At 66.7% G+C, this 57,671-nt stretch carries 46 protein-coding genes and 1 pseudogene (2 of these 47 only partly in view); 22 read left to right on the forward strand and 25 right to left on the reverse strand.

Annotation, left to right across the window (positions count from 1 at the left end; translation table 11 throughout):
* The 8 genes and pseudogenes from LXE91_RS31020 to LXE91_RS31055 all read left to right on the forward strand — a co-directional run.
* Positions 1-809, forward strand: the end of a protein-coding gene (locus tag LXE91_RS31020) for an ABC transporter ATP-binding protein/permease (protein ID WP_039357227.1). The gene continues 2,731 nt to the left of window position 1, outside the view; 809 of the gene's 3,540 nt are visible here — the last part of the coding sequence; the start codon falls outside the window, past its left edge; it ends in the stop codon at positions 807-809.
* 542 nt (positions 810-1,351) lie between these two features.
* The gene (gene glnH, locus LXE91_RS31025) at positions 1,352-2,104 is read left to right on the forward strand and encodes a glutamine ABC transporter substrate-binding protein GlnH (protein WP_039357224.1); all 753 of its coding nucleotides are present in this window, start codon (positions 1,352-1,354) and stop codon (positions 2,102-2,104) included.
* Between the two features lie 66 nt (positions 2,105-2,170).
* Positions 2,171-2,827 carry a glutamine ABC transporter permease GlnP gene (gene glnP / locus LXE91_RS31030; RefSeq protein ID WP_039357222.1) on the forward strand — a complete coding sequence of 219 codons (657 nt, stop codon included), beginning with the start codon at positions 2,171-2,173 and terminating at the stop codon, positions 2,825-2,827.
* Complete coding sequence (gene glnQ, locus LXE91_RS31035) at positions 2,824-3,552, forward strand: glutamine ABC transporter ATP-binding protein GlnQ (protein ID WP_039357219.1); 729 nt, start codon at positions 2,824-2,826, stop codon at positions 3,550-3,552. Before glnP ends, glnQ begins: the two co-directional genes overlap by 4 nt.
* A 20-nt stretch (positions 3,553-3,572) precedes the next feature.
* Positions 3,573-4,622, forward strand: a complete 1,050-nt coding sequence (locus LXE91_RS31040) for a C45 family autoproteolytic acyltransferase/hydrolase (RefSeq protein WP_039357216.1) — start codon at positions 3,573-3,575, stop codon at positions 4,620-4,622.
* Positions 4,623-4,637: 15 nt separating this feature from the next.
* A complete protein-coding gene (locus LXE91_RS31045; protein WP_039357214.1) occupies positions 4,638-5,972 on the forward strand; it encodes an aspartate aminotransferase family protein in 1,335 nt (444 codons plus the stop codon).
* A gap of 32 nt (positions 5,973-6,004) precedes the next feature.
* Positions 6,005-6,559, forward strand: a complete 555-nt coding sequence (locus tag LXE91_RS31050) for a carboxymuconolactone decarboxylase family protein (protein WP_039357211.1) — start codon at positions 6,005-6,007, stop codon at positions 6,557-6,559.
* Between the two features lie 160 nt (positions 6,560-6,719).
* A pseudogene (locus LXE91_RS31055) lies at positions 6,720-7,495 on the forward strand (extensin).
* Positions 7,496-7,590: 95 nt separating this feature from the next.
* Here LXE91_RS31055 and ahpF read toward each other — a convergent pair.
* The 3 genes from ahpF to LXE91_RS31070 all read right to left on the reverse strand — a co-directional run bounded on the left by ahpF (position 7,591) and on the right by LXE91_RS31070 (position 10,967).
* Positions 7,591-9,189, reverse strand: a complete 1,599-nt coding sequence (gene ahpF / locus LXE91_RS31060) for an alkyl hydroperoxide reductase subunit F (RefSeq protein ID WP_039357206.1) — start codon at positions 9,187-9,189, stop codon at positions 7,591-7,593.
* Between the two features lie 128 nt (positions 9,190-9,317).
* Positions 9,318-9,881, reverse strand: a complete 564-nt coding sequence (gene ahpC, locus LXE91_RS31065; protein ID WP_011547973.1) for an alkyl hydroperoxide reductase subunit C — start codon at positions 9,879-9,881, stop codon at positions 9,318-9,320.
* Positions 9,882-10,070: 189 nt separating this feature from the next.
* The gene (locus LXE91_RS31070) at positions 10,071-10,967 is read right to left on the reverse strand and encodes a LysR substrate-binding domain-containing protein (RefSeq protein WP_039357200.1); all 897 of its coding nucleotides are present in this window, start codon (positions 10,965-10,967) and stop codon (positions 10,071-10,073) included.
* 178 nt (positions 10,968-11,145) lie between these two features.
* Here LXE91_RS31070 and LXE91_RS31075 point away from each other — a divergent pair, with 178 nt between their 5' ends.
* From LXE91_RS31075 to LXE91_RS31085, 3 genes are read left to right on the forward strand one after another with little or no spacing between them, the layout of a single operon-like run.
* Positions 11,146-12,312, forward strand: a complete 1,167-nt coding sequence (locus LXE91_RS31075) for a branched-chain amino acid ABC transporter substrate-binding protein (protein WP_039357197.1) — start codon at positions 11,146-11,148, stop codon at positions 12,310-12,312.
* Between the two features lie 54 nt (positions 12,313-12,366).
* A complete protein-coding gene (locus LXE91_RS31080; RefSeq protein ID WP_039357194.1) occupies positions 12,367-12,891 on the forward strand; it encodes an L-2-amino-thiazoline-4-carboxylic acid hydrolase in 525 nt (174 codons plus the stop codon).
* The gene (locus LXE91_RS31085) at positions 12,884-14,149 is read left to right on the forward strand and encodes a Zn-dependent hydrolase (RefSeq protein ID WP_046544092.1); all 1,266 of its coding nucleotides are present in this window, start codon (positions 12,884-12,886) and stop codon (positions 14,147-14,149) included. The genes LXE91_RS31080 and LXE91_RS31085 overlap by 8 nt, the downstream gene beginning before the upstream one ends.
* A 95-nt stretch (positions 14,150-14,244) precedes the next feature.
* Here LXE91_RS31085 and LXE91_RS31090 read toward each other — a convergent pair whose 3' ends face one another.
* The 12 genes from LXE91_RS31090 to LXE91_RS31140 form a co-directional block, all read right to left on the reverse strand.
* Positions 14,245-14,724 (reverse strand): GNAT family N-acetyltransferase, encoded by a 480-nt coding sequence (locus tag LXE91_RS31090; RefSeq protein ID WP_039357188.1) that lies wholly within the window; start codon positions 14,722-14,724, stop codon positions 14,245-14,247.
* A 34-nt stretch (positions 14,725-14,758) separates the two neighbouring features.
* Positions 14,759-15,592 carry a c-type cytochrome gene (locus tag LXE91_RS31095; protein WP_039357186.1) on the reverse strand — a complete coding sequence of 278 codons (834 nt, stop codon included), beginning with the start codon at positions 15,590-15,592 and terminating at the stop codon, positions 14,759-14,761.
* Between the two features lie 404 nt (positions 15,593-15,996).
* Complete coding sequence (locus LXE91_RS31100; RefSeq protein WP_039357181.1) at positions 15,997-17,265, reverse strand: hypothetical protein; 1,269 nt, start codon at positions 17,263-17,265, stop codon at positions 15,997-15,999.
* Complete coding sequence (gene glmS / locus LXE91_RS31105) at positions 17,262-19,085, reverse strand: glutamine--fructose-6-phosphate transaminase (isomerizing) (protein ID WP_039357178.1); 1,824 nt, start codon at positions 19,083-19,085, stop codon at positions 17,262-17,264. The genes LXE91_RS31100 and glmS overlap by 4 nt, the downstream gene beginning before the upstream one ends.
* 118 nt (positions 19,086-19,203) lie before the next feature.
* Positions 19,204-19,692 carry a hypothetical protein gene (locus tag LXE91_RS31110; RefSeq protein WP_039357175.1) on the reverse strand — a complete coding sequence of 163 codons (489 nt, stop codon included), beginning with the start codon at positions 19,690-19,692 and terminating at the stop codon, positions 19,204-19,206.
* Positions 19,670-20,941: a poly-beta-1,6-N-acetyl-D-glucosamine synthase gene (gene pgaC, locus LXE91_RS31115; RefSeq protein ID WP_039357173.1), complete on the reverse strand. Its 1,272-nt coding sequence runs from the start codon at positions 20,939-20,941 to the stop codon at positions 19,670-19,672. The genes LXE91_RS31110 and pgaC overlap by 23 nt, the downstream gene beginning before the upstream one ends.
* The gene (pgaB, locus tag LXE91_RS31120) at positions 20,938-23,037 is read right to left on the reverse strand and encodes a poly-beta-1,6-N-acetyl-D-glucosamine N-deacetylase PgaB (protein ID WP_039357172.1); all 2,100 of its coding nucleotides are present in this window, start codon (positions 23,035-23,037) and stop codon (positions 20,938-20,940) included. The genes pgaC and pgaB overlap by 4 nt, the downstream gene beginning before the upstream one ends.
* A 15-nt stretch (positions 23,038-23,052) precedes the next feature.
* Positions 23,053-25,761 (reverse strand): poly-beta-1,6 N-acetyl-D-glucosamine export porin PgaA, encoded by a 2,709-nt coding sequence (gene pgaA, locus LXE91_RS31125; RefSeq protein ID WP_039357168.1) that lies wholly within the window; start codon positions 25,759-25,761, stop codon positions 23,053-23,055.
* A 105-nt stretch (positions 25,762-25,866) separates the two neighbouring features.
* Positions 25,867-26,214, reverse strand: coding sequence for a hypothetical protein (locus LXE91_RS43695; RefSeq protein ID WP_341348848.1), 348 nt, complete (start codon positions 26,212-26,214; stop codon positions 25,867-25,869).
* Positions 26,211-26,669, reverse strand: a complete 459-nt coding sequence (locus LXE91_RS43700; protein ID WP_341348849.1) for a hypothetical protein — start codon at positions 26,667-26,669, stop codon at positions 26,211-26,213. The genes LXE91_RS43695 and LXE91_RS43700 overlap by 4 nt, the downstream gene beginning before the upstream one ends.
* Before the next feature lie 62 nt (positions 26,670-26,731).
* On the reverse strand, positions 26,732-27,169 hold the full coding sequence (locus tag LXE91_RS31135) for a hypothetical protein (protein ID WP_039357166.1): 438 nt from the start codon (positions 27,167-27,169) through the stop codon (positions 26,732-26,734).
* Between the two features lie 700 nt (positions 27,170-27,869).
* A complete protein-coding gene (locus LXE91_RS31140; RefSeq protein ID WP_039357163.1) occupies positions 27,870-28,868 on the reverse strand; it encodes a LysR substrate-binding domain-containing protein in 999 nt (332 codons plus the stop codon).
* A 590-nt stretch (positions 28,869-29,458) separates the two neighbouring features.
* Between LXE91_RS31140 and LXE91_RS31145 the strand changes: the two genes are divergently transcribed.
* The 9 genes from LXE91_RS31145 to LXE91_RS31185 all read left to right on the forward strand — a co-directional run bounded on the left by LXE91_RS31145 (position 29,459) and on the right by LXE91_RS31185 (position 44,839).
* Positions 29,459-30,874 (forward strand): circularly permuted type 2 ATP-grasp protein, encoded by a 1,416-nt coding sequence (locus tag LXE91_RS31145; protein WP_039357160.1) that lies wholly within the window; start codon positions 29,459-29,461, stop codon positions 30,872-30,874.
* Positions 30,875-30,938: 64 nt separating this feature from the next.
* Positions 30,939-31,880, forward strand: a complete 942-nt coding sequence (locus LXE91_RS31150) for an alpha-E domain-containing protein (protein WP_039357158.1) — start codon at positions 30,939-30,941, stop codon at positions 31,878-31,880.
* An 8-nt stretch (positions 31,881-31,888) separates the two neighbouring features.
* A complete protein-coding gene (locus LXE91_RS31155) occupies positions 31,889-32,872 on the forward strand; it encodes a transglutaminase family protein (protein WP_039357156.1) in 984 nt (327 codons plus the stop codon).
* 96 nt (positions 32,873-32,968) lie between these two features.
* Positions 32,969-36,397 (forward strand): transglutaminase family protein, encoded by a 3,429-nt coding sequence (locus LXE91_RS31160; protein ID WP_039357155.1) that lies wholly within the window; start codon positions 32,969-32,971, stop codon positions 36,395-36,397.
* A gap of 214 nt (positions 36,398-36,611) precedes the next feature.
* A complete protein-coding gene (locus LXE91_RS31165) occupies positions 36,612-39,218 on the forward strand; it encodes a circularly permuted type 2 ATP-grasp protein (RefSeq protein ID WP_039357383.1) in 2,607 nt (868 codons plus the stop codon).
* Entirely contained in the window at positions 39,212-40,246 is a 1,035-nt protein-coding gene (locus LXE91_RS31170) for a transglutaminase family protein (protein WP_039357153.1), read from the forward strand. Before LXE91_RS31165 ends, LXE91_RS31170 begins: the two co-directional genes overlap by 7 nt.
* A gap of 455 nt (positions 40,247-40,701) precedes the next feature.
* Positions 40,702-42,873: a T6SS effector phospholipase Tle3 domain-containing protein gene (locus LXE91_RS31175; RefSeq protein WP_095145787.1), complete on the forward strand. Its 2,172-nt coding sequence runs from the start codon at positions 40,702-40,704 to the stop codon at positions 42,871-42,873.
* 122 nt (positions 42,874-42,995) lie between these two features.
* On the forward strand, positions 42,996-44,339 hold the full coding sequence (locus tag LXE91_RS31180) for a hypothetical protein (RefSeq protein WP_039357150.1): 1,344 nt from the start codon (positions 42,996-42,998) through the stop codon (positions 44,337-44,339).
* A gap of 227 nt (positions 44,340-44,566) precedes the next feature.
* Positions 44,567-44,839, forward strand: coding sequence for a hypothetical protein (locus LXE91_RS31185; RefSeq protein WP_039357377.1), 273 nt, complete (start codon positions 44,567-44,569; stop codon positions 44,837-44,839).
* A gap of 61 nt (positions 44,840-44,900) precedes the next feature.
* Here LXE91_RS31185 and pip read toward each other — a convergent pair whose 3' ends face one another.
* Positions 44,901-45,833 carry a prolyl aminopeptidase gene (pip, locus tag LXE91_RS31190; protein WP_039357147.1) on the reverse strand — a complete coding sequence of 311 codons (933 nt, stop codon included), beginning with the start codon at positions 45,831-45,833 and terminating at the stop codon, positions 44,901-44,903.
* A gap of 328 nt (positions 45,834-46,161) precedes the next feature.
* Between pip and LXE91_RS31195 the strand changes: the two genes are divergently transcribed.
* Entirely contained in the window at positions 46,162-47,313 is a 1,152-nt protein-coding gene (locus tag LXE91_RS31195) for an acyltransferase family protein (RefSeq protein ID WP_039357144.1), read from the forward strand.
* A gap of 29 nt (positions 47,314-47,342) precedes the next feature.
* Here the strand turns inward: LXE91_RS31195 and LXE91_RS31200 are convergent, their stop codons facing one another.
* Both LXE91_RS31200 and fabF read right to left on the reverse strand, forming a co-directional pair.
* On the reverse strand, positions 47,343-48,167 hold the full coding sequence (locus LXE91_RS31200; RefSeq protein WP_039357141.1) for a PA3715 family protein: 825 nt from the start codon (positions 48,165-48,167) through the stop codon (positions 47,343-47,345).
* 213 nt (positions 48,168-48,380) lie between these two features.
* Positions 48,381-49,619, reverse strand: coding sequence for a beta-ketoacyl-ACP synthase II (fabF, locus tag LXE91_RS31205; protein WP_039357139.1), 1,239 nt, complete (start codon positions 49,617-49,619; stop codon positions 48,381-48,383).
* 209 nt (positions 49,620-49,828) lie between these two features.
* Here fabF and LXE91_RS31210 point away from each other — a divergent pair, with 209 nt between their 5' ends.
* Complete coding sequence (locus tag LXE91_RS31210; protein WP_046196505.1) at positions 49,829-50,860, forward strand: AraC family transcriptional regulator; 1,032 nt, start codon at positions 49,829-49,831, stop codon at positions 50,858-50,860.
* 211 nt (positions 50,861-51,071) lie between these two features.
* Here the strand turns inward: LXE91_RS31210 and LXE91_RS31215 are convergent, their stop codons facing one another.
* The 7 genes in view from LXE91_RS31215 to LXE91_RS31245 are tightly spaced (at most 36 nt apart) and all read right to left on the reverse strand, a layout consistent with a single transcriptional unit that may run on beyond the window.
* Complete coding sequence (locus tag LXE91_RS31215; protein WP_039357136.1) at positions 51,072-52,136, reverse strand: 2-aminoethylphosphonate aminotransferase; 1,065 nt, start codon at positions 52,134-52,136, stop codon at positions 51,072-51,074.
* Positions 52,136-53,317: a phosphonopyruvate decarboxylase gene (gene aepY / locus LXE91_RS31220; RefSeq protein WP_039357133.1), complete on the reverse strand. Its 1,182-nt coding sequence runs from the start codon at positions 53,315-53,317 to the stop codon at positions 52,136-52,138. The genes LXE91_RS31215 and aepY overlap by 1 nt, the downstream gene beginning before the upstream one ends.
* Positions 53,314-54,999, reverse strand: coding sequence for a phosphoenolpyruvate mutase (aepX, locus tag LXE91_RS31225; RefSeq protein WP_039357130.1), 1,686 nt, complete (start codon positions 54,997-54,999; stop codon positions 53,314-53,316). The genes aepY and aepX overlap by 4 nt, the downstream gene beginning before the upstream one ends.
* On the reverse strand, positions 54,996-55,763 hold the full coding sequence (locus tag LXE91_RS31230; protein WP_039357128.1) for a phosphocholine cytidylyltransferase family protein: 768 nt from the start codon (positions 55,761-55,763) through the stop codon (positions 54,996-54,998). The genes aepX and LXE91_RS31230 overlap by 4 nt, the downstream gene beginning before the upstream one ends.
* A 36-nt stretch (positions 55,764-55,799) precedes the next feature.
* Entirely contained in the window at positions 55,800-56,801 is a 1,002-nt protein-coding gene (locus tag LXE91_RS31235) for an HpnL family protein (protein ID WP_039357125.1), read from the reverse strand.
* Entirely contained in the window at positions 56,798-57,607 is an 810-nt protein-coding gene (locus tag LXE91_RS31240) for a HalD/BesD family halogenase (RefSeq protein WP_039357123.1), read from the reverse strand. Before LXE91_RS31240 ends, LXE91_RS31235 begins: the two co-directional genes overlap by 4 nt.
* Positions 57,604-57,671 carry the final stretch of a CDP-alcohol phosphatidyltransferase family protein gene (locus LXE91_RS31245; protein ID WP_039357120.1) on the reverse strand. The gene runs 613 nt beyond the window's last position, so 68 of the gene's 681 nt are visible here — the last part of the coding sequence; its start codon lies off the right edge, out of view; it ends in the stop codon at positions 57,604-57,606. Before LXE91_RS31245 ends, LXE91_RS31240 begins: the two co-directional genes overlap by 4 nt.

Raw genomic sequence — 57,671 nt, forward strand, 5'->3', positions numbered from 1 at the left:
CGCGCCGCTTGCGTGCGCTGGAGAAGGAGCCGGTGCCGGTGACGGACGGCACGCAGGCGATGCCTGCCGATCCGGCCGTGCGTTTCGAGGCCACGTCCTTCACGTACCCGGGCCGCAGCGTGCCCGCGATCGACCGCGTGAGCTTCGAGGTGCGGCCCGGCAGCACGGTCGCGCTGGTCGGTGCGTCGGGCGCCGGCAAGTCGACGGTTGCGAGCCTGCTGCTGCGCTTCTGGGATCCGCAGCAGGGCCGCGTGACGCTCGGCGGCGTCGACCTGCGCGACTTGCGGCTCGACGACCTGCGGCAGCACATCGCGCTGGTTGCGCAGGATACCTACCTGTTCAACGACACGCTCGAAGCGAACATCCGGCTTGCCGCGAGCGATGCGTCCGACGCGGACGTGCAGCGTGCGATCGACCATGCGGCGCTCGGCGACTTCGTCGCGCGGCTGCCCGATGGACTGGCGACGCGCGTCGGCGAGCGCGGCGTGCAGCTGTCGGGCGGGCAGCGCCAGCGTGTCGCGATTGCACGCGCGTTCCTCAAGGATGCGCCGGTGCTGATCCTCGACGAAGCGACGTCCCATCTGGACACGATCAGCGAGCAGCAGATCCGCGCGGCGCTGGAAGACCTGATGACGCAGCGTACGTCGATCATCATCGCGCACCGGCTGTCGACCGTGCGCAATGCCGACCTGATCCTCGTGATGGAGCACGGCAGCGTGATCGAGGCAGGGCGGCATGCGGACCTGATGGCGCGGCAGGGCGCGTATGCGCGGCTCGTGTCGCATCAGGCGAGCGGGGTGGCGGCGTAAGCGACGCTGCATCGGCGCGCGGCCGGCCGATAGGGCCGCGCATATTCCGCAACATGCGTTGAGCCGCGCCGGCGGATGCCGGCATCGCGCGGGCAGCCGCTCCGGCACGACACGGTGCCGTGTCGAAGCGCCGACGATCCGCGCTGACACACCCGCTGACACCCGCACGGGCGGCGGTGGTTGTCGCGCCCCGTCGCGCCGTCATCCCCCTCTCGCGTAATGCCCGGGACGGGAAACCCGCCAGACCAGACCGCGTCACCACCAACCGCTCCCCACGCGCCGCTATCGGCCGGCGCATCACGATCCGGCCGGGCATTTCGCCCCCGGGCCACACGCCCTTTCCTCCGATTTATCCACCCGCGCGCCCCGGGTTTGTCTCGACGCATTTACCTGTTGCGCACTTTTTTGTTGTCGTAGTATCGCCGTTGACAACACTTGTTGCACTAAGGTCTAATTCGACATCGCATGTTGCGGTGCGGCTTGATGTCGTCGTTCCGCCGGCCGCGTGGCCGGCCCATCGCTCAATCATGCGGAGAGAAACCATGAGTCGCCGTTCCTTCCTGAAAGCCGTCGCGGTCGTTGCCGTGCTCGGCGCAAGCCTCGCGCACGCGGACACCAGGACGCTCGTCGTCGGGACCGACACGTCGTTCATGCCGTTCGAGTTCAAGCAGGGCGACAAGTACGTCGGCTTCGATCTCGACCTGTGGGCGGAGATCGCGAAGGACCAGGGCTGGAAATACACGATCCAGCCGATGGATTTCGCGGGCCTGATCCCGGCGCTGCAGACGCAGAACATCGACGTCGCGCTGTCGGGCATGACGATCAAGGAAGAGCGCAGGAAGGCGATCGACTTCTCCGCGCCGTACTACGACAGCGGGCTCGCCGCGATGGTGCAGACCGGCAACACGACGGTCAAGTCGATCGACGACCTGAACGGCAAGGTGATCGCCGCGAAAACGGGCACCGCGACGATCGACTGGATCAAGGCGCACCTGAAGCCGAAGGAAATCCGCCAGTTCCCGAACATCGACCAGGCCTATCTCGCGCTCGAAGCCGGCCGCGTCGATGCCGCGATGCACGACACGCCGAACGTGCTGTTCTTCGCGAACAACGAGGGCAAGGGCAAGGTGAAGGTCGCGGGCCAGCCGGTCAGCGGCGACAAGTACGGGATCGGCTTCCCGAAGGGCAGCGCGCTGGTGCCGAAGGTCAATGCGTCGCTCGTGAAGATCAAGGCCGATGGCCGCTACGCGCAGATCTACAAGAAGTGGTTCGGTGCCGAACCGCCGAAGATGTGAGCGTGACGCCGCAACAGCGCGCGGCCGGGTGGCCGCGCCGGTCTTGAATCGAACGGGGAGCGACAAGTGAATTTCGATTGGTCGGCGATCTGGGCGGCGTTGCCGGACCTGATGGACGGGGTCCGGTTGACGGTGTTCATCGCATTTTTCGGGCTGGTGGGCGGCTTCATCGTCGGGATGATCGCGGGCATGTTCCGCGCATACGGACCAAAGGCGATGAACGTGCTCGCACAGGTTTATATTGAATTGATCCGCGGCACGCCGATCGTCGTGCAGGTGATGTTTTTGTATTTCGCGCTGCCGCTGCTCGCGCATATCCGCATCGACGGCCTGACGGCCGCGATCATCGCGATCACGGTGAATTCCGGCGCGTATCTCGCGGAAGTGGTGCGCGGCGCGCTGCTGTCGATCCCGAAGGGGCTGACGGAGGCAGGGCTCGCGATGGGCTTGTCGATGCCGCGCGTGCTGCTGAAAGTGGTCGGCCCGCTGGCATTCCGGCGCCTGATTCCGCCGCTCGGCAACCAGTGCATCGTGAGCCTGAAGGACACGTCGCTGTTCATCGTGATCGGCGTCGGCGAGCTGACGCGCAAGGGGCAGGAAATCATCGCGGGCAATTTCCAGGCGGTCGAGATCTGGACGGCAGTGGCTGTCCTTTACCTGTTGCTGACCGGCGCCATGACGTTGACGCTGCGGCTCGTCGAAAGAAGGATGCGCATCCTATGAGCATGATCGAATTCCAGAACGTGTCGAAGAGCTTCGGCCACGTGCCGGTGCTGAAGCATATCGACCTGAAGATCGACGCGGGCGAGGTGGTCGTCGTGATCGGCCCGTCCGGCTCGGGCAAGTCGACGATGCTGCGCTGTATCAACGCGCTCGAGAAAATCACCGGCGGCGAACTGCTCGTCGACGGCCAGAGCGTGCGCGGCAACGCGGCGACGATCCGCAACATCCGGCTCGAAGCCGGCATGGTGTTCCAGCAGTTCAACCTGTTTCCGCAGATGACCGCGCTCGAGAACGTGATGTTCGGGCCGATGCAGGTGCGCGGTGCGTCACGCGCCGAAGCGCGCGACCAGGCGATGGCGCTGCTCGACAAGGTCGGCCTCGAATCGCGCGCGAATCATTATCCGTCGGAGCTGTCGGGCGGCCAGCAGCAGCGTGTCGCGATTGCGCGTGCGCTCGCGATCCGGCCGCGGCTGATGCTGTTCGACGAGCCGACGTCGGCGCTCGATCCGGAATTGCGCCACGAAGTGCTGAAAGTGATGCAGGATCTCGCGACCGAAGGGATGACGATGATCGTCGTCACGCACGAGATCGGCTTTGCGAAGCGGGTCGGCACGCGCCTGCTCTTCATGGATCAGGGCGGGATTGCCGAGGACGGCCATCCGGTCGAGCTGATCGACCGGCCGCCGACCCCGCGCCTGAAGGAATTCCTGAAACACGTGTCCTGAACGAAACCGAACCCTCCGACATGCCGCTTTCCCTTTCCCCCGTCATCGCCGGCGCGCCGTTCGACCTCGGCGTGCGCCTCGGCGAGCTCGCCCGGCCCGTGTTCGATGAATACATGCAGCAGAGCAGCGCGTGGCAGGCCGTGCGTCGCTGGCGCGGCCATCCGTTCGTCGCCGCGCTGCGGCAGGCTGCGCTGGCCGCGTATCCGCATCTCGTCGCGGAGCTGGACGGGATCGCGGCGGGCATCGGCTGGCGGGCGGAGGACATCTTCCTGTGGAACTGCCGCGGCGAACTGATCCACAACGCGCCGGATGGCTGCACGACGCTTGCCGGGCGCGACGCTCACGGCACGCGCTGGATCGCGCACAACGAGGACGGCGATCCGTACCTGCGCGAGCGCTGCCTGCTCGTCGACGTGCAGCCGGCGGGCAAGCCCGGCTTCGTCAGCTTCTATTACCCCGGCTCGCTGCCGGGCCATACCTTTGCCGCGAACCGCGCGGGCATCGCGCAGGCGATCAACAACCTGCGGATCCGCACGCCGGCAGCGGGCGTGCCGCGGATGATCCTCGCGCGCGCCGTGCTCGATGCGACGTCGCTCGACGCGGCGGCCGACGTGCTGCGCACGCATGCACGCGCGAGCGGGTTTCATCACACGCTCGGCGCGACCGGCGATGCACGGCTGCTGAGCATCGAGGCGAGCGTCGCGCGCTGTTCGGTGACCGACGTCGCGCGGCTCGCGGGGCACGCGAACCATCTCGTGCACGCCGGCTGCGATGCCGAAGCGCAGATCGTCACGCAATCGTCGGCCGACCGTCAGCGTCGCGTCGACGCGCTGACGCCCGCCATCGACGCGATCGATGAAGCCGCGCTGCGGCGCGTGCTCGGCGATCGCGCGCCGGAAGGGCTGCCGATCTACCGCGACGATCCGGCCGACCCCGACGACGAGAACACGCTGGCCACGGCCGTGTTCGCGATCGGCGCGGCATCGATCGATTTCACCATTCACCAACACGGCACGCAGCGTTTCGCGACGCGCATCGTGCCGTCCGGACGCGCGCACGACGCGTCCTGATCCATGAGGCAACGCATGACGACCGTTTTCCATCGCGCTCCGCGCGCCACCTTGCCCGTTGCCGTCGCAGGCGACGGCATCGAGATCATCGACTCGACCGGCAAACGCTATATCGACGCGTGCGGCGGCGCGGCCGTTTCGTGTCTCGGCCACAGCAACCAGCGGGTGATCGACGCGATCAAGCGGCAGGCGCAGCAGCTGGCGTACGCGCATACGTCGTTCTTCACGACCGACGTGGCTGAAGAACTCGCCGACCGGCTCGTCGCTGCCGCGCCGGCCGGCCTCGAGCACGTGTATTTCGTGTCGGGCGGCTCCGAGGCGGTCGAGGCCGCGCTGAAGCTCGCACGCCAGTATTTCGTCGAGAAGGGCGAGCCGCAGCGCCGCCATTTCATCGCGCGACGCCAGAGCTATCACGGCAACACGCTCGGCGCGCTCGCGATCGGCGGCAACGCGTGGCGGCGCGAGCCGTTCCTGCCGCTGCTGATCGAGGCGCACCACGTGAGCCCGTGTTATGCATACCGCGACCAGCAGGCGGGCGAAACCGACGAAGCTTATGCGCAGCGCCTCGCGGATGAACTCGAACAGAAGATCGTCGAACTCGGCGCGGACAACGTCGCGGCGTTCGTCGCGGAGACGGTGGTGGGCGCAACGGCCGGCGCGGTGCCGCCGGTGCGCACGTACCTGAAGAAGATTCGCGCCGTGTGCGACAAGTACGGCGTGCTGCTGATCCTCGACGAGATCATGTCGGGCATGGGCCGCACGGGCTACCTGTACGCGTGCGATGAAGACGGCGTCGCGCCCGACCTGCTGACGATCGCGAAAGGGCTCGGCGCGGGCTACCAGCCGATCGGCGCGACGCTGGTGAGCGATCGCATCTACCGGACGATCGTCGACGGTTCGGGCTTCTTCCAGCACGGCCACACGTACCTGGGCCACGCAACCGCATGCGCGGCCGCGCTCGAAGTGCAGCGCGTGATCGCCGAGGAGAAGCTGCTCGACAACGTGAAGGCGCGCGGCGAGCAACTGCGTGCATCATTGCGCGAGCATTACGGCGCGCACCCGCATGTCGGCGACGTGCGCGGCCGCGGGCTGTTCGTCGGCGTCGAGCTCGTGCGCGATCGCGACAGCAAGGCGACGTTCGATCCCGCGCTGAAGCTGCATGCGGCGGTCAAGCGCGAAGCGATGCAGCGCGGCCTGATGGTGTATCCGATGGGCGGGACGATCGACGGCGTTCACGGCGATCACATCCTGGTCGCGCCGCCGTTCATTTGCACCGCGCAGCAGATCGATACGATCGTCGAGCGGTTGTCGGGCGCGATCGGCGCGGCGCTCGCGTCGGCCGGCGCGTGACCGTATTCGTCAAACCTAGTCCGGACTTCGCCATGACGAACAGATTGCCTCCGTTCGATCCCGCATCGGCCACCGATGAGCAGAAGGCCGTGCTGGCCGACATTCTCAGCGGCCCGCGCGGCAACCTGAACGGGCCGTTTCTCGGCTGGATCGCGAGCCCCGAGCTGGCCCAGCACGCGCAGAAGCTCGGCGCGTTCTGCCGCTATCGCACGGGCCTGCCGCTGCGCCTGTCGGAGCTCGCGATTCTCGTGACGGCCGCGCGCTGGCGCTCGCAGGCCGAGTGGCACATCCACCATCCGATCGCGCTCGAAGCGGGCGTGCCGGCCGCGACGGCCGACGCGATCCGGCGCGGCGTCGCACCCGCATTCGAGTCGGACGACGATGCGCTGATCCATGCCTTCGCGAGCGAGCTGTACGACACGCGGCGCGTGAGCGATGCGACGTTCGAACGGGCGCAGGCGCGCTTCGGCCACGAAACGGTCGTCAATCTCGTCGCGTTGCTCGGCTACTACGCGCTCGTCGCGATGACGCTGAACACGTTCGGCATGCGCGCGCAAGGGCAGACCGAATTGCCGTTTCCGGAGTAATACCCGTGCGTTGATCGTGCCGGAGCAACTGAGGCGATACGTCTGACGAACGTGTTGCCGACCTGTTCCGGCACAATGCAACCAAATGTATTCATGCGGGATCGACGGCCGATCGCCGCGTATGATGGCTTGTTCACGTCGATATGAGCGGTGAGCAAGCATGACGAGTACCCGCAAGACCTTGATGATCGCCGGTGGGCTCCTGGTAGCCGCGGCCGGCACTGCCTACGTGATGCTCCTGCGTGCGGATCACCGCGCGATCGAAGATGCCGGCATCGGCGATTCGGCTGCGCCCGTTGCCGCGGCGCCCGCAGGCAACGATCACGCGGTGCAGGGCGCCATCGCGCCGCCGGCTCCTGCCGCCGCGATGGCACCGAAACAGGCGGCTGTCGCGCCGCCGCCCCCGCACCGGCGCCTTCTGCGCCGGCCGAAACCGCACGCGTCAGTGCAGCGCCGGCCGTGCCGGTCGTCAGTGACAAGCCGCAGCCGGTGACGAAGCCGAGCGCGCCGCCGCCTAAGGTCACCGTCGTGACCGTCGATGCGCAGGATTCGACCCCACCGTCGCCGCCGTCGGCCGCCAAACCCGCGCAGCAGGCCGCACCCGCACCCGCGCAGGTCACGCAACGCGCGCCGCGCAAGCGCGATGGCCTGGAACGCCACGCGGCCGCAGCACCTTCCGCAACGAAATCCGAAACGCCGGAGACGGCCGCGCTCGTGAGGGAATCGGCGAAGCTCGACCCGTCGTTGCCGCCGCCATCGATGTCGTCGATGCCGTCGATGTCATCGGGCAGCGGTTCGACCCGGCAGGGCAGTTCGTCGTCGGGCGCGAATCCGGTTGCCGCGGCGATGACCGAGCAACTGGTGAGGCAGTCGAGCAATTTCAACTCGGCGTCGTCACCGGCGCCCGCGAACGGCGGCCCGGCCACGACCAAGTAACCGCGATCGCTTCGAGAATAAAAAGGACCCCGCATGCCGACCAAAGCATGCGGGGCCAAGAGAGACAAACTGTCGTGCCGACGGGCTGACGCGCGTTACGCGGCGACCGCTTCCTCGGCCTGCGGCTGCGCGGCGGCAACCGGTGCAACGTCCTGCCGGATCAGGTGGTCGAACGCGCCGAGCGACGCCTTCGCGCCTTCGCCCACGGCGATCACGATCTGCTTGAACGGCACCGTCGTCACGTCGCCGGCCGCGAACACGCCCGGTACCGACGTCGCGCCGCGTGCATCGACGACGATCTCGCCGTGCTTCGACAGTTCGACCGTACCCTTCAGCCACTCGGTGTTCGGCACGAGGCCGATCTGCACGAACACGCCTTCGAGATCGATGCGCTGCGTGTCACCCGAGCGCAGATCCTTGTAGACGAGCCCGTTCAGCTTGCTGCCGTCGCCGGTCAGCTCCGTCGTTTGCGCCTGCGTGACGATCGTCACGTTCGGCAGGCTGCGCAGCTTGCGCTGCAGCACTTCGTCCGCACGCAGTTGCGCGCCGTATTCGATCAGCGTGACGGCCTTCACGATGCCGGCGAGGTCGATCGCGGCCTCGACGCCCGAGTTGCCGCCGCCGACCACCGCGACGCGCTTGCCCTTGAACAGCGGGCCGTCGCAGTGCGGGCAGTACGCGACACCGCGGTTGCGGTATTCGCGCTCGCCCGGCACGTTGATTTCGCGCCAGCGTGCGCCGGTTGCGAGGACGATCGTCTTCGCCTTCAGCACCGCGCCGTTCGCGAGGCGGATCTGGTGCACGTCGCCCGGAATCAGCGCATCGGCGCGCTGCACGTCCATGATGTCGACGTCGTACTGCTTCACGTGCTGTTCGAGCGCGGTCGCGAACTTCGGCCCTTCGGTTTCCTGCACCGACACGAAGTTCTCGATCGCCATCGTATCGAGCACCTGGCCGCCGAAACGCTCGGCGACCACGCCCGTTGCAATGCCCTTGCGCGCCGAGTAGATCGCGGCTGCAGCGCCTGCCGGGCCGCCGCCGACGATCAGCGTATCGAACACCGGCTTGTTCTCGAGCGACTTCGCGGCACGCGCGCTGGCGCCCGTATCGAGCTTCGCGAGGATTTCCTTCACGCTGCTGCGGCCTTGGCCGAACGAGGCGCCGTTCAGGAACATCGTCGGCACGGCCATGATCTGGCGCGACTCGACTTCACCCTGGAACAGCGCGCCGTCGATCGCGACGTGACGGATGCGCGGGTTGATCAGCGACATCACGTTCAGCGCCTGCACGACTTCCGGGCAGTTCTGGCACGACAGCGAGAAATACGTCTCGAACGCGTAGTCGCCGTCGAGCGCGCGGATCTGTTCGATCACGTCGTCGTCGAGCTTGATCGGATGGCCGCCCGTCTGCAGCAGCGCGAGCACGAGCGACGTGAATTCATGGCCCATCGGAATGCCGGCGAAGCGGATGCCGGCCGGCTTGCCGGGCTCGCCGATCGAGAACGACGGCTTGCGCTCGGCGTCGTCGCGGCGTTCGGTCACGGTCACGCGATCCGTCAGCGACGCAATCTCGGTCAGCAGCGCCAGCAGTTCCTGCGATTTCGCGCTGTCGTCGAGCGAGGCGACGAGTTCGATCGGGCGCGTGATCTTTTCGAGGTACGCTTTGAGTTGGTTCTTGAGATTGGCGTCGAGCATGGCGTTTCGGATTCCGTATTGATGATTCTGGTCGGGCACGTCGTGCCGGAGGAGGGCGCGGGCCGCATGCCGCGGCGGCCCGTCATCGGGAGGCTCGCGCGCCTCGTGCGAGGCGCGCGGCGCGATCGTCAGATCTTGCCGATCAGGTCGAGCGACGGGGTCAGCGTTTCCGCACCCGGCGTCCACTTGGCCGGGCACACTTCACCCGGGTGCGCCGCGATGTATTGCGCTGCCTGCACCTTGCGCAGCAGTTCGCCTGCGTCGCGGCCGATGCCGTTGTCGTGGATTTCGCACAGCTTGATCTCGCCTTCCGGGTTGATCACGAACGTGCCGCGCAGGGCCATCCCTTCTTCCTCGATCAGCACGTCGAAGTTGCGCGACAGCGTGAGCGTCGGGTCGCCGACCAGCGGGTACTTGATCTTGGCGATCGTGTCCGACGTGTCGTGCCATGCCTTGTGCGTGAAGTGCGTGTCGGTCGACACGCCGTAGATTTCGACACCCAGCTTCTGGAATTCCGCGTAACGGTCGGCGAGGTCGCCCAGCTCGGTCGGGCAGACGAACGTGAAGTCGGCCGGGTAGAACACGACGACGGACCACTTGCCCTTGAAGTTCTCTTCCGAGACGGGCACGAATTCGCCGTTGTGGTAAGCGGTTGCCTTGAACGGCTTGATTTGGGTGTTGATGATCGGCATCTGGACAATTCCTTTTCGTCAGGGGTGAGTGGAGTGTTGCCAGTATCCGGGTTCACCCTGAGCTTGTGAAATTGCTTGTTTCAATCCGGGGCATCGGGATTTTCTATCTGCTTCCGGCCCTTGATTGGGCGCGGCGTGCGCCGAAGGCGATTCGGGCGGCAGGGGCTTCACCATTCCGAGCGGAGGTCCTCAAATCCCCGCCATCTTCCTCAACCACGCCGCCAGCCGCCTGGCTCCATCCGGCATGTCCGCATCCTCGCGGGTGCACAGGTAGTAATTGCGCCCGTCGTCGAGCGCGTGATCGAACAACTGCACGAGCTCGCCGTTCGCCAGTTCGCGCTGGACCAGCGGCGCGCGCAGCAAGGCTGCGCCGAGATCCGCGCGCGCGGCGCTCAGCGTGAGCTGGCCGTCCTCGAACATCGGCCCCACCGCATGCGACACATGCTTGACGCCCGCGCCCTGCAGCCAGTTGACCCACGTGCTGCGATCCTCGTCGTGCACGAGCGGCGCGCGTGCGAGATCGGCCGGCGTGCGGAACGGCCCGTGGCGTTTCAGGAACGACGGGCTGCACATCGGCACCATCGCGCCCGGCAGCAGCCGCTCGCAGCGGTAGCCGGGCCAGTCGCCGGTGCCGAAGCGGATCGACAGGTCCGATGCATCGCTGCGGTAGTTGCGGTGATGTGCATACAGCACCGTCACGTCGACGTCCGTGTTGTCGGCCAGGAACGCGTGCAGCCGCGGAATGAACCAGCCGATGCCGAGCAGCGGAATCAGGCTGATGGTGATCTGCCGCAGCGACGAGCGGTCGCGCACGAAACGCGTCGCGCTGCGCAGCACCGAGAACGCGGCGCTGATCGAGCGGTAGTAGTCGCGGCCTTCGTCGGTGAGGACAAGCAGTCGGCCCTCGCGCACGGTCAGCGGCGTCTGGATGAATGCTTCGAGCAGCTGCAGCTGATGGCTGACCGCCGAAGGCGTGATGTCGAGCTCGCCCGCCGCCGCGGTGACCGACCCGAGGCGCGCGAACGCTTCGAACGCACGCACCGCGCGCAGCGGCGGATCGTGCGGCAATTGTTCGATATTTTTCATGTATCGAATTTTATCGAAAAGTCAGGGTAAGCGACAACATGAAAATTTCCTGTATTTACAGTGATGTAGGTTAATGTGTCGGGAACGGCATAAGCATCCAACAATTGGATATTTGGGGTTTGGGTGCTCAATATTTAATATTTTTCATGTTTTGATTCGATCCACCGGTCCCCCGCACATGAAAATCGCATTTCTCCACGCCAGCCTCGCATTCTCGGCGGCCGCCCTGGTCGCCTCCGTTCCCGCGTTCGCACAATCCGCGCCGCAGACGATCCTGATCGGTCTCGCCGCGCCGCTCACCGGCCCGTCCGCGCGGATCGGCAAGGATCTGCAGAACGGCGCGCAACTCGCGATCGACGACGCGAACGCGAAGCATCCGACCATCGGCGGCAAGCCGGTGGTGTACAAGCTCGTCGCGGCAGACGACCAGTCCGATCCGCGTACGGCCGTCGCGGTTGCGCAGCAGCTCGTCGACCAGCACGTGATCGGCGTCGTCGGCCACTGGAACACGGGCTGCAGCGTGCCGGCGTCGCGCGTCTACCGCGATGCGGGCATCCCGCAGATCGCGCCGGCGTCCACCGGCCATCAATACACGCAGCAGGGCTATGCGACGGCCTTCCGCATCATGGGTCACGACGATGCGGGCGGCAATTTCACCGGCGCGTATGCGGTGAAGACGCTGAAGGCGAAGCGCATCGCGGTGATCGACGATCGCACGTCGTTCGGCGCGGGGCTCGCCGACCAGTTCATCAAGGGCGTGCAGGCGAACGGCGGCGCGATCGTCGATCGCCAGTACGTGAACGACAAGACGACCGACTTCAGCGGCGTGCTGACCGCGATCAAGGGCAAGCGCGCGGATCTCGTGTTCTTCGGCGGCCTGGATGCGCAGGCCGCGCCGATCTCGCGGCGGATGCGCCAGCTCGGCGTGAACGCACCGCTGCTCGGCGCGGGCGGCTTCGTGAGCCAGACCTTCCTGTCGCTCGCCGGCAAGGACGGCGACGGCGTGACGGCGCTCGAGCCGGGCCTGCCGCTCGACCGGATGCCGGGCGGCAAGGCGTTCGACACGCAATACCAGGCGCGCTTTCACGCGCCGATCGAGCTGCATGCGCCGTTCGCGTACGACGCGGCCGCCACGCTGATCGCGGCCGCGCAGAAGGCCGGCACGACGCAGCCGGCGAAACTCGTCGCGGCGGTGCATGCGATCGACCGGCCCGGCGTGACGGGGCGGGTCGCGTTCGATGCCGAAGGCAACCTGAAGGACCCGGCCTTCACGATCTACCAGGTGCGCGGCGGCAAGTGGGCCATCGTCGACGTGCTTGGCGGCTCGCGCACCGCGACCAAGTAAACGATACGGCGCGACACAGCACGACACCGCGATAAGACAACCAAGACGATCCCCATGACCGAAGCCACCCAGACATCCGCCGCCGCACCCGAGGACACGCGCCTCGGGATCCTCGCGCGGCGCCGCATCGAAGCGGAAATCATCAAGCCGATCTACGAGATCATGAAGCGCGAGTTCGGCGCCGAGCGCGCGCAGGCCGTGATCGCGGAAGCCGTGCGCGGCGCGGCGGTGGATGCCGGCCGCACGTTCGCCGCGCAGGAACCGGACGGCACGAGCGTGAAGTCGTTCATCGCGCTGCAGGTGCTGTGGGAGAAGGACGATGCGCTCGACGTCGAGGTGCGGCGCGCGGACGACACGCATTACGACTACGACGTGCATCGTTGCAGCTACGCGGAGATGTATCACGCGATGGGGCTCGGCGAGATCGGCCACCTGCTGAGCTGCGCACGCGACAGCTATTTCATCCAGGGCTATGCGCCGGACATCGCGCTCACGCGGACGAGCACGATCATGCAGGGCGGCAAGCGCTGCGATTTCCGTTACGCACGGCAAGCCGCGCCGGAGAACGGCGATGCGTGACGACAACACGATTGCTGAAAGCGTGAGCGCGCCGCGCGTCGACGGCGACCGCCTGTGGGCGTCGCTCGACCGGATGGCGCAGATCGGCGCGACGCCGAAGGGCGGCGTCTGCCGCCTCGCGCTGACCGATCTCGATCGCGAGTCGCGCGACCTGTTCGTGCAATGGGCGCAAGACGCCGGCTGCACGGTGCGTGTGGACCGGATGGGCAACGTGTTCGCGCGCCGCGCGGGGCGCAACCCCGACGCCGCGCCGGTGATGACCGGCTCGCATGCCGATTCGCAGCCGACGGGCGGCCGCTACGACGGCATCTACGGCGTGCTCGGCGGGCTCGAGGTCGTGCGCGCGCTGAACGATGCGGGCATCGAGACCGAGCGCCCGATCGACGTCGTGATCTGGACCAACGAGGAAGGCTCGCGCTTCGCGCCGGCGATGGTGTCGGCCGGCGTATTCTCGGGCGTCTATACGCTCGAGTACGGGCTGTCGCGCACCGATGGCGCAGGCAGGACGATCGGCGAGGAGCTGGCGCGGATCGGCTACGCGGGTGCCGAGCCCGTCGGCGGCTATCCGGTGCACGCGGCGTACGAGCTGCACATCGAACAGGGCGCGATTCTCGAACGGGCCGGCAAGACGATCGGCGTCGTGACGGCCGGGCAGGGGCAGCGCTGGTACGAAGTGACGCTCACCGGTGTCGACGCGCATGCGGGCACGACGCCGATGGAATTCCGTCGCGATGCGCTGGTCGGCGCCGCGCGGATGATCTCGTTCGTCGAGGTGCTCGGCCGCCGTTACGCGCCGTATGGACGTGCGACGGTCGGGATGATCGAGGCGCGGCCGAACTCGCGTAATACCGTGCCGGGCGGCTGCTTCTTCACGGTCGAATTCCGTCATCCCGATGATGCGGTACTCGACGAACTCGACGCGACGCTTCGCGCGGAACTCGCACGCGTGGCCGACGAAACGGGCCTCGGTGCGCAGATCGAGCAGATCTTCACGTATGCGCCGATCCCGTTCGCGCCGCGCTGCATCGACACGGTGCGTGACGCGGCCGAGGCGCTCGGGCTGTCGCACATGGATATCGTGTCCGGCGCCGGTCATGACGCGTGCTATGTCGCGCGCGTTGCGCCGACGGGGATGATCTTCGTGCCGTGCGTCGACGGGTTGAGCCACAACGAAGCCGAAGCGATTACGCCCGAGTGGGCGGCGGCGGGTGCAGATGTGCTGTTGCGTGCGGTGCTGCGGAGCGCGCAGGAACGCTGAGCCTGAGGGTGACGGCGGTGGCCCGGCGGAAAGGTGTTCGCCGGGCCGGGCCGGCCCGCGTTGCGTTCCGCCTGACGTTGCGCGCGCGGTTCGCGTCACCCCGGCGGCGATTGCCGATCGATATACCGCCGCATCACATGGAACGCCGTATCGGTGCGCCCAGGCATCGTGATCGTCGCGTCATCGGCGGTGAAGCCGAGCTTTTCATAGAACCGGTACGCGGTTTCGCGTGCCGTGCACCACACGAGCGCGGCCCCGCGTGCTTCCGCGTGCCGCACGCAAACCTGCACCAGCACGCGCCCCAAGCCCATGCCGCGCACGGCAGGGTGCACGGCCATCCCGCGCAGCCGCCACGCCGGCCGTGCCGGGTCGTCTTCGCGCACCTCCTCGCAAAGCGATGCAACGGCGACGATGCCCGACGCATCGCGCACGCCGACGTGCAGCGTCGTCGGTGCAAGGTCGCCGGCCAGCGCGCTCGCATCCAGATCGCCATTCAGCAGGACCATTGCGCGGAGCGGGCGCGTCTGCGCGGCATCGATCGGTGCGATGGTGAACAGCGTGCTGCCTGACGTCATCAACGTTCCTTGAGTCATTCGATTCAGCCGCGCGTTACCGAGCGGCCTTGCGCCGTGCCATATACGCGAGATACGCGACGATCTGGTCGAGTTCCCGGTCGCTCAGCTGGTCGGGCGGAAATGCCGGCATGCTGCGGCCCGGCCAGTCGCGCACCGAGGCCGGGTTGCGGATATAGCGGCGCAGCGCGGCGGGCTGGAAGTAGTCGACCGGGTTCATCGGCGTGTTCAGGTCGGGGCCGGCATGGCTGCTGCCCGCACCGTCGAGGCGATGGCAGGCGAGGCATTGCGTGACGAACAGGCGCTGGCCCGCGCGAGCCGGATCGTTCGCGGGCAGCGCGGCATCGACGGCGAGCGACGGCCAGCGCGCAAGCGGCGACGATTCGATCGTGATGCGCACGATCTGGTACGGCCACTGCTCGCCGCGCACCGACGACGCGTCCGGCCCGAGCCAGACCAGGTAGAACGGCCCGGCGCTGACCTGTTTGCCGGGCAGCTTCGGCCACGGATGCGCCGGATCCTCGATCGCAAGCCACGGAACGGCGCCGGCCGGCGTGCGGCGGCGCACGAGCTCCAGCGGCAGTTGCGCGGCGAAGCCGTCGGCGGCACGGGTTTCGAGTACACCGTCGGCCGGCAGCCCGTCGCCGAGCAGGTCGGCGAACGGCACCGCGCGGAAGGTCATGGGCTTGCCGTATGCGATGTCGCGCGGCACGTGGATGTCGGCGGCATCGGGGCGCGCGAGCAGCGTTTGCCGGGTGAGGGCGCGGGCCGTGCCGTCCGTCTCGAGTTCAAGCGCGGACTGCGCCGAAGCGCGTTGTCCGATCAGGCAGACCGTCAGCAGCAAAAGCGAAAACCACCGGCGCTTCAGCATTCTTTCTCCGGGAAGGGGCGTTCCGGCGGCGACCGGAGGAGCTGGCCGCGGCCGATGGAAGGAATCGGGCGACAGTCTATCCGGTACGCGCGGCGCTGGCGACTGCTGCGCGGGGATCGGGGCGGCGGTCATGATCGGGCCGGCCGGCGGCAGCGCGGCTGGCGGCCGGCCCGCGAGAACGATGCGGCATTGCGGGGCGAGGTTTGAGCACGAAGGAGCGGAAGGAACGGAAGGGGCGGAAGAGGCGGGAGAGGCGGAAGAGGCGGAAGAGGCGGAAGAGGCGGAAGAGGCGGAAGAGGCGGAAGAGGCGGAAGAGGCGGAAGAGGCGGAAAGGCCGGCAAGCCGGAACGAGAGCATGCAGGCCGGCCGCGCTCACTGCGCCCCGGCTCGTTACCCGCCCGCCTTCAATGACTCGAACAAGGCGCTTCGCGCTTCGGCAACGGCGTTTCATGCGCCGGTTCGAAATCGGCTTCCCGTGTGCCCGACGGCGTCAGCGACACGAAATGCATCGCGTTGCCGCTCCCCGGGAAGCCGGCGATACCGGTCAAGCCCCACGGAATCGGCGAACGCTGCACGCCGCTCACTGAAATGTCCGCCGGCCCGAGCGCCAGCGTCAGCAGCCGCCCGTCGCGGATCGGCACGTACGCGTGCGTGCCGGACACCCCGATGCCGGATTCGCGTACCGACGCCGGCAGGCAGTCGAGCGTCGCCGTGCGGCGGCCATCCGGCGCGATCAGCATCGCGACGCCGCGATCGTCCGCCGTCGTCGTGACGACGATGAAGCGGTCGATCTCCGGCACGTAAGCCGACGAATACACGTAGTACTGGATCGCGTCGTTCAGCGTCCCCAGCTTGTCCAGCTTTGCCGTGACCGGGTCGAACATCGCGTATTCGAGCGTCGCGTCCGTGCTGCCTTCGATGTATTTCTGCCAGACGAGCAGCGCGGTATGCGGCGAGCCCGCGACGACGGGCCACCACTCGCGGCGGTGCGGCACGACCGCGACATGGTTCAGCACGCGCCCGGCCGCGTCATAGGTTTTCACGTACACGCCGTTGCCGGTGCCGAGGTTGTCGACGCCGCCGCCGTCGATCCAGTCGGCCGAATAGAACACGACGAAGCGGTCGGCCGCCGTGGCGACGTGCCCCGAGTGGCCGCCCGATTCGACGTCGTTCGGATAGGGCTTGATCGGCTTCAGGTCGCGACGGTAGACGCCGTAGCGCTGGCTGACTTCCTGCGGCGCATTCCAGCCGTCCTCGAACGTGACGAAGATGTCGCCGCGCGCGTTCTGCGCGATCGACACGGGCTCCTGCGCCTCGGGGCGGCTGATGAACGTACGGACGTGCAGCAGGTGCGGCTTGCCGGGCAGCCATTCGCCGACGTACACGTCGTGCGGCCAGTTGCCGCTGCGCATCGCGCCGCGCGGCACGACCCCCGAGCTGCTGAAGAACACCCAGCGCTTGCCGTTGCCGGCGTCGGCCACGCCGATGCCGTGCATGAAGCTGCGCGGATCGACGGCCGGGTGAGCTGAAGGGGCGGCCTGCACGGTGACCGTATGCACGGCCGGCGCGGCGGCGCAGGCGGGCTGCATCGCCGTGACGATGCCGCATGCGCCGCACAGCGCGGCCGCGACGCACCGCGCGACCGCCTGTGCCGGGCGCGCGCGCGCCCTCATTCCACGGTCACCGATTTCGCGAGGTTACGCGGCTTGTCGACGTCGGCGCCGCGCGCGCAGCCGACGTGATAGGCGAGCAGCTGCAGCGGAATCACGTTGACGATCGGCGACAGCAGGTCACCCGATTCGCGCACGCGGATCAGGTGCGTGTCGCGGTCGGCGTCGATTCCGAGCTGGTCGCCGGCCAGCACGTAGAGCCGTCCGCCGCGCGCGCGCACCTCGGCCATGTTGGATTTCAGCTTCTGGAACAGGCGGTCGTCCGGCGCGATCGTGACGACCGGCATCGCGCTCGTGACGAGCGCGAGCGGGCCGTGCTTCAGTTCGCCGGCCGCATAGCCTTCCGCGTGGATGTACGACACCTCCTTGAGCTTCAGCGCACCTTCCATCGCGATCGGGAAATGAATGCCGCGCCCGAGGAACAGCGCGTTCTCGGTGTGTGCGAACTTCGTGGCCCAGCCCATGATCTGCGTTTCGAGCGCGAGTGCGTGGCCGATGCGCTCGGGCAGCGCATGCAGCTGCTTCAGGTGCAGCGCGACCTGCTTCGCGTCGAGCCGGCCGCGCAGCTGCGCGAGCGTCAGCGTCAGCACGAACAGCGCGACGAGCTGCGTCGTGAACGCCTTGGTCGACGCGACGCCGAGCTCGATGCCGGCCCGCGTCAGGAACCGCAGTGGCGCGGTGCGCGCGATCGTGCTCGTCGCCACGTTGCAGATCGCCATCGACAGTGTCTGGCCCATGTCGCGCGCCTGCTCGATCGCGCCGATCGTGTCTGCCGTCTCGCCCGATTGCGAAATGCCGACGACGAGCGTGCGCGGATCGGCCACCGTCTCGCGGTAGCGAAATTCGCTGGCGATCTCGACCTGCGCCGGCACGCCCGCGATGGCCTCCAGCCAGTACTTCGCAGTGAGCCCCGCGTAGTAGCTGGTGCCGCAGCCGAGCAGCAGCACGTTCCTCACGCGCGACAGCAGCGCGCGCGTGCCGTCGGCGGCGTCGAACAACGCCGGCGAAATCGTGTCGATGCCGTCGAGCGTGCTGGCGATCGCCTTCGGCTGCTCGAAGATCTCCTTTTGCATGAAGTGCTGGTACGGGCCGAGCGCGGCGTCGCCCTCGCGCGCCTTCACCTGGCACAGCGGGCGCTGGGCCTCGTGCCCGCCCGAGTCGACCACGGCGATCCGGTCCGGCGTGATCAGTGCGACGTCGCCGTCTTCCAGGTAGACGAAGCGGTCGGTCAGGTCACCGAGCGCCGCGCAATCCGACGCGAGGTAGTTCTGTTCGGCGCCGATGCCGATCACGAGCGGCGAGCCGGCGCGCGCGGCGACGAGGCGCTGCGGCTCTTTCGCGCTCAGCACCGCGATCGCGTACGCGCCGTGCAGCCGCTTGACGGCGCGCACGACCGCGTCGAACAGGTCGTCGCGATAGAGGCTGTGGATCAGGTGCGCGATCACCTCGGTGTCGGTCTGGCCGCGAAACGTATAGCCGCGCTCCCGCAACTCCACGCGCAGCGCGTCGTGGTTCTCGATGATGCCGTTGTGCACGACCGCGATCGTGTCGCCGGACATGATCGGATGCGCGTTCATTTCGGACGGTGCGCCATGGGTTGCCCAGCGCGTATGCGCGATGCAGGTCTGCGCTTCGAGGCCCAGCGTCAGCACGCGGGCCTGCAGGTCGGTCACGCGACGCAACGTGCGTTCGCTGCGCAGGCGGCCGTCGTCCTGTACGGCAATGCCGCACGAATCGTAGCCGCGATATTCGAGCCTGCTCAGCGCATTGACCAGTTGCGGCACCTGATTGTTCAGGCCGCTTGCTCCGACGATTCCGCACATGATTCACCTCGTCCACAAAAGGTTGCCGGTCTGCCGGCAAAATGCGGCAGCGCGGTATCTGGAGTGGCGCCGCGTCGCGCAAATGACGTCCCGTGCGCAGCGGCGCGTCTCCGCTGACCTACTCGCGGGGCTGCGGCCCCGCGTGGGCTACCCATTCGATGCCGGAAATCGAGCCGTTCGCGTCGTGCGACGCGACGAGAATGCGCGTCGTGCGCCGCGCGCCGCGCCGGCGGGCGCTTGCCAGCACGGTCGGCGGCACCGAGCGCACCTTCGCGCTGGCCGAGCGCCGCAGTATCTTCGATACGCGCAGCCGGTAGGCGAGCGGATGCACGACGCGCCCGGCGATCAGCCACATGACGATGGTGCCCGCGATGAGCGCGATGCTGGTCGCGTAGAACACCATCTGCTCGATCGGCATCTCGGCCGGATTGAACGGCAGCAGGTAGCGGTACGTGTAGATGCAGATCGATGCCCACACGGCGCCCACCAGCGCGGGCCGCAAGAGCCGGAACCAGACGATCAGCACGGACCCGACGACATGACCGCGTTCGGCGATCAGTTCGCGCGGTGTGCGCAGGGAAAGGTCAATAATCGGTGCGTTCTTCATGTTGAATGCCTCGGTCGGGGCTGACCCATACGGCCCGCTTGCCGCGGCCCCGCAGCACGACGGCAGGCAGGGCGACGACGGTGGTGATCATGCTGATCAGCCAGAAGGCGACGGGATACCAGATGGTGTCCAGGAAATACATCAGGAGTTTTTCGTCGTAACGACGATCGATCATGCTGCCGATGATCAGCTGCAGGATGCAGGTGGCGACCAGCAGCATGCCGTGCCAGTGCGGCACGACCGATACGTGCCAGTCTTGCGGCAGCGGGTACACGACATTGATGAGCGCGAGCAGCAGGATGAACGACATCGAGTACGCCCACGCGATACCGATCAGGTACTCGGCGAACAGCGGCCACATCATCATCTGCGTCGGCCGCGCGAGCGTGCCCGCGTACTTCATCAACACCTGGATGCCGCCCTTCGCCCAGCGCAACCGCTGCCGGTACAGGCCCTTCACCGTCTCGGGCATCAGGATCCAGCTCAGCGCGTGCGGCTCGTACACGACGCGCCAGTCGCGGCACTGCAGCTTCCAGCTGATGTCGATGTCCTCGGTCAGCATGTCCGAGCTCCAGTAGCCGACGTCGGCGAGCGCGGTCTTGCGGAACATCGTGATCACGCCGGATACCGTGAAGATGCGGCCGTACACCTGCTGCGTGCGCTTGATCAGCCCGACGATCGACGAGAATTCGCCGACCTGCATGCGGCCGAGCAGCGACGTGCGCGTGCGGATGCGCGGGTTGCCGGTCACGGCGCCGACGCCCGGATCGGTCAGGAAATGCTCGAGCATCCAGCCGATCGCGTCATGCGCGAGCAGCGCATCGCCGTCGATGCACAGCAGGTATTCCGCGTTCGACACGGCCGCCGCGGTCGTGAGCCCGACCGCCTTGCCTTCGTTGCGCGCGTGATGGATCACGAGCAACCGCGGGATTTCGACGGCCAGCTCGTTGAGGATCTCGCCGGTGCGATCCTTGCTGCCGTCGTTGACCGCGATGATGTCGTAGTTCGGATACTGCATCCGGTCCAGGTGGCGGATCACGCTGCGTGCGTTCGCGGCTTCGTTGAAGCAGGGCACGACGATCGAGATCTTCGGGATCCCGCTCGACGCGATCGTCCGCGTGGACACCTCGCGGCCTTCCTCGAGCAGGAAGTAGTGCACGACGCCGCCGATCATCCACAGGTACGACATGAAGAACGGGTAGTAGAAGACGAAATCCTGCAGGCGCTGGATGATGCTGTGGGTGGTCATGGCGTCTTCGTCCCCTGGGTTTTGTGCATCTGCATCAGCGCGTTGATCGAGGTCGGGTCGAGGCGCGACTTCAGCGACATCACGTCGCGCATCGCGTCGAGATCCGGCTGGTCGTTCAGGAAGTTGTCCGGGTAGTAGCCGAAATTCACCGCGCCCTCGCTGCGCAGCCGCCGCATCTGCGCGAGCAGCGTGCTGGCCGCCACGTCCTTGTGCGCATGCCAGTCGTACGACTGCAGTTCGAACACGGTGCGCTGCAGGCCGAGCTTCTTCGCACGGACGGCCTTCACGAGTTCGTCCATCCAGCCTTCGGGATCCTTCGCCTGCTCCATGTACGGCATCGCCATCAGCGCGACGTAGTCGTACGTGGCGAGGAAATCGTCGTAGTTCTGCGCGTACCACGCTTCCGATTCGGGCTTGAGCACCGGCATCGCGAAGATGTTGCGCGCGGTCAGCACGTCGCCCACGTTCTGGTGGGCCAGCACGACCTGCTGGAGCTGGCGGGTCAGGTCGATCAGGTAGCGCGACTTTTGCCGGGTCCAGCGTTTCAGCAGGTCGGGGTTCTCGCGGATCTTGCCGACGTCGGGCGGCAGCCCCCACTGCGAATAGATGCGCAGCGCGTGCCGGCCCGCATCCTCGTAGTCGTCGAGCACCGCGTCGTCGCTGAACAGGATGCCGCTGAACGAGGCATGTTTGCTGAGATCCTCGTAGACCTGCTGGATCATCAGCCGCGCATCCGGATCGAACGGGCTCAGCCGGAACGTGCGCGTGCCGTTCTCGCGGGCCGGCGCGCCGCCGTAGGCGCTCACGGCCTCGAGCCCGCGCAGCTTGTCGGCCGGCGGCCGGAACGCGAGCACCGGCATCCATGCATACACCTGCACGTTGGCGCGCGTGTTGAGCTGCCATGCGGCGCGCGAGAACAGGTCGGCGCGCATCGGCAGGTGCCGGTTCGGGAAATACACGGCTTCGGCCACGCCCGTGCCTTTCGGGTCCGCATACGCCTGCAGGTACACCGATTTCGGCTGCATCCGGTAGATGCGTTCGATCAGCTTGCCGAGATTCGCTTCCTGCCGCGCGGGGTCCGGATCGTAGACCTGGTCCAGGTCGACCTGCACGGTGCGCTCGGGCACGTCGACGTCGCCGCGGTTCGACGCCGGCTCGCGCATCGAGCGCTCGAACCCGCCGATGTCGACGTCGTACATCATCAGGATCCGCCGCAGCCGGTCGAGCGGCACGTCCGGCGTATTCGGGCCGGCATCGAGGCTGAACTGGATGTCCATGCCGAGCGATGTCGAGATCTGGCGCACGGGCTGGTTTTCCGCGCCGTACGGCCACACCATCGAGCGTGCGACGATGCCGGTGCGTTCGCGGATCTGCCGCACGCACGTCTGCAGGTCGTCGTGCACGCGTGCGTGGAATTCGGCGTCGGTCTCATAGCGTTTCTGGTCTTGCAGGTACAGATGCGACGTGGTCGCCGGCAACTCGTTGCCTTGCGGATTCGCGACCGCGCCGTGATGGAGGTTGTGCGTGTGGCAGCCGAGCTCGACGAATTCCGACTGCCCGAGCTTCTTCACCTCGTCCCACGACAGGAAGTAGTCGCGCGGCACCTGGACCTTGTCGCTGATGCGGATCGGCGTATCCGGCGGCGTGTCGATCCATGCGGTGACGAGGCCCATCACGGCCGGATACTTGAAGCGCTCGAGCAGCGGCAGCACCTTCGTGTAGTGGCTGCGAAAGCCGTCGTCGAACGTGAGGAGCACCGCGCGCGGCGGCAGCGGCTTGCCGCCGTGCCGCGATTCCTCGATCTGCTTGACCGTGATGGTGTGGTAGTTGTTGGTCTGCAGCCACGAGAAGATCGCGGTCAGCGTGCCGGTATCGACCGCGAACGGGTCGATCAACGCCGACGCCGACTTCGACGAAAACGACGCCATCAGGTTGTCGCGCACGTCGTGCATGCAGATCACGCGAAACGTCTTGCCGTCGGCCGGATCGGAAGGCGGCAGCAGGTCGATCATCCTGGCGTTGGTCACGCCGGGAAACAGCGAACAGGCGGCAAATGTACCGAGGCATCCGCACATGAAGGTCCGTCTGGTTTGCATTACCCGATCTCCTTGCTAGAACGGCAGGTTGACCGACATGAAGCCGGTTTCGGAGCGCTCGCGCTGGCCGTCGTAGGCGTGGCTGCTGACCTCCACGCCATAGCTCAGCGTGATGTCGTGCTTGAACGTCCATGCGTGCTCGAGGCGCGCGCTCCACAGCGCGCTGGTGCCGAAGCCGCGCTCGTTGTACATGCCGCCGGACACCGAGACGCGCTGCTGCAGCCCCATGTCACCCTTCTTCCACAGCGTCAGCTGGTGCATCACGGTCGCCGCGGCCGCATAGTCGCGGCCCGGGCTGAAGTAGGGCGCGTTCGTGCGCGTGTTGCTGTCGGTGCCGAGATCCAGCGATACGTTGACCTGCTGGGTGGCGCTCGTGTACACGCGCTGCGTGGCGGTTGCCGCGATTTCCTGGTGCACGTTCGAATCGCTGTAGCGGCTCACGCCGTAGCTCAGCTTGACCTCGCGACGGTCGTTCTGGCGATACACGACGGAGACGTTCGCCGAGCGACCCCAGATGTGGGCGGCGTACGCCTTCCACGGCAGCGAGTTGTCGTTGGAGTCGAGCGCGCCGCTGACGGTCCAGTAGTCGTTCAGCGCGTACGCGATCGATCCGCGGCCGCCCGTTCGTCCGTCCCCGCCGAGCGAGCGCGTGACTTCGCCCAGCACGGTGAGCGGCCCGTGCCGGTAGTCGCCGCCGACGCCCGTGCGCGTGCGGCTGACGCTGCCGCCGTCGGTTTGCGCATGGCCGTAGAACGTATGCGCGAAGACCCGCCAGTTGTCGCCGAACGGTTGCGAATAGATATAGCTGTCCGACGTGAAGCTGTTGTCGGCCAGTGCGCTGTTGCCGTGCTCGAAGCTCAGGTCGGTCGTGAACACGGGGCTGCGGTACGCCTTGTAGTCGCGCTTGAAGCCCCGCACGGCGCCGCTGTCGGGGAACGTGTTGTCCAGCGTCTGGTCGACGCTCTTCGCGGTCGCATAGTCGTCGGCCGTGAGCGACGCGCGGCCGAGGCCCGCGAGCATCTCGACGCTGTCGGGGTGGTCCGTCAGCGACGCGCGATACATCGCGATCGCCTGGCGCGGATGCGATTGGCCGGACACCGCGTCGGCGTGCGCGGCACGGATCTCCGCGTTGAACGGCACCTGTTTCTCGAGTTCCTCGAGCGCGGCGATCCCTTGATCGGCGTGGCCCGTGAAGATCAGGTATTGCGCGCGCAGCCGGTAGTAGCGCAGATAGTCGCTTTCTCCCGGACCGACGCTGGTCACCTCCTTGGCAGGCGGCAGCGACGCGCCCATGTCGTCGAGCGCCTTCTTCGCGTCCGCCGCGCGACCCTGGTCGACGTACGACCAGAACAGCCCTTCGCGCAATTCGATCGGACGCGTGCGCTCGCCGTACTGGAAGCCGCGGGTCGCGCGATCCGTCGGCGACGCAGTCGCCTGCTTCAGCGCGCGCTGGTACACGGCGTTCGCCTTGCCCGGTTCGCTCAGGTACAGGTACGCGTCGCCCACGGCTGCCAGCGCGTCGATCGAGATTTCCGCGTTGGACGGAATCGTCTCGAACGTCGCGACGGCCTGCTTCATGTCGCCGCGTGCCGCAAGGGCGACCGTCCGGTCGCCTGCGAGCGCAGTCCTGACCGGCGTGTACTCGGGCGTGGCCGGCGTCCGCTTGTCGAGGTCGTCTGCGGCGCGCAGCGCGTTGTCGATCCCGTCGAAGCGGTCGGCACTCGTCATCGAGCGCGACTTGTCGCGTCCGCCGCGCACCTGCTGGCGAATCGACAGTTCTTCGAGTTGCGCGATGTCGACGGCGGAGAACGCATCGGGCCGTGCCTTCGCTTCATCGAGCGCCTTGACCGCGCCGCCGCTCGCCGCAAGGCCGAACACGTCGTTGCGCACGGTCTCGACGTCGGCGGTACGCAGATTCGGCGCGTGGGCGTTCGGCGTTTCGACGTCGGGCCCCTGCGACCGCTGTGTCGGCTCGCCGGGTAGCTGGGCGCCGGGCGTCTGCGAGTTCGGCGCCGGGGAAGACGGCGGCGGCGAGCCAGGCATCTGGGGAACGGGCGCGGGCGAGTTCGGCATCGGGGTGCCGGAGACCTGCGCGGTTTGCGTCGGCGCAAGCGGCGGCGTGGCGGGTGCGGCTCGTTCGATCTTCGGCGCGGGGGCCGAAGGCGGCGCGATCGGCGCCGGCGAAGGGGATGCGGACGTGTCGTACATCGTCGAAGCGGGAGGTGTCGATGCTTCCGGCGGGCGGGCGTTCCCGGCCTGAGCAAGCAGCATCGGCGCTGTCGGTGTCTGCGCGACGGGCGCCGGCTTATTCGTCGTATTCGCCGTATCCGGCGATCGCGCACCCGGCACGGCGGCGCTCGATTGCGGCGCCTCCGGTTCCACCACGACCGTGGTCGGCAGGGTCGGCGGCTGCGGGTTCGAGGCTTGCGCGATCTGCATCGACGCATCCGAAGCCCGCGCGATCGGCGTCGGCGCATGAGGGGGCGGGGCGATCTCGGCCTGGGCAATCTGGATCGTTACGACCGTCGGCTGCACATCGCGCGGCACCGCATCCGGAGCGCCGTTGGTCCCGGCGAATTCGTCGATGCGCCGCGCTTCCGGATCGCCGTCCGCGGAGAAGCAGGGGCCGGACGCGACGAGCAGCAACACCAGCGGCGCATGCAGGAGGCGCCGTCGGCTGGACGGAGCGACGGTGGTGCATTGTTGTTTCCGATTGTTGTCCACGAGGTGGCCTCCTTTCGAAACGATCACATCGGTTGCCCGCCTGACGACGCACGTCGTCGTGCGTCGCGCGGCCGGGCCGCGCGTGCCCGGCGCTGCGGACCCGGCTTACAGCCGGTTGCGGATCGCCTGACCGAGCAATGCACGCGATTCGCTGTTCGTCGGGTCGATCGCGAGCGCCCGGCTTGCGTTCTGCTCCACACAGTTCCATTCGTCGATCACCGCGCACGAGCGCGCCTTCGCCAGCGCTCGCGCGCTTTCCAGTTCCGCGTGCGTGACGCTTGCCGTCTGCATGCGCGCCATGTCGTTGCCATACGGCCGGGGCCTGGGCGTGAAGTCCATGCGCCGGCTCGTGCCTGCCAGCGTTTCGGTGCGCTGCGCACGTTGCGCGGCACCGTGCCGCGTGGCGGCGCGGCCGTAGGCCGACGCCCCGTGCGTACCGGCCGCGAGCGTCACGGGCGGCGCATGCGGCGATTGCCGGTGTTTCGCGACGGCACGGGGGCGGGCTGCGGCGCGGCTTGCGGTTCGACCGCGAGCGTGACGGGCGGCACGGTGGACACCTCGCGCGCAGCCGAAGTCGACGCAAGCAGAGGCGGCGGCGCGGGCGGCGAGGCCTGCGTGCGTGCCGGGGCCGGGCCGGGCTCGGCCGATGTTCCGGGCGTACCCGTTGCGGTTGCGCGCGAGGCAAACGTCATGACCGCGTTGCGGGTTTTCCCGACGGCGCTTCCGATCGCGCCGGAGATGTCGTGCGTCACGCGCGCATGGCCGACCGTCGTGTCCCGTTCGCCGTACGCGAAGATGCCGAAGATCGCGGCGAATGCGACGAAGCTGAGCGCCGCGTTCTTTCCGGGACCCCAGGAGGGTTTCGGCTGGTGGGCGGGCGAGCCGTCCTGTCGTTCTGCACGAGTCATTCATGTCTCCTCGATTCGATACGGTGTGGTGTAAGACGTGATGGGGTGCGCTCAGGTGGCGCTCACCATTTCAACTGCGTGGTCAGCGCACCCGTTTCGACGATCGCGAACTGGGTCGCGCCCTGATAGGTTCCTTCGACCCGGTAGCTCGCATCGGGCACGCTGAACAGGCAACGCGACCCCGAGGCATTGAATTCGACGAGCACGCGGCCATGCCTGCGCAGGCGCACCTGGACGTTGGAGAGCGGCTGCCCCGTCTTGGCCGAAGCAAACGACACGCCCAGGTTGTACGGCCGTCCGTCGGGCGGCAGCGGTGCGGTACCGTCGATCCGCGCGTCGCCGCAGATGTACGAAATGACGTAGCGATCCGCACCCGGGCCGGATGCGGGGGCGGACGCGGGTGGCTGGGACGCGAGCGTCTGGGCCATCGCATTCATGCAGAGCGTCGAGAGGAAGACGCTCAGGAAAGGGCGAGCCTGCTGTTGAAACGAGGAAGACATTGCAACCTCCCGTCCGGAATCAATGGCGAGCATTTATTCCGAGTCAGATTTGCCAACGTTCTTTTTGCGACACGCTATTGATACACGATGGGTTTTGAACCAACAACCGCGTGTGGCATGAATGGGACGGCGCCAAATATCCTATTTAAATAGGATAACGACGTATTCGTCTGACTCGCTTACCTATGAAGAAAGTCGATATTGCCGAATATGAAAATTGCTATTCGGTAGCGATGATCCAGCACGAATTGAATAGCGTCGGACGTATTGGCATTCGTGCCGAAAAATAACGACTGATAAAAGGAATTTTTGCGCCTGTGTTCCGGGCGAATCGATATCGATCCGGATACAGATCGCACGATATGAAACGCGGAGGAGGTGTGTTTGGTATTTTAGATTGTTACAGGTAAATCGAAACTTTTAATTTGTTCTGTAACAGGGTATTTCTGTTCAGATAATCAGACGGAAAATGCCGGTTTGCTATGTCGGCCGTAAAAACTTCTTGTTCGGAATGCAAACGATTGCGATTCGTCTGATATCGATTCCGCGTCCGGTGCGGTAATTCTTCAGGTCAAAGCGGGATCGTTGCGTGCTACCGGGAAGCGGCGCGGCGCGAATGGACGCGCACACCGGATTGCCGCAAACCGCACTTGCGTTCGCGTCGTCCGCGAGAACGACGCGAACGACGCGGACGCGACGATCAGCGGCTGCCGCCCGCGCTGCGCCGTGCGATGCGCATCGCCGGCGCGGCCGCGGGTTCGGCCGGGCCGGCTGCATCGTCGACCGCCGCGCGCGGCCGGTTCATGATGTAGGTCCACAGTTGCTCGGCCGCGAGCCCGCGCTTGCGGGCCGACCGGTACAGGCGGATTTCGAGCTCGGTGATCCAGTCGCCGGAACCCGCGCATACGAGCGTGCCGTCCGCGAGTTCCTTCGCGACGCAGCTTTCCGGCAGCCAGCCGATCCCGTGCCCGGCCACGACCATGCCCTTCAGCGCCTCCGACATGTGCGTCTCGAAGCAGCGGTGCAGCACGTACGGCTCGGTGGCATTCAGCAGCAGCATCTCGACGATGTTGCCGAGAAACGCGCCCGACGAATACGCGAGCAGCGGCAGCGGTGCATCGGGGGTGCCCGGCAGCTGGAACACGGGCTTGCCGCGCGCATCGGGAGTCGACACGGGCAGGATCCGTTCGACGCCGAGGCTGACGAACGGGAAGTGGTTCGGGTCGAGCACGATCGGCAACTGCGGATGGTGATAGCCGAGCAGCAGGTCGCATTCCCCTTCGACGAGCTGCTGCACGCCTTCCGGCACGTTCACCGCGTTGACGCGCGCGGTGACGTGGCCGACTTCGCCGTTGAGCTGCTTGAGCCACTCGGGAAACAGCGTGAAGACGAGCGTGTGGGCCACCGCGAAACGCACGACCTGGTCGCTGGCCGCGAACTGGTCGTAGCCGTTCACGAGATTGCGTGCCGCATACATGCTGCGCAGGATGTCCGCGGCGAGCCCGCGGAACATCTGGCCGGCCGGTGTCAGCGTGATCGGGTTGATGCTCCGGTCCACCAGCTTCGCGTCCATCCAGGTTTCGAGCGCAGCTATTCGTCTGCTGAATGCCGACTGCGTGAGGTGCCGGTTACGCGCGGCCCGGGAAAAGCTCTTGGTATCCGCAAGGCTCAGGAAATCTTCCAGCCACTTTGCTTCCATTTCGATCTTCGCTTTTTATAGTCGGGCGCCTGAAAGGCGGCGGCACCGTTTGCTGCACGAACTTTCTAGCGTACCGCGCCTCGCGCCGGTCGGGCCGATGTTTTTTTTCGATGGGTGTCAGTCGAAATATGCATGGGCGTTGTCGGCGGGATTACGGCTGCATAGCGTTGAGGTGCCGGACCCGGCTAACCGGACAGTTCATCGCGTCGAACTGCCGGTGCGGCCGCAGACGGTACTTCCCCCCAGGGCCGGTTGCGCCGTGCGCGTACCGGCCCGCCTTCATGGCAGCGGTCCCGTGCCCGGTCGCGCCGTTTTTTGTGCAGTGCAGATTGCACATTCGTGACACGCGGGGGAACTATGTTCGGAAGACGCGGCGCAGCATGAACCGTGCGCGCTGGCGACGCACCGTCGTCGCCCGTCGCGCCGGGCGCTGCACCGTGATGGTGCGCAATGCCGCGCGGGTGTGCCCGGCGCGGCGCAAAAACGGGGGGATATCGAGGGGTCGAGCAAGGCACGTTCCTTGCAAAGCATTCAGTACGCCGGTCCGGCATGCGCAATGCCGGGGAAAACGATCGATGGAGAAAAGATCGATGAAGCCATTCGATGAAATGCTGCAATCCGGCGACATGGTAAGGGCGCCCTACGCGCGCCTGAAGCAGTGGCTCGACACGCAGAATCCCGCGAGCCTCGCCCAGAAGGCCTACGACGCGGAAGGCGTGTTCCGCAAGACGGGCATCACGTTCGCCGTCTATGGCGACGCGGAGGCGGCCGAGCGGCTGATTCCGTTCGACATCGTCCCGCGCATCATCTCGGGCGCCGAATGGAGCCGCCTGTCGCTCGGCATCGAGCAGCGCGTGATGGCGCTCAACGCCTTCCTCGACGACATCTACCACCGGCAGGAAATCGTGCGCGCGGGCATCGTGCCGAAGCACCTGATCGCGCACAACGAAGCGTTCATCCCGGAGATGATCGACTTCCGGCCGCCCGGGAACGTTTACACGCACATCATCGGCGTCGACATCGTGCGCACCGGCGAGAACGAGTTCTACGTGCTGGAAGACAACGCGCGCACACCGTCCGGCGTGTCGTACATGCTGGAAAACCGCGAGACGATGATGCAGCTCTTTCCGGAGCTGTTCCAGCAGGTGAAGGTGCGCCCGGTCGAGACCTATCCGCAGATGCTGCGCCAGTCGCTCGCGGCCGTGTGCCCGCCGGGCGGCAACGCCGACAACCCGACCGTCGCCGTGCTCACGCCCGGCATCCACAATTCCGCGTACTACGAACATTCGTTCCTCGCCGACCAGATGGGCGTGCATCTCGTCGAGGGCAGCGACCTGCAGGTGATCGACGGCCGCGTCGCGATGCGCACGACCGAAGGCTTCCAGCCGATCGACGTGCTGTACCGCCGCGTCGACGACGCGTTCCTCGATCCGCTCACGTTCCGCCCCGATTCGGTGCTCGGCGTCGCGGGGATCATGGACGTCTACCGCGCGGGCAACATCACGATCGCGAACGCGCCCGGCACCGGCATCGCCGACGACAAGGCGATCTACTCGTACATGCCGGAGATCGTCGAGTTCTACACGGGCCGCAAGGCGCTGCTGGAGAACGTGCCGACCTGGCGCTGCGGCGAAGCCGACAGCCTGAAATACGTGCTCGACCATCTCGACGAACTGGTCGTGAAGGAAGTGCACGGCTCGGGCGGCTACGGGATGCTGGTCGGGCCGTGCGCGTCGAAGGCCGAGCTCGAAGCCTTTTCCGCGAAGCTGCGCGCGCGCCCCGCGAACTACATCGCGCAGCCGACGCTTGCGCTGTCCACGACGCCGATCCTGACCGAAGCCGGCCTCGCGCCGCGCCACGTCGACCTGCGGCCTTTCGTGCTGGTGTCGGACCGGATCCGCATCACGCCGGGCGGGCTGACGCGCGTCGCACTGAAGGAGGGATCGCTCGTCGTCAACTCGAGCCAGGGCGGCGGCACCAAGGACACCTGGGTGCTGGCCGACTGAGCCGGACGCGACCGCGCGCCCCGCGACCGGGGCGCCAACCGAACGAAGACGGAGTGGACACGAGATGCTTCTGGGACGTACTGCAAGCGGCCTCTACTGGATGTACCGCTATATCGAGCGCGCGGAGAACATCGCGCGCATCGTCGATGCCGGGCTGCGGATGGCGCTCACGCGCACGTCCGACGCGCCGGCCGAATGGTCGTCGGTGCTCGTCAGCTCGGGCACGGACGAAGGCTACCGGCAGAAATACGACGCGTACGCGGCCGATACCGTGACGGACTACCTGCTGCGCGACCGCGACAACCCGTCGAGCGTGCTGTCGTGCATCGAGGCCGCGCGCTCGAACGCGCGGATGGTGCGCACGGCGCTCACGCGCGAGGCATGGGAGAGCGTGAACGGTGCGTGGCTCGCGCTGACCCGCGCGCTCGCGCAGCCGGTGCCGGAGAGCGAACTGCCGGCCGTGCTCGACCAGGTGAAGCGCGAAACCGCGCTCATCCTCGGCAGCTTCTACAGCACGATGCTGCGCAACGAGATCTTCGATTTCGCGCAGATCGGCGCGTTCGTCGAGCGCGCCGACAACACCGCGCGGATCATCGACGTGAAATACCACCTGCTGCTGCCGTCGGTGTCGCACGTCGGCACGATCCTCGACAACTACCAGTGGGAGACGATCCTGCGCTGCGTCGCCGCGCACCGTTCGTACCGCTGGGTGTACGACGTTCAGTACAAGCCGATGAACATCGCCGACTACCTGATCCTGAACGGCCGCATGCCGCGTTCGCTGCGCTATTGCTACGGGCGCGTCGTCTCGAGCCTGAACCTGCTCGCGAAGGATTACGGCGTGACACACCCGTGTCACGACACGGCCACGAAGATCCTGCAAATGCTGTCCGACACCTCGGTCGAGCGGATCTTCAAGAGCGGCCTGCACGAGTTCCTGACCGACTTCATCGGCCGCAACAACAGCCTCGGGCTCGAAATCGCCCAGGCCTACAACTTCGACTGAGACTTGCCATGCGACTCGCCATTCGACACATCTCGCGTTATCAGTTCGACGATCAAGCCACCCATGCACTGCAACGGCTGCGGCTGCGCCCGCAGTCGGGCCCCGGGCAGACGGTGCGCGCATGGCAGGTCACGATCGACGGCGTCGAGCCGTCGCTGTCCTATGCGGACGGACTCGGCAACCGGATCGACCTCGTGCGGCACGACCGCGGCGCGAAGGCCGAGATCGTCGTGATCGCTGCCGGCGTCGTCGAGACGCAGGACCGCGCCGGCATACTCGGTCATCCCGAAGGCTATGCGCCGCCGTGGATCTTCGAGCGCGAAACGGCGCTGACGAAGGCGGGCGACACCGTGCGCGCGCTGGCGCAAGCGCTGCCGATCGAGCCGCGCAGCCTCGACGCGCTGCACTGGCTGATGACGGAAGTGCACGACCGCATCGCGTATGCGCCGAACCTGGCCGCGGACGCCCCCGTCGACGCGGAAACCGCGCTGCAAAGCGGCGAGGGCACGAGCCGCGACCATGCGCATGCGTTCATCGCGGCCGCGCGCGTGCTGAAGATTCCCGCGCGCTACATCTCGGGCTACGTGCTGGCGGACAGCGCGATGCAGCGCATCGCCGACGCGAAGCAGAACGCAGGCGACGTCGAGGAGGAAGAAGCGCTCGCGCTGCAGAGCGGCGAGGGCATGCAGCAGGTGCTCGGCGCGTCGCATGCCGCGCAGTCGCAGTCGCAGGGGATGCCGCAGCCGGCGCACGGCGCGCAGCCGCAGGCGGCCGGGCTGATGCAGCAGCCGGCCGGCCATGCGTGGGCCGAGGCCTATGTCGAAGGGCTGGGCTGGGTCGGATTCGATCCGTTCATGAATCGCTGCCCGGACGAGCGCTACGTGCGCATCGCGGTCGGCCTCGACTATCGCGACGCGCAGCCGGTGACGGGGCTCGGCGCGACGGCCGTCGGTGTCGAGATCAGCGTCGTGCAGACGCCCGAGCTCGTCTGACCTCGCGCACGCTTTCGCCGAATCCGCCAGGCCGGGGCGCCGCGTCGCATCGAGTGCGACGCGGCGCGCGGCTGGCCCAACCCGAACCGAGCTCCCATGTCCATCCACGTCGCGCTGCATCACACCACCCGCTATCGTTACGACCGGCTCGTCAACCTCGGCCCGCAGGTCGTGCGCCTGCGGCCCGCGCCGCACTGCCGGACGCCGATCCTCGCGTACTCGATGACGGTCGAGCCCGCGCAGCACTTCATCAACTGGCAGCAGGATCCGTTCTCGAACTATCTCGCGCGGCTCGTGTTTCCGGAGCGCACCGAGCACTTCGAGATCACGATCGATCTCGTCGCCGAGATGTCGGTGTACAACCCGTTCGACTTCTTCCTCGAAGCCAGCGCGGAGCAATACCCGTTCAGCTATGACGACGCGCTGAAGACCGAGCTCGCGCCGTATCTCGTGTGCGATCCGCCGACGAGCGCGTCGCCGCTGTTCCGCACGTATCTCGACGGCGTCGACCGCACGCCGGCCGGCACCGTGAACTTTCTCGTCGCGCTGAACCAGCAACTGCAGCGCGACATCGGCTATCTCGTGCGGATGGAGCCGGGCGTGCAGACGCCCGAGCAGACGCTCGAACTGGCCTCGGGCTCGTGCCGCGACAGCGCATGGCTGCTCGTGCAGCTGTGCCGCCACCTCGGCATCGCCGCGCGGTTCGTGTCGGGCTACCTGATCCAGCTGACGCCCGACGTGAAATCGCTCGACGGCCCGAGCGGCACGTCGGTCGACTTCACCGACCTGCACGCGTGGTGCGAGGTGTACCTGCCCGGCGCCGGCTGGATCGGCTTCGACCCGACCTCCGGCCTGCTCGCCGGCGAAGGCCACATTCCGCTGGCCTGCACGCCGCAGCCGACCAGCGCCGCGCCGGTCGAGGGGCTGATCGACGAGTGCGAGGTGTCGTTCGAACACGAGATGACCGTGACGCGCGTGTACGAATCGCCGCGCGTGACGAAGCCGTACACGGAATCGCAATGGGACGGCGTGCTGGCGCTCGGCACGCAGGTCGACGGTGCGCTGGCGGCCGGCGACGTGCGGCTCACGCAGGGCGGCGAGCCGACCTTCGTGTCGATCGACGATCGCGACGGCGCCGAGTGGAACACCGACGCGCTCGGCCCGACCAAGCGCGGCTATGCGACCGAACTCGTGCAGCGGCTGCGCGCCGAATACGGCGATGGCGGGTTCCTGCATTTCGGGCAGGGCAAGTGGTATCCGGGCGAGCAATTGCCGCGCTGGGCGTTGTCGATCTTCTGGCGTGCCGACGGCCAGCCGGTGTGGCACGACCCGTCGCTGTTCGCCGACGAGCGCGAGCCGTCCGCCTATACGACCGACGACGCGAAGCGCTTCATCGACGCGCTGGCCGCACGGCTGAACCTGACCGGCGAATTCATCCGGCCCGGCTACGAGGACGTCTGGTACTACCTGTGGCGCGAACGCCGGCTGCCGGTCAACGTCGATCCGTTCGACTCGAGGCTCGACGACGAGCTCGAACGCGCGCGGCTGCGCAAGGTGTTCGAGCAGCAGCTCGACAGCGTGGTCGGCTACGTGCTGCCGGTCAAGCGCACGGACGATGTGGACGGCCGTGATCGGCCGGGCCTCGACGGCCCGCGCTGGCAGACGGGCCCGTGGTTCTTCCGCGACGAGCGGATGTACCTCGTGCCCGGCGATTCGCCGATGGGCTATCGGCTGCCGCTCGATTCGCTGCCGTGGGCGAGCCGCGCCGACCATCCGTATCTGGTCGAGCGCGACCCGTTTGCGCCGCGCGACGCGCTGCCGGACGCCGCCGCGATCCGCGCACGCTACGCCGGCCCGTCCGATGCGCCGCGCTACCTGTCCGGCGTGCATCGCGAGGCAGCCGCGCAGACCGTGATGCAGTGGCGCGACGACGGCACGGCCGGCAACGGGCGGCCGGCCGCGCGCGACCCGGGTCGCGCCCCCGAGCGCTTCGAGTCGGCCGCGTGGATCACGCGCACCGCGTTGTGCGTCGAAGTGCGCAACGGCATCCTGTACCTGTTCATGCCGCCGCTTGCCGCGCTCGAGGATTATCTCGACCTGCTCGGCGCGATCGAGCTGACCGCGCACGCGCTGGGCGTGAAGCTCGTGCTCGAAGGCTATCCGCCGCCGCGCGACGCGCGGCTGAAGCTGCTGCAGGTGACGCCCGATCCCGGCGTGATCGAGGTGAACATCCATCCGGCCGGCAACTTCGACGAGCTCGTCGATCACACGGAATTCCTGTACGACGCCGCGTGGCAGTCGCGGCTGTGCAGCGAGAAGTTCATGGTCGACGGCCGCCACGTCGGCACGGGCGGCGGCAATCACTTCGTGCTGGGCGGCGCGACGCCGGCCGACAGCCCGTTCCTGCGCCGCCCGGACCTGCTCGCGAGCCTGATCGCGTACTGGCACAACCATCCGTCGCTGTCGTACCTGTTCTCCGGGCTCTTCATCGGGCCGACGAGCCAGGCGCCGCGCGTCGACGAAGCGCGTAACGACCAGCTCTACGAGCTCGACATCGCGTTCGCGGAGATCCAGCGCAACAAGCTGCTGTTCGGGCAGGACATGCCGCCGTGGCTCGTCGACCGTGTGCTGCGCAACCTGCTGATCGACGTGACCGGCAACACGCACCGCAGCGAGTTCTGTATCGACAAGCTGTATTCGCCCGACTCGTCGACCGGCCGGCTCGGCCTGCTCGAACTGCGCGCGTTCGAGATGCCGCCGCATGCGCGGATGAGCATCGTGCAGCAATTGCTGCTGCGCGCGCTGGTCGCGCGTTTCTGGGCCGCGCCGTACACGACGCCGCTCACGCGCTGGGGCACCGCGCTGCACGACCGCTTCATGCTGCCCGCGTTTCTTCAGATGGATTTCGACGACGTGCTGACCGAGCTGCGCGACGCCGGCTTTGCGTTCGATCCGGCGTGGTTCGCGCCGCACTTCGAATTCCGCTTCCCGCTGTTCGGCCAGATCGCGGTGAACGGGATGCAGCTGTCGCTGCGCGGCGCGCTGGAGCCGTGGCACGTGATGGGCGAGGAGGGCGCGCCCGGCGGCACGGTGCGCTACGTCGATTCGTCGGTCGAACGGCTCGAGGTGCGCGTGACGGGGCTGAACGACAACCGGCACGTCGTGACGGTCAACGGCCGCGCGCTGCCGCTGCAGCCGACCGGCACCGTCGGCGAATACGTCGCGGGCGTGCGCTACAAGGCGTGGTCGCCGCCGTCCGCGCTGCATCCGACCCTCGGCGTGCACGCGCCGCTCACGTTCGACATCGTCGATACGTGGCTGCAGCGCTCGCTCGGCGGCTGCCGCTATCACGTCGCGCATCCGGGCGGGCGCAACTACGCGACGTTCCCGGTCAATGCATACGAAGCCGAGAGCCGCCGGCTCGCGCGCTTCGTCGAGATGGGGCACACGCCGGGGCGGATGGATGTCGCGGCTGCCGCGCCGAGCCGCGAATTCCCGTTCACGCTCGACCTGCGGCGGCCGTGACCGGACGATGACGACGCGGATGACGATGCGCGGTTCGCGATACCCGGCGGTTCCGGTCGCTGGCGGCCCCGCCGGAATGCTAGGATGCGGGCAGATTGCGGCCGCGCGCCGCAGCCCGCTGCCCGGGTGGCGGCGCGTGTGCGCGGCTGTGCCCTGACGACGGAACGATATCGTGCCGCCCATTGACACCGATCATCTCGCCGCCCTCGACGCGATGCCCACGCTTTTCGATACCGGCGCGCAGCCGGATGCCGCGGAACTGGCCGCCGCGCTCGCGGCGCCGGCTGCCGCCGGCCGTTACGACGAACTGCGCGGCAGCGCGGCGGGCCTGAACGCGCCCGCGCTTGCGCCCGCATGGCGCAGTTTCTTCACGTCGATCGGCAGCGACGGCGTGGCCGACCTCGATCGCCGCGCCGACGCGCTGCACCGGCGCATGCGCGAGAACGGCCTGTTCTATCAACTGCACGAGCAGCGCGCCGGCGACGGCGCGGCCGGCCCGTGGTCGCTCGACCTGCTGCCGCTGATCGTCACGCCCGAGGACTGGGTCTCGATCGAGCGCGGCGTGCTGCAACGCGTGCGGCTGCTCAACGCGACGCTGGCCGACCTGTACGGGCCGCAGACGATCCTCGAGCGCGGGCTGCTGCCGCCCGCGCTCGTCACCGGGCATCCCGGCTACCTGCGCGCGATGCGCGGCGCACGCGTGCCGGGCGATACGTGGCTGCACGTCGTCGCGTTCGATCTCGCGCGCGGCCCGGACGGGCAGTGGCGGATCGTCGCGCAGCACACGCAGGGCCCGGCCGGCCTCGGCTACCTCCTCGAAAACCGGCTGATCGTGTCGCGGCTCTTTCCGCGCGGGTTTCGCGGGCTGCGCGTGCAGCGGCTCGCGTCCGCGTACCGCGCGCTGCTGCAGAGCATGCAGGCGCTCAGCCCGACTCGAAAGAATTCGCGGATCGTGCTGCTCACACCGGGGCCGCACAGCGCGACGTATTTCGAGCACGCGTATCTCGCGCGCTACCTTGGCCTTACGCTCGTCGAAGGCGGCGACCTGACCGCGCGCGACAACCGCGTGTTCCTGAAGACGCTGAGCGGGCTCGAACCGGTGCACGGCATCCTGCGGCGCGTCGATGACGCGTGGCTCGACCCGCTCGAACTGCGGCCCGATTCGATGCTCGGCGTGCCGGGGCTGCTGCAGGCGGTGCGTGCGGGCAACGTGCTGCTCGCGAACGCGCCGGGCTCGGGCTTCCTCGAATCGCCGGCGATGCTCGGCTTCATGCCGCGTCTCGCGGAAGCGCTGCTCGGCGAAACGCTGACGCTGCCGGCCGTGCATTCGTGGTGGTGCGGCGAGGCGGCTGCGTGCGACGACGCGCTGCCGCAGCTCGCACGCGGCATCGTCAAGGCATCCTATCCACCCGACGTGCAGGAAGGCGGCGCATTCGAGCCGGTGATCGGCGCGCGGCTCACGCAGGCGCAGCTGGCGGAATGGCGCGCGCGGATTCTCGCGCGGCCCGAACATTACACGGTGCAGGCCGACCTGCCGTTGTCGCAGGCGCCGACCTGGCCGCGCCACGACGCACCCGACAGCAACGGCGGTGCACGCATCGTGCCGAAGCCGGTGCTGCTGCGCGTGTTCGCGCTCGCCGACGGCGCGCAGCGCTGGCGGCTCCTGCCGGGCGGGCTGTCGCGGGTCGGCACGCGCGACACGCTGTTCAACGCGCCGATGCCGCGCGGCGGCAGCACCGTCGATACGTGGGTGATGACCGAAGGCATCGTCGATTCGACGACGCTGCTGCAGACGCACCTCGGCCCCGACGACCTCGTCGAACGCCCGCGCGCGATCGCGAGCCGCGCGGCCGAGAACCTGTTCTGGCTCGGCCGTTATACCGAACGCGCAACCAACCTGATGCGCCTCGCGCGCGCGGCGCTCGAACGGCTGCGCGGCGAGGACGACGTCGACAGCCCCGCGCACCTGGAACTGCTCGACACGCTGTGCCGCGATACGGGCCTGATCGCGGCCGACGCGCCGAACGCCGTCGATGCGCCGCGTGCATTCCAGCACACGCTCGCGACGTCGCTCACGCGCGGCGCGGATCGCACGTCGGGCATTGCGTCCTGCCTGTTCGGCATGCGTGGCGCCGCCGCCGCGATCCGCGAGCGACTGTCGAGCGACCAGTGGCGGCTGATCGACGACGCGACCCAACTGTTCGCGGACAGCGCCGGCCAGCCCGAAGCCGAAGAGCAGATCGGCAACGAGGCGCTGCAGTTGCTGGAGCGCCTCGGCCTGCTGCTCGGTGCGATCACGGGCGCGCAGACCGACAACATGACGCGCGACGACGGCTGGCGGCTGCTGTCGATCGGCCGGCAGATCGACCGGCTGGATTTCCTCTGCAGCGTGCTGAAGGCGGCCTTCGACGAGGGCGCGGTGCACCGGCAGGACGGCTTCGAGCTCGTGCTGGAGCTGTTCGACAGTACGATCACGTTCCGTTCGCGGTTCCAGCGCGGCTTCGACGTCGCGCCGCTGCTGTCGCTCGTCGTGCTCGATACCGACAATCCGCGCTCGCTCGGCTGGGTCGTGCAGGCGCTGCGCGGCCGGCTGACGAAGGTCGAGCGCAGCGAAGGCTACGCGCTGTCCGAGCTGGCCGAGACCATTCCCGACGTGCCCGCGTGGTCGCTGCACGAGCTGTGCGAGACCGCCGACGGCGGCCGGCACGACAAGCTGCTCGAGGCGCTCGACACCACGGTGAAGGCGGTCTGGGAGTTGTCGAACCGGATCGGCGAACGCTATTTCAGCCACGTGCGCGAAGCGGGCAGGACGTTATGGTGACGACGAAAGGCGCGGCGAAAGCGCCGCATGGTTCCGGCAATGCGCGGAACGCATCGACACCGGCAGCAAAGCCCGCTGTTGCGCCCGGCCGGTTGCTGCGCGTCACGCACGACACCGAATACCGTTACGCGGCGCGCGTCGAATCGGCGCAGCACCAGGCACGCCTGCAACCGCTCGTCACGCCGCGCCAGCAGGTGCTGTCGTTCGCGCTCGACATCGATCCCGCGCCGGAGTCGGTCGGGACCGAGATCGATGCGTTCGGCAATGCGCGTGCGTCGTTTGCGTTGAACCAGCCGCACGATGCGCTGCTCGTGCGCAGCCGCAGCACGGTACGCGTGACACCGCCGGTGTGGTCGCGCGGTGCGCGCGGGGAGCCGCCGCCCGCCATCGCGAGACCCGACCCGAAACAGGCGATGGCGTGGGAAGCCGTGCGCGATCGCTTGCGGTTTCGCGCGGGGCAGCCCTACGACGCGGCGAGCGAATTTGTGTTCACGTCGCCGCATGTCGCATGTGATCCCGAACTCGCCGCGTACGCGGCGTCGAGCTTCACGCCGCAACGGCCGCTCGTGCAGGCTGCGTGGGAGCTGATGCGGCGCGTGCATGCCGATTTTGCATATACGCCGAACAGCACCGACATCACGACGTCGGCGCTCGACGCGCTGCGCTTGCGCAAGGGCGTATGCCAGGATTTCGCGCACGTGATGATCGGCGCGCTGCGCTCGCTCGGACTGGCCGCGCGTTACGTGAGCGGCTACCTGCTCACGCAGCCGCCGCCCGGGCAGCCGCGCTTGATCGGCGCCGACGCGTCGCATGCATGGGTCGAGGTGTACGACCCGGCATGGCCCGAGGACAACGGCTGGCTGCAGCTCGACCCGACCAACGATCGTGCGCCGGGCGACGACTACGTGATGCTGTCGATCGGCCGCGACTATGCGGACGTGACGCCGCTGCGCGGCGTGATTCGCGGCGGTGGTGCGGATCAGGAGTTGAAGGTCGGCGTGACGGTGGAGCCGCTTGATGCCGATTGACGCGGGTTCGCCGATCGGAGCGGTCGGTTGTTGATCGCGTGTCTGCAGGCGCGTACGTTCGTGACGGCTGCGAACCGGACGGTCCATGCGCGCGGCTCGGAAGACACTTCGTACTCGACCGTGAGACATGACCGGAAAGTCACGTGTCATTCCGTTCGATTGAATCGGACGAGTTCAATTCTGTAGGAAAAGAGAAAACTGCACTTGTGCGCTGGTGCCCGGATTTCCGATGATCCGAATCTGCGTTCACGTCGCGTCAGCCTGAACGGCTGGCGGCGGAACGGCAGAAAAACACCAAATCGCGCGCAGGAGCCAGGGTGACGCAGCTTTATCCCGATCATCGATCGGCGACGGATGAACCCGTCGCACGGTCGATCGATGCCACCGAGTCGGACAGCATCGGAACGCCACGCAAGCCTCCACCGATCGTCGTCGGCCGAGGCGATGGGGTGTCGATGTGGACGAAAGACACTCGGCTGATCTGCATCAAGCAAATGCCGTTGCCCGGTATCGTCATCTTCGTCCATGGTGTGAATTCCGAAGGCGAATGGTTCGAAGCCGCCGAGCAGGGGCTGTGCGATGGCCTGAATCGCCGGCTCGGCCGCCTGGACGATCAATTGATGTATCACGGCATCGACGCCGGGCAATTGGTGCCGGCGAAGTACACGGAAAGCGTGACGCCGGACGGGTTTTTGAATCCGAAGCTGCTTGCGGACAACTACGTCAAGCCCGATCCGTCGTTTTCACCGGTCATTCATTTCCGGTGGGGCTATCGGGCGACAGCCGAGGAACTCAAGGAATACGGCGACAAGATTTTCCTGAACGAGAAGGACTATTGGGGCGGCGGCCCGTTCACGAACGGTTGCGCGAGCCTGCCCGATCTCTGGCACGGCGGCCTCGACGACCGCGCGGCCGGGTGGATAACCGTGCAGGGCATCAATCCGACCAACCGGCCGCTGTATCGCGCGCCGCCCCGCGCATATGGCGTGCTCGCAGCCTTGCGTCTCGCCAAGCTGATCGAATCGATTCGCCGCATGCAGGCCGACGTGCCGATCACCGTCGTGTGCCATAGCCAGGGCAACATCGTGGGCCTTGCCGCGGCTTTCTTCGGCGATGCGCTGCCCGACGTCGAAGATCCGTGGGGACGTAGCGGGCATTGCGTGGCCGACGCCTACGTGCTGGCGAACGCGCCGTACAGTCTTGCGCGTGCGGACGGTCCGAATCCCTCCGATACGTTCATGGATACCTGGTCGCAACGCGCGACCAAGGACAGCGAGGGCCGACGCGGACGGCAGACCTACGCCGCGCGCACGAAGACGTTCGGCAAGTTTCTGTCGATCATCGGCACGCGGAAGGCCTATGAACTTTCCGCAGACAAGATCGATGAAGACATGGCGAACGAACGGGTATCGCCGTCCAGCAAGAAGTCTTATGCAGCACAAGACGATCGGGTATGCCACGGCCTGAATGGATCGACGTATGGTCGCGTCACCGCGTATTGCTGTCCGCACGATCAGGTGATTTCGGCGATCACGGTTCAGGGCATCGGCTGGCGCGGCATCGACAAGCACGAACTGAACGATATCGGTGTCCCCGGCGTGCTGACGCAGCGCGTCTTTGCCTCCGGCTTCCACGTCGGCGTGCAGAAACAGTATCGGTATCGGGAGGATGACTGGCGGCATGTACAGAAGGGAAAGGCGTCGGGCTTCTGGTATCCGCCTTCGCCGCCTGCAAAATTCAATCTCATCGGTGCGCTCAAGGGAAACGAGTCCGTGTTCGGGGTGGCGGCCACGCTTGCATCCGCGCCGATCATGTTTTTCGTGACCCAGATCAGCTCGGCATTGAATATGTTCCGCGTGAACGCCAATCCGCCGAAGGATTGGGCCGTGGTGGCGGACGCGCCGGCACTCGACGAACCGTTTACGCCGAAGGCGTTGCGGTTCGGCAAGCCCATCGAAACGAAGGACGGCAATGCGACAAGCGACTTCAACGAAGGCAACGATCCGCCGGCCGCATGGCGCGACGCAAGCAAGAGCGAGGCAGACAAGCGCGCGGACGATCCCTACGATCAGTACAACGCGAAGAACGACGATAGCGTCGCGCAAGGTACGGCGGAAAGCGAAGCCGGACAGCGTTATGAGGACCGCGCGTTGATGCGGATGGAGGCGCGGCGAACGCTGAATACGGAATGGCTCGATGGTGATGGCCACGTGATCGGTGAGGACGGCAAGAGCGAAATGCCGGAGGGCTACAAGGAATGGCGCGACAAGCAAATTGTCGACTGGCTTGATCGTGGTTCGACCAACAGCCCGACGAACCATTCCACGACGATGACCAATCCGAAGCATGCGAAAAAGGCGCTTGCGTACGATGTGGCGATCGGGGTTTGCTATCTGACGCCGGATCAACTCTACGACTTGCGGATCGAGGCGGATTGGCGGATGGGGGACGGCATTCCCAATGGCAATCCGAACAAGAAGTACTACGACTATTTTGCGTCAGGAACGCTCGATAGAACGCCCCTCGATGAATGGGTACATGCCGAGAAAAGCGAAGCCAAGATTCCCTCCGCGATCGTGGACGAACGCGAAGGACAAGTCTATCTCAAGGTCGGGGGCGCGATTTGAAGATTCTGATTTCTACATGGCCTCGACGTGTCGCCGTTGCGGTCGCAGCGTGGATGATCGCAGCCGTACTGATGGCGCACGTTGAGCAACCCGACTCGACCCAATTCGAAATAGGAGATTGGATGAAGCGATTTGTAGTAGTGCCGAGTCTGATGGCACTCGTGGCGTTTCTGTTCACGACGGCCATGGTCCGTTCGGTGCATTCCGCACCCGCCCCTGAGCCGATAGCGAACGCAGTTCGCGCAGTCGAAGAGCCGGCGAAGCCATTCGTTGCGCAGGTCGTCGGCCTGATTTGGTTGAACCCGTTGCAACGCATGGACTACCCGACAGAATGGCAATTGCTGTGGACCCAAGGGTTTGCCGCGCCGAACAAAAGCGATGACATGGTTCGAACCGATCCTAGATCCTTTGCGACGCTTCAATCAATTGGCGCACTGGTGTACGGCAATCGCGGTGAGGAGACATTCAAGGGCTTCTATGCCAAGTACATTGATAAATTCATCCTGCTCATACGCACCCGTTATATCAGCAACGCAAAATATTTCTACACGGTGAAGCCCGAGAAGCAAATCGATTGGCGTGAACTCGCTGGTATCCGGGTCGAAATTGCCATTCCACTTCGCCTCGACGCGGCCTATGCCCGATCGCGCATGATCGATCGGATGATGAACTTCTTCGAGATCGGCCCGCCGTCACCCAAGACTTTGTGGAGCCGCGACACGCCTCCCGACGTACAAATCACGCAAGGCGGCCCCAACGCCGGCTTCACATCGCTGAACAACGCATTGGACTACTTGCAGGCGAACCCCGACAAGAGCGTCTGGGTGATGAACTGGGACGCACCCAACTTCCCGCCCACGGATGCACAGATCAACGAGAATCTGGTCGCGCTGTTCCTCGCCGGCCCAGCTTTCAAAACCGAGCGCGAACCGCTCGCCTGGATCGGCAAGGCCGCAAGCGGCAATACGCATGATTTTCCGCAGAAGGTCGGCACGACCCGCGCCGTGCAGGCGTGGAAGGCGACCATCGACCAGGCGTCACGCAATGCAGGCGTCGCGGTCCCGGATCTCCATTACATCGTTCACGACGCAGGCAAGGGCAGCGATGCATCGTCGGCACGTCTTGCCTCGCTCTCCCGGACCTTGACCGAAACCCTCCCCGAATACGACCACTCGAAGCAGGCATTCAACACGACCGCGCTACTCGGCGACATGGGAACCGGCAGCGCATTGACCGACGTCGCGCTCGCCATCGGCCGGATCAATCACTTTGGCGGCAATGCACTCGTCGCCGGCACGACCGATCCGGACCACCCGGTCGCGGTCGTCGTCCTGCCGCCGTCGAAGCTCACGGCGATCGATCCCGACAAGGACTGGTTCCGCGCACGCGGCGGCAACAATGCCTACCTGCCGTGGTGGGGACGCCGACACGATACGAATTACGGCATGCAGGGCTATTCGTGGTGAGCTCCGCTTGTGCGACGACCGGCCGGTTTGACACCCCCGATGCGCGTCCCACCAGGGCGCGAGACCCTGCCAACGCTTTAAGTCTTCGTTAATTCTGCACGCCTAGCATGGTGATGCCGGCGAACGGCTCGGACCCCGGTCCGGCGAGCCGGCGGCACGCGCGGGTGCGTCGACGTCACGGCGCCGCACCGTCGCGCGTCGCCATTTTCATGCACCGGCGGCAGATCATGATCAAAAACTTCGACTACATGCTCGGCAACGAGACGATCGAGCTTTGTGCGAGCTTCGGCGCGGGCCCGGCATTCCGCCGCGTGCTCGTGAGCCGCGCGGATTCGATGGAGACGCTCGTGGTGCTCGACGCGCGCGGGCTGTCGGGTCTGCTGAAGGTCGCGACCGAAGAACCGGAAGGGCTGCTCGACGACGCGATCCGCAAGGTCGGTGATGAACAGCTCGTCGAGCGGGCGATCAACGGCCGGACGATCGTCGAAGCCGCGCTTTGATCGGGCGGCGCGTGAGCGTGCCGGCAGGCACGGCAACACGCGCCGCGTCGCGTGACGTCGCTCAGGCGGCGAACCGGTCCGTCGCCGCGACCAGCGCCTCCAGAATCCCCGGCTCGTTGTACGCGTGTCCGGCACCCGGTACGATTTCGAACGTCGCGTCCGGCCACGCCTTCGACAACTCCCACGCGGTGCGCGCCGGCGTCGCGACGTCATAGCGACCCTGCACGATCACGCCCGGAATGCCCGCGAGGCGATGCGCGTCGCGCAGCAGCTGGCCTTCCTCGACGAAGCCCTTGTTCACGAAGTAGTGATTCTCGATCCGCGCGAACGCGAGCGCGTAGTGACCGTCCGCGAAGTGCTCCGCAAGGGCGGGGTCGGGCAGCAGCGTGATCGTGCGGCCTTCCCAGATGCTCCACGCGCGCGCGGCTTCGAGCTTCGCGGCTTCGTCGGTGCCGGTCAGCCGGCGATGGTAGGCGGCCATCAGGTCGCCGCGCTCGGCTTCCGGAATCGGTGCAAGGAAGGCTTCCCACAGGTCGGGGAACAGCCACGACGCGCCTTCCTGGTAGTACCACAGCAATTCCGCGCGACGCATCGTGAAAATGCCGCGCACGACCAGTGCGCTCACGCGCTCGGGATGCGTTTCGGCATAGGCGATCGACAACGCGCTGCCCCACGAGCCGCCGAACACGAGCCACTTTTCCGCGCCGACCATCTCGCGCAGCCGCTCGATATCGGCGACCAGATGCCACGTCGTGTTGTTCTCGAGGCTGGCGTGCGGCGTCGAGCGCCCGCAGCCGCGCTGGTCGAACAGCAGGATGTCGTAGCGCTCCGGATCGAACAGGCGGCGATGGTCGGCGCTGCAGCCGGCGCCGGGGCCGCCGTGCAGGAACACGGCGGGCTTGCCGGCCGGGTTGCCGCAGCGCTCCCAATAGATGTGGTGGCCGTCGCCGGTGTCGAGGTGGCCGTGGGCGTAGGGTTCGATCGGTGGGTACACAGGCAGGCTCCGGGTGAAGGTCGACGGGAGGGCGGACGAGGCGCGGGCCGTTGTGCGGGCGGGTAAGGTACTGCGAATGTTGCTGCGCCGCAAAATTCGTTGCGTGGGCATCGGACCGGCCGCCGCCGGACAAGGCTTGTCATTATGCCCATTCGCCGCGCCGGGCGTCGGCTCGTTCGGGCGCAGCGTCGTTGGCGGGGTGTGTCGCGGCGATTTTTGAAGTAATTTCATTCGGATATTTTTCACACAAAATCGCGGCGACGTGTCGGCGGGCCAGTCGGGCGCCGACCGAGTCCTCTTCCTTTACCGTGCCAACGGAAACCAGCCGATGAACCATCGCGTCACGCAGTTGACCGGGTTGCGCGCCGTCGCGGTCGCGATGGTGGTGGTCGGGCACGCCGAGCACGTGCTGCCCGGCGGCTACACGGGCTGGTATGCGCCGTTGCGGCTGATCGCCGACGGCCGGCTCGGCGTGCTGATCTTCTTCGTCCTCAGCGGCTTCCTGATCACCAACGTATTGCGCGCCGAGTTCGCGCGCACGGGTGGCATCGCGCTGACGTCGTTCTACGTGCGCCGCGCGCTGCGGATCTGGCCGGCCTGCTACGTGTATCTCGCGGCGGTCGCGATCATGGCCTTCGCCGGCTGGTTCGACGTCGACCGCCGGCAGTGGCTCTATGCGGCGCTGCACCTGTGGAATTATTCGGCATGGTTCGGGCTGACCGGGGACAACGTGATGCATCCGGACGGCGCGTGGTATCTCGGCCATTTCTGGTCGCTCGCGCTCGAGGAACAGTTCTACTGGTTCTGGCCGCTGCTGTTCGTGTATGGGATGCGACGCGGCGGCACACGCTGGCTGGCCGCGTTGATCCTGGTCGTGCCGCTGGTGCGCGCCGTGACGTATTTCGTTGCGCCTGCGCTGCGCGGGCAACTCGGGATGATGCTTCACACGGGCGTCGATTCGATCCTGATCGGCTGCTATGCGTCGCTCAACCGCGAACGGCTCGAAGCGTGGGTTCGGACCTGGCGTGGCGAGGCGCGCATCGTGACCGCGATCATCGTCATCGTGCTGATCGGCATGCCGCTTGCCGAACATCGGCTCGGCGGGTTCTGGAATGCGACGTATGGCGTGACGCTTGAAGCCGCGTTGATCGCGATCGTGATCGTCGTGCTGAATTTCCGTAGCGAGTTCTGGTGTGCGCGGTGGTTGCGTGCGCGGCCGGTCGTGTTCGTCGGCACGATCTCGTTCAGCCTGTATCTTTGGCAGCAGCCGTTTGCGAATCCGGATCTGGTCGTGCCGCATGCGTTTCCGCTCGGGATCGTTTGGGCGCTGCTGGCTGCGACGGCCAGCTACTTTCTCGTCGAGAAACCGTTCCTGCGGTTGAAGGATCGTTATTCGGCGCGCGAGGCGCGACGTGTGCGTGATGATGCGCTGCGGATGCCGGCTTCGGGTGAGGCGATCGGAGCGAAGGTGGCGGAGTAGGCGCGTGGGGTGGAGCCCCCGCCTGCGCCTTACTTGAAGCGTTTCATTGCGGCAGGCGAATACCCGAAGTTTCGGAACATATCGATTCCGTACGTCTTGCCGTCGTAGTGGACGACCGTGCGCGCGGTGCGCTTGCCCGTCTCCGAGTAATCACCGTCCTTGCGCTGCGTCTTCGTAATATGGGCGGTGATCGACAGATCAGCAAAGCCGTGGCTCGATGTTTTCTCCACGGCGATCGTCATGCTTGCCTCTTCGCTGCGCGCGTCGCCGACACCGGGGCCGCAGGCGTCGCCCTCGACGCTGACCCACCCGTACAGGTTGGTGCCGAACACCGGGCGGATGCGGTTGCCTTCGCGCACCCACAGCGTTAGTTCCTCGCTGGCGTTGGCATCAGGGCAACTCGGCCCGCGCGCGCTGCTCGTGAACACGACGCCGAACGCGCGCACGTCGGGCGACAGTCGGTATGGCGCCGTATCGATGCGATAGCTGTTCTCGCCGATCTCCGTTGCCGCATCCTCGTCGACGACCGACCTTTCGGCCGCTACGACCTTGCCCCCTTCGACGAGCGCGACGACTTGCAGCTTGCTGCTTTCGTCGGGGTTCTTGCTTTTGGGCAGCGAATCGAACGCGACGGCTGCGATCGTCGTTTTCGGCGCGTTCGGCATGACCTTGCAGGCCGACGCGACGACGAGCCGGTCCGCGTCGCGCGTGGCGATGCGTGCGCTCGCGATGCCGGCCCAGCGGGCAACGGCCGTGACGGTTTCGTCGCCGCAAGGCTGCTTGTCGGTGGCCTGAACGGCGGGAGCGGCGATGAGTGCGAGCAGCGGGGCGAAGTGGCGAATTCTTGTGGTCACGATGGGAACGGGTTCTTCACGGGTTGTCGTGGATGTCGCTTGCCGATTCGAAGCGTACCGCAACACGCGGAAAGATGGTTCGAGCCCTTGACCGCAGGTGTGCCGCCACATGCATCGGGCCCGTGTCACGGGGCGACGCAGCGCCGATTTCATTCGGCGAACTTGGACGGATGCGCGCGGCACCTGCAGCCCGCCGCGCCCTTGGCTGCCCGCTCAAAGTCGACGGAATACCAGACTGGCGTTGACGCCGCCAAAACCGAAGCCGTTGGAGATCGCGTATTCCGTCGATATTCTGCGGGCCGATCCGGCGACGATGTCGATGCCTTCCGCCGCCGGGTCTGGCCGTGTCAGGTTCAGCGTAGGCGGCGCGAGCTGGTCGCGCAGCGCAAGGACGGTGAAAATCGCTTCCACGCCGCCGGCGGCCCCGAGCAAGTGTCCTGTCGATGCCTTGGTGGCCGATACGGCAGGGCCGCGACCTGTTCCAAATACAGCCTTGATGGCCGCCAGCTCGCTGATGTCGCCGACGGGCGTAGACGTCGCATGAGCGTTCAGATGGCCGATCAGCTCGGGTTCGAGATTCGCCTGTCGAATGGCAAGTTCCATTGCGCGTCGTCCCCCGGCGCCGTCGTCGGGCGGCGACGTCATATGGTATGCATCGGCGCTCGTGCCATAGCCGAGTACTTCGGCGACGGGTGTCGCGCCTCGCCGCAGTGCGTGTTCCAGCTCTTCGATGACGAGCATGCCGGCGCCTTCTCCCATGACGAAGCCGTCTCGCCCGGCATCGAACGGGCGGGATGCCTGCACCGGATCGTCATTGAAGCCCGTGGACATGGTTCTTGCCGCGGCGAACGATCCCAGGCTGACCCGATCGATGCAGGCCTCTGCGCCTCCACACACGGCGATGTCGGCTTCGCCGGCCCGAATCAGGCGTGCTGCATCGCCGATCGCCTGCGCGCTGGCGGCGCAGGCCGTCACCGGTGTGCCCAGGGGGCCACGCAGGCCGTGACGGATGGAGATGTGGCCCGCGGCCATGTTGGCCAGGAAGCTGGGGACGGTGAAGGGAGAAAGCCGTCTTGGGCCGCGATCATCAGTGATCCTGACGGCCTCTACGATTGCACCGAACCCACCCACGCCGGACGCTACGATGGTTGCGGTTCTTTCGCGAGCGCTTTCGGTTTCAGGTCGCCACCCCGACTGGTTCAGGGCCTCTTGCGCGGCGCCCAGCGCAAACAGGCTGAACCGGTCCATCTTCTTCTGGTCCTTGGGTTCTACCGCGCCAGCAGGATCGAATCCCCATGGACAGTCAGGCGTCAGCACGGGCACGACGCCACCGACCTTCGACGCAATTCCGTCCGTGACCTCGTCGGGCAAGGTGACCAGGCCCGAATGACCATACAGGAGACGGCGCCATACGGATTCGACTCCGCATCCCAATGGCGAAACCAACCCCATGCCAGTCACGACTATGCGTCTCGTATTCAAACCGTGCTCCCTTTTTGACTGATGAAGACAGGCCGCCGGCGATTGGCGCAACGCGCCATCCGACAACGATCACGAAGTTCAGAAATCACGAAAATGTCGCGTCAGTATAGGGATGGAGTGGGTGAGGAGTGCGCACATCGCGCCAATGAATATGCAAAATGCGCCATAATGATTCAATCATGAATCTCACCCGGCAACGTCCTCTCACGATTTCGGCGCACTTCCTGCACGGGATGTTGCGTGCCGTTAGCACGCGTCACGGAAAGGACGCGACGGCACAGGTCCTCGCGAGTGCGGCCATTCCGCAGTCTCTTCTCGATCAACCCGACGCACGCATCACTCGGCAGCAGTACGTCGCGTTGTATCGGACGGTCGCGGCGACGCTCGATGACGAGATGCTGGGGTTATGGTCCAGGCCGATCAGGGGCGGCACGTTGAAGTACCTGATGCTCAGCCTGCTGGACGCGCCGACGGTATTGATCGCGTTCAATCGTTTCGTTCGTTTCTGGAATTTGCTGCTGGACGACTACCGGCTGCACATCTCGACGAAGAATGATCTGGTGCGGTTGGCGCTGGTGGAGCGAATGCCCGGCACGCAGGTGACGCCGCTCGCACATGAGTTGATGATGAAGCTGGCGCACGGCATAGCTTCCTGGCTACTCGGCAGGGAACTTGCGCTGCAACGGGTCGAGTTCAGTTTCGCCAGGCCCAGGCATGTCGAAGACTATGCATTTCTGTTCCCCGGGGCGGTGCAGTTCGATGCCGGGATGACGAGTATCCGTTTCTCGTACCAGGATTGTGCCGAGCCGTTCAGACGCGAAAAGCACGAACTATGGGCGTTCCTGAACGCCGCGCCTGGAGCCTGGACCTTCAGCGTATTTCATCAAGGTTCGATCGTGGCCAAAGCACGCGAGCTTCTCGAACGGAATATTGCGCAGCCGCTGACGATACAGGCGCTCGCGCAGGCGTTGCATACGTCGGTACGCACGCTCAATCGTAGATTTGCGGAAGAAGGCACCCATTTCCAGCAAGTGAAAGACGGGCTGCGCCGGGATATCGCGGTCGATCGGCTGACGAACTCGAACACCAGCGTCGCGGTGCTGGCATTCGATCTTGGTTTTTCCGACGCCACCGGTTTTTGCCGCGCGTTCAAACATTGGACCGGCAGCAGTCCTACGGACTATCGCAAGGATACGCGTCGGGATGAGTGACGAGAAGGCGTCGGGCCTTGACGGCACGTGTCGAACAGCCGGAGCCGGCCGAACGACAGATACCGCGTCACTACGTTGAGCTTCAAGTGCTCGTCGCGCTTCCACATGAAAAACCCCAGGGGCGGATCGATGTCCAACGCCTGGGGTTCTGTGCATTGCCGGCCGTTTCGGGAATTTTCGGGCCTTGTGCAGAGGAAGGCACGGACAACGCTTACCGCGTCAACGCCGTAAACCCCTCCAGCAACCGCTCGACATCCGCCGCCTGAATCGCGCCCATCGTCGAAATCCGGAACAGCTCCTTCGACAACCCGCCTTGCCCCGCATAGATCACGAAGCCACGCGCCTTCAGCCCGTCGTGCAGCGTCTCGTACGTCACACCTTGCGGCAACCGGTACGCACGTAGCACAACCGACGATTCGCCTTCCGGCAGCACCAGCGGCATCCCGCGCGCAGCGAGCCCGGCTTGCGCCTGATCAGCCAGCGCCTTGTAATGCGCATGCCGCGCACGCCAGCCGCCAGCCTCATCAAACTCGCGCAGCGCTTCGACGAGTGCGTAATACGCATGCACGGAAGGCGTGAACGGCGTATTGCGCTGGTCCTGCAGCTTCGCGAGACGACCGAGATCGAGGTAGTAAGTGCGGCTCGCCGCCTTCACGAGCGCACTACGGCGCACGATCACGAACGCCGCGCCCGGCACACCGTGCAGGCACTTGTTCGCGGTCGCAGCCACGGCATCGATATCGCCACCGGCAAAATCGATCGCTTCCGCACCAAAGCTGCTCACACCATCGACAAGCATCTTCACGCTTCGCGCACGGCAGACTTCCGCGATCGCGGCGAGATCGTTCAGGCGACCGGTCGTCGTTTCATGATGAATCACGGCAACGTGCGAATAGCCACCCGCATCGAGCTTCGCACCAATCTGCGCGAGATCGGGCGCCTGCATCCACTCATGCTTGAGCACATCATGCGCGATCCCGTACTGCGTCGCGATCTGCGTAATCCGCTCGCCATACACACCGTTCTCGATCACGAGCAGCTTGCCGTCCTTCGGCACGAGCGCGGCGATCATGCTTTCGACCGCGGCCGTGCCCGACCCCGTCATCAGCACGGCTGCCCACTCAGCCGGATCGAGTTCATACGCGGCGACGAGACGCGCACGCGCCTCGTCCTGCAGATCGAAGAATTCGCTTTCGCGATGGCACAGATCGGGTTGCAGCAGGCTGCGGCGCACGCGTTCGGTGAGCGTGACCGGGCCGGGGTTCAGCAGCAGCATCAATGGGCTCCTTCAACGTGGGCTTCGGCCTGCGCGGCGCCGATGTGCCGCATCAGGCGATTCTTGACCTCGACCGGCGTGACGGTCGGGCGGGGCAGGCCGTCGGGCACGCCGGTGCGGATCGCGAGCCGCACGAACTGCGTACCGTCGGCCGGCGCGGCCAGCGCCGTATCGAGCACGTCCAGCGTGTCGCCTTCGACCGCCGACGCATACCCGCACGCGGCAGCCACACCCGCGAACGAAACATGTTGCGACACGGTGGCCTGGCCACCGGTCGATTCGTGCGCACCGTTGTCGAGCAGCACGTGCGTGAGGTTCGCCGGGCCGTAGGTGCCGAGCGTCGCGAACACGCCCATGCGCATCAGCGCGGCGCCGTCGCCGTCGACGGCCACCACGCGCAGGTCGGGGCGCGCAAGCGCGAGGCCGAGCGCGAGCGGCGTCACGCAGCCCATCGAGCCGACCATATACAGCTGGTTCGGGCGGTCGTCGATGGCGTAGAGTTCGCGGCCGCAGAAGCCGGTCGACGCGAGCACGACGGTCGAATCGACCGGCGTGTGCGCGATCACGCGCTGCAGCGCGTCCTGGCGGGTCGGCCACGCGTCGGTCGCCGCGGCGCGCGACGACGACTGTGCAGCGACATGCGCGCGCGGTTTCGCGGCCGGGTTGGCCTTCAGCTCATACGGCGCGACGCTGCCTTTCTGCATCACGAGCGCGTACGGGCGGCCCGTCGCGTCCATGTGCGCAATCGCGCGGTCGAGTGCCGGGCCGACCTGTTCGGGGTCGGTCGGGAACGTCTCCCACGGGATCTCCATCGTGTCGAGCATCGCGGGCGTGATCGTGCCCATCAGCGCGTGCTGCGGCTCGTCGGCCACGCCCGGCTGGCCGCGCCACGTGACGATCAGCAGCTGCGGCAGGCGGAACGTCCACGTGAGCGACGTGAGCGGGCTCACCGCGTTGCCGAGCCCCGAGTTCTGCATCATCGCGATGCCGCGCTTGCCACCGAGCGTCGCGCCCGCGATCAGCGCGACCGCGTCGCCTTCGTTCGCGGCCGACACGTAATTCAGCGTCGGGTCCTGCAGCACGTAATTGATGAACGGCGTCAGGTACGAGCAGGGCACGCCCGCGTACCAGTCGAAACCACGCTCGCGCGCGGCCTCGACGAACTGGGCCGCTTCGATCATTGCGCGCCCCCGTTGCCGGCACCCGGTTCGGACAGCGGCGTCTGGCCGTGCGCGAAGTCGCCCGCGCGGCGGAAGTCTTCGAGATCGTTGACGCCGCGCCAGTGGCCGTGCACGTACTGCACTTCGATCTTCTCGCCGGCGGCGATCAGTTCGTTGAGCAGCGACGGGATATCGAGCGTGTCGAAATCCGGACGCGCCTGCAGCGTCGCGAGCATCGCCTTCAGGCGGTCGACACCGGCGCCGCGCACGTTCAGCAGGCCGATCCAGCGGCCGTGCGGCGTGCCTGCGGCGACGTCGCTCGATACGCGTTGCAGGTACGTCTTCTGGCCGAACAGGCCGCGATCGTCTGCGGCGGAGCAGAGCGCGAAATCACGCACGCTCTGGTTGGTCTCGGTGAGCGACGAATCGACCACCACGCTGAACTCGGCCTCGCTCTCCGCCAGGTCGCGCACGATGTAGCTGCGGAACAGCAGGTCGCCGTACGAGATCACGGTGTCGCCGGTCAGGCGGTCGGCCGCGCAGGCGAGCGACGCGAGTTCGCCCGTCTGTGCATGGCGTTCGTTGACGACGAGCTTGATGCCCGACGTGTCGATCGCGTCGGCGCGATAGCCGCCGACCACGGTGATGTCGTTCACGCCGTGCGTCTTGAAGCCGTCGACGAGCCAGCGCAGCAGCGGCTTGCCGGCGACCGGCAGCATGACCTTCGGCTTGTCTTCGGTCACGGCTTCCAGGCCCTTGCCGCGGCTCGCGGCGAGCACGATCGCCGCGTTCGACGCACGCGACGACGACGACAGGTAGATACGCTCGGCCGCCGAGTATTCGTCGGCGTCCTGCAGGCGGAAGATCTCGTTGACCGATGCAACGCGGTCCTCGACGTTGATCAGCGTTTCGCTTTCGTGGATCTCGCGTGCGGTCGCCTGCATCGCGGATGCCGACGCGCGGATCAGGTGGTTCGCCCAGATCACGGTGCTGATGCCGGCCTGGCGGAACACGTCGGTCGGCGTGCTGTAGTACTTGGTCGGCACGATCACGAGCGGCGCCTTGCCGCTCCATTCGCGCGCGAATTGCAGGATCTCGTCCGGGCGCGACAGCTTGCTGTGGATCAGGATCGCGTCGGCGCCGGCTTCTGCGTATGCGTTCGCGCGGCGCAGCGCCTCGTCCATCCCCCAGCCGGCGATCAGCGCCTCGACGCGCGCGACGATCGAGAAGTCGGGATCGGTCTGCGAATCCTTGCCGGCCTTGATCTTGCCGCAGAATTCGTCGATTTCCGCGAGCGGCTGGCGCTCGCCGCCGATGAAGCTGTTGGTCTTCGGAAACTGCTTGTCCTCGATACAGACGCCGGCGATGCCGCGCTGCTCGAGCTTCTTCACGAGGCGGCGCACGTTGTTGAAGTTGCCGTAGCCGGTGTCGCCGTCGAGCAGGATCGGCAGGTCGCTCGCATCCGCCATGAATTCGAGCACGTCGACGACCTGGGTCCAGCTGGCTTCGTTGTTGTCACGCACGCCGAACTGCGCGGAGATCGCGAGGCCCGATGCCCAGATACCCTTGAAGCCGGCTTCGCGGACGATCCGCGCGGACAGGCCGTTGTGCGCTTCCATCAGGAATTCGAGGTCGCTGCTGACGAGCATGCGGCGCAGGCGTGCGCTGCGCGATTCGGTGAAGTTGGGTTCGCGTGCGTTCATCGTGCGACTCCTGCGGTGGTGCGTTGAATCAGGGGGAGGATTTCTTGCGTGGCGCGAGCGACGTCGTTCGGGAAGTCGATCTCGATCCACGGCGAGCCGGTGACGTCGGCGACGTCGAACGAGTGACCGCCTTCGAGCAGCAGGTCGCGCACGGCTTCTTCGTGCGGCATGTTCGCGCGGCCGCTGTCGACGTAGCCCGCGACGATCGTCGCGAGGCGGCGCGCGGTGCCTTCGGTGAAGCGGAAGAAGCCGACCGATTCGCCGATCGTGTCGTACTCGAGGTCGACCGCGAGCTGCTTGCGCAGCTCGACCGGCACGCCGTCCTTCAGGCACAGCTTGACGGGCTCGTCGCCGGCTTCGAAGTCTCGATCGATCAGCAGGCGGTCGACCGCGCGGTCGGAATCGGCCACCAGCGCGTGCAGGATGTTCTCGTCATACAGCACGTCGGCGTCCATCAGCAGCACGTCGCCGCCGCGCGTCATCGCATCGGCGACGGTATGCACGGTCAGCACGCTGCCGAGGTCGTAGCGGTCGTTGATCACGATCTCGGCCTGGCGGCCGAGGCGCTTCAATTCCTGCTCGACCTTCTCGTGCTGGAAGCCGAGCCCAAGCACGATCTCGTCGACGCCCGCGGCATCGAGTACGCGCAGATGGCGCTCGAGCAGCGAAACGTCGTCGAAGCGCAGCAGGCACTTCGGGTACTGCGCCTCGGGCGGTTGTTGCAGGCGCAAGCCGAGGCCTGCCGCAAGAATGATGGCTCGCATGGGTTCTCCAACCAAAAAGCCGGCGGATCTGAACGATCAGTCGGCGAGCGGCTGCGGCGCACGGCGCCGCTGCCAGTTTCTTTCACTGAAATGCAGATAGAGCAGGCCGGGCAGGCCGAGCGCGAGTTCGCGCGCGCGTTTCGCAAGCGACAGCGCGAGCGCCGCGTCGGGCGGCAGTCCGACCAGCGGCGCGAGAAGCAGGTAACCGCCTTCCTGCGCGCCGAGCGAGCCCGGGATCGCGAAGGCCGCGCCACGAATGGCCTGGCCGACACTCTCGAGCAGCAGCGCGTCGAGCCAGCTCACCGGATGCCCGAGGAAGTGCAGCGCGAGCCACACTTCCGCGGTGCCGACGATCCAGCCGACGAGACTCAATGCGAAGGTCTTCGCGACCTTCGCGCGATCGCGGTACAGCGCGCCCACCGCGTCGTCGATCGCATCGGCGCGGGTGGCCAGCGACGACCAGTCGCGCGGGCCGAGCAGCTTCGACGCGAGGCGCAGGCCGCGGCCGAACAGCCCGCGCCGCTGCGCCGCATAGAACGCGACGGCGAGGGCGCCGAGCACGCCGGTGGCGATCAGCGCGGGTGTGCGCAGGTGCGCGACCGATTCGTGCGTCGCATACAGGCTGAACGCGGCGATGCCGATCAGCGCGAACGCCATCTGCGAGAGCGCCTGCATCGTCGTGCTGACCGTGACGGCTGCCGCCGCGTCGGCCATTCGCGTGCCGCGCTGCGCGAGGTGGCGCACCATCAGCACCGGGCCGCCGATCTGCCCGGCGGGCAGCAGGCTGTTCACCGATTCGCCGACCCAGCGCGCGCGCAGCGCGTTGCCGAGCTCGGCACCCGGCTGGCCGGGGCGGAACATCACGGAGATCGCCATCGCGTCGATCACGAGCGGCACGACGTGGAACGCCGCGACGAGCGCGAGCCCCCAGCCGGCCGCGAGGAACGTGGACGCCACCGCGCCGACGCCCTGCCAGGCAAGGAGTGCAACGAAGAGTGCGGTCCCGAGGGACAGCAGGATAAGGCCGGCGCGTGTCATGACCCGGTCGTGCGTCGCGTCGCCAGTTGCTTGAACACCTGGCGGAAACCGAAATACGCGATCGCATCCTTCATGTTCGAGATGAAGCGCTTCCACGGCCGCATGCCGGGGTTCGTCACGTATTCGAACGTGAGCGACACGCGCATCTCGTTCTGGCCGAGCGGCGTGATGCGGTGGCGCAGCTTGTCGCCGTCGAACAGCACGATGCCGCCGTCGGCGATCTGCACGGAGCCCGGTTCGTCGGCCACGTCCGGATTGCGCGTGTGCAGCTCGTAGTCGAGCCGGCACGACGATTCGTCGATCACGCCGATCAGCAGCGTGTAGCGGCGGCCGTCGTAGTACGACGTGTCGTAGTGCCAGCCGATGTGGTCGCCGGGCTTCGTGTAGTAATACAGCGCGTACGCGTGCGGATCGTCGTCCGGCGACAGCATCAGCTTGTCGCCCGTCACTTTTTCGAGGAACGAGATCAGCGCCTTCGAGCGATACAGTTCCGCGATGTACGGCGCCTGTTCGTCGATCGTATGGCGGCTTACGCTGCCGCCTTGCTTGTGGCCGGGCAGGTAATTGCGGTTCAGGCCGGCCTGCATCGCGCGGGCGGCGTTGGCCAGCTTCGCGTGCGCGTCGGCCGGCAGGAATTGGTCGAGGTACAGGAACGAGCCCTGGCGCGTGTAGTCGCCGCGCAGGCGGTCGAGGTCGAGCGTGCCGACACGGTCGGCCACGGTGCGATCGGGGTCGGCCGCGGCCGCGCGCACGGGCGCGGGGCGTGCCGGGCTCAGCACGGAGTCGTCGCGCGTGCTAGGAGTCATTTGGAAGCCTGGATTTCAGTAGGGTTCTGCGAAACGTTGCCGCGCCGGACGATGCGCCACCAGT

Origin of the sequence: Burkholderia contaminans, assembly GCF_029633825.1 — a bacterium.
Classification (GTDB): domain Bacteria; phylum Pseudomonadota; class Gammaproteobacteria; order Burkholderiales; family Burkholderiaceae; genus Burkholderia; species Burkholderia contaminans.

Excerpts from the sequence above, each read along its gene's own strand:
- glnH (WP_039357224.1), top strand. The coding sequence starts at position 1,352 with ATGAGTCGCCGTTCCTTCCTGAAAGCCGTCGCGGTCGTTGCCGTGCTC.
- glnQ (WP_039357219.1), top strand. The coding sequence starts at position 2,824 with ATGAGCATGATCGAATTCCAGAACGTGTCGAAGAGCTTCGGCCACGTG.
- LXE91_RS31040 (WP_039357216.1), top strand. The coding sequence starts at position 3,573 with ATGCCGCTTTCCCTTTCCCCCGTCATCGCCGGCGCGCCGTTCGACCTC.
- LXE91_RS31045 (WP_039357214.1), top strand. The coding sequence starts at position 4,638 with ATGACGACCGTTTTCCATCGCGCTCCGCGCGCCACCTTGCCCGTTGCC.
- LXE91_RS31050 (WP_039357211.1), top strand. The coding sequence starts at position 6,005 with ATGACGAACAGATTGCCTCCGTTCGATCCCGCATCGGCCACCGATGAG.
- ahpF (WP_039357206.1), bottom strand. The coding sequence starts at position 9,189 with ATGCTCGACGCCAATCTCAAGAACCAACTCAAAGCGTACCTCGAAAAG.
- ahpC (WP_011547973.1), bottom strand. The coding sequence starts at position 9,881 with ATGCCGATCATCAACACCCAAATCAAGCCGTTCAAGGCAACCGCTTAC.
- LXE91_RS31070 (WP_039357200.1), bottom strand. The coding sequence starts at position 10,967 with ATGAAAAATATCGAACAATTGCCGCACGATCCGCCGCTGCGCGCGGTG.
- LXE91_RS31075 (WP_039357197.1), top strand. The coding sequence starts at position 11,146 with ATGAAAATCGCATTTCTCCACGCCAGCCTCGCATTCTCGGCGGCCGCC.
- LXE91_RS31080 (WP_039357194.1), top strand. The coding sequence starts at position 12,367 with ATGACCGAAGCCACCCAGACATCCGCCGCCGCACCCGAGGACACGCGC.
- LXE91_RS31085 (WP_046544092.1), top strand. The coding sequence starts at position 12,884 with ATGCGTGACGACAACACGATTGCTGAAAGCGTGAGCGCGCCGCGCGTC.
- LXE91_RS31090 (WP_039357188.1), bottom strand. The coding sequence starts at position 14,724 with ATGACGTCAGGCAGCACGCTGTTCACCATCGCACCGATCGATGCCGCG.
- LXE91_RS31095 (WP_039357186.1), bottom strand. The coding sequence starts at position 15,592 with ATGCTGAAGCGCCGGTGGTTTTCGCTTTTGCTGCTGACGGTCTGCCTG.
- LXE91_RS31100 (WP_039357181.1), bottom strand. The coding sequence starts at position 17,265 with ATGAGGGCGCGCGCGCGCCCGGCACAGGCGGTCGCGCGGTGCGTCGCG.
- glmS (WP_039357178.1), bottom strand. The coding sequence starts at position 19,085 with ATGTGCGGAATCGTCGGAGCAAGCGGCCTGAACAATCAGGTGCCGCAA.
- LXE91_RS31110 (WP_039357175.1), bottom strand. The coding sequence starts at position 19,692 with ATGAAGAACGCACCGATTATTGACCTTTCCCTGCGCACACCGCGCGAA.
- pgaC (WP_039357173.1), bottom strand. The coding sequence starts at position 20,941 with ATGACCACCCACAGCATCATCCAGCGCCTGCAGGATTTCGTCTTCTAC.
- pgaB (WP_039357172.1), bottom strand. The coding sequence starts at position 23,037 with ATGCAAACCAGACGGACCTTCATGTGCGGATGCCTCGGTACATTTGCC.
- LXE91_RS43700 (WP_341348849.1), bottom strand. The coding sequence starts at position 26,669 with ATGACTCGTGCAGAACGACAGGACGGCTCGCCCGCCCACCAGCCGAAA.
- LXE91_RS31135 (WP_039357166.1), bottom strand. The coding sequence starts at position 27,169 with ATGTCTTCCTCGTTTCAACAGCAGGCTCGCCCTTTCCTGAGCGTCTTC.
- LXE91_RS31140 (WP_039357163.1), bottom strand. The coding sequence starts at position 28,868 with ATGGAAGCAAAGTGGCTGGAAGATTTCCTGAGCCTTGCGGATACCAAG.
- LXE91_RS31145 (WP_039357160.1), top strand. The coding sequence starts at position 29,459 with ATGAAGCCATTCGATGAAATGCTGCAATCCGGCGACATGGTAAGGGCG.
- LXE91_RS31150 (WP_039357158.1), top strand. The coding sequence starts at position 30,939 with ATGCTTCTGGGACGTACTGCAAGCGGCCTCTACTGGATGTACCGCTAT.
- LXE91_RS31155 (WP_039357156.1), top strand. The coding sequence starts at position 31,889 with ATGCGACTCGCCATTCGACACATCTCGCGTTATCAGTTCGACGATCAA.
- LXE91_RS31160 (WP_039357155.1), top strand. The coding sequence starts at position 32,969 with ATGTCCATCCACGTCGCGCTGCATCACACCACCCGCTATCGTTACGAC.
- LXE91_RS31165 (WP_039357383.1), top strand. The coding sequence starts at position 36,612 with ATGCCCACGCTTTTCGATACCGGCGCGCAGCCGGATGCCGCGGAACTG.
- LXE91_RS31170 (WP_039357153.1), top strand. The coding sequence starts at position 39,212 with ATGGTGACGACGAAAGGCGCGGCGAAAGCGCCGCATGGTTCCGGCAAT.
- LXE91_RS31175 (WP_095145787.1), top strand. The coding sequence starts at position 40,702 with ATGTGGACGAAAGACACTCGGCTGATCTGCATCAAGCAAATGCCGTTG.
- LXE91_RS31180 (WP_039357150.1), top strand. The coding sequence starts at position 42,996 with ATGAAGCGATTTGTAGTAGTGCCGAGTCTGATGGCACTCGTGGCGTTT.
- LXE91_RS31185 (WP_039357377.1), top strand. The coding sequence starts at position 44,567 with ATGATCAAAAACTTCGACTACATGCTCGGCAACGAGACGATCGAGCTT.
- LXE91_RS31195 (WP_039357144.1), top strand. The coding sequence starts at position 46,162 with ATGAACCATCGCGTCACGCAGTTGACCGGGTTGCGCGCCGTCGCGGTC.
- fabF (WP_039357139.1), bottom strand. The coding sequence starts at position 49,619 with ATGGGGTTGGTTTCGCCATTGGGATGCGGAGTCGAATCCGTATGGCGC.
- LXE91_RS31210 (WP_046196505.1), top strand. The coding sequence starts at position 49,829 with ATGAATCTCACCCGGCAACGTCCTCTCACGATTTCGGCGCACTTCCTG.
- LXE91_RS31215 (WP_039357136.1), bottom strand. The coding sequence starts at position 52,136 with ATGCTGCTGCTGAACCCCGGCCCGGTCACGCTCACCGAACGCGTGCGC.
- aepY (WP_039357133.1), bottom strand. The coding sequence starts at position 53,317 with ATGATCGAAGCGGCCCAGTTCGTCGAGGCCGCGCGCGAGCGTGGTTTC.
- aepX (WP_039357130.1), bottom strand. The coding sequence starts at position 54,999 with ATGAACGCACGCGAACCCAACTTCACCGAATCGCGCAGCGCACGCCTG.
- LXE91_RS31230 (WP_039357128.1), bottom strand. The coding sequence starts at position 55,763 with ATGCGAGCCATCATTCTTGCGGCAGGCCTCGGCTTGCGCCTGCAACAA.
- LXE91_RS31235 (WP_039357125.1), bottom strand. The coding sequence starts at position 56,801 with ATGACACGCGCCGGCCTTATCCTGCTGTCCCTCGGGACCGCACTCTTC.
- LXE91_RS31240 (WP_039357123.1), bottom strand. The coding sequence starts at position 57,607 with ATGACTCCTAGCACGCGCGACGACTCCGTGCTGAGCCCGGCACGCCCC.